The sequence below is a fragment of the Bradyrhizobium sp. JYMT SZCCT0180 genome (assembly GCF_018130165.1).
GTDB lineage: Bacteria > Pseudomonadota > Alphaproteobacteria > Rhizobiales > Xanthobacteraceae > Bradyrhizobium.
In genome coordinates this window covers 111,413-168,284 of sequence record NZ_JAFCLZ010000004.1, presented here as the reverse complement: position 1 = coordinate 168,284, position 56,872 = coordinate 111,413, and the positions used below count along the sequence as shown (strand labels likewise).

At 63.8% G+C, this 56,872-nt stretch carries 52 protein-coding genes and 1 tRNA gene (1 of these 53 only partly in view); 30 read left to right on the top strand and 23 right to left on the bottom strand.

The features are described from left to right. Positions 1-120 precede the first annotated feature (120 nt). A complete protein-coding gene (locus JQ641_RS07740) occupies positions 121-276 on the top strand; it encodes a hypothetical protein (RefSeq protein ID WP_211995406.1) in 156 nt (51 codons plus the stop codon). 124 nt (positions 277-400) lie between these two features. Here JQ641_RS07740 and JQ641_RS07735 read toward each other — a convergent pair whose 3' ends face one another. Next, the gene (locus JQ641_RS07735; protein ID WP_211995405.1) at positions 401-1,321 is read right to left on the bottom strand and encodes a LysR family transcriptional regulator; all 921 of its coding nucleotides are present in this window, start codon (positions 1,319-1,321) and stop codon (positions 401-403) included. 121 nt (positions 1,322-1,442) lie between these two features. On the opposite strand from JQ641_RS07735, the gene JQ641_RS07730 reads away from it, so the two are divergent. From JQ641_RS07730 to JQ641_RS07720, 3 genes are all read left to right on the top strand, one after another. Further along, on the top strand, positions 1,443-2,444 hold the full coding sequence (locus tag JQ641_RS07730) for an aldo/keto reductase (RefSeq protein ID WP_211995404.1): 1,002 nt from the start codon (positions 1,443-1,445) through the stop codon (positions 2,442-2,444). Positions 2,445-2,590: 146 nt separating this feature from the next. After that, entirely contained in the window at positions 2,591-2,806 is a 216-nt protein-coding gene (locus tag JQ641_RS07725; protein ID WP_211995403.1) for a hypothetical protein, read from the top strand. 117 nt (positions 2,807-2,923) lie between these two features. After that, positions 2,924-3,352: a hypothetical protein gene (locus JQ641_RS07720; RefSeq protein WP_211995402.1), complete on the top strand. Its 429-nt coding sequence runs from the start codon at positions 2,924-2,926 to the stop codon at positions 3,350-3,352. Between the two features lie 120 nt (positions 3,353-3,472). Here the strand turns inward: JQ641_RS07720 and JQ641_RS07715 are convergent, their stop codons facing one another. Further along, positions 3,473-4,273 (bottom strand): HesA/MoeB/ThiF family protein, encoded by an 801-nt coding sequence (locus JQ641_RS07715; RefSeq protein WP_211995554.1) that lies wholly within the window; start codon positions 4,271-4,273, stop codon positions 3,473-3,475. Between the two features lie 264 nt (positions 4,274-4,537). Between JQ641_RS07715 and JQ641_RS07710 the strand changes: the two genes are divergently transcribed. Continuing rightward, positions 4,538-5,911 carry a serine protease gene (locus JQ641_RS07710; protein WP_211995401.1) on the top strand — a complete coding sequence of 458 codons (1,374 nt, stop codon included), beginning with the start codon at positions 4,538-4,540 and terminating at the stop codon, positions 5,909-5,911. Positions 5,912-5,931: 20 nt separating this feature from the next. On the opposite strand, the gene JQ641_RS07705 is transcribed toward JQ641_RS07710, so the two are convergent. The 4 genes from JQ641_RS07705 to mutM form a co-directional block, all read right to left on the bottom strand. Beyond that, entirely contained in the window at positions 5,932-8,034 is a 2,103-nt protein-coding gene (locus JQ641_RS07705) for a HAMP domain-containing methyl-accepting chemotaxis protein (RefSeq protein WP_211995400.1), read from the bottom strand. Positions 8,035-8,237: 203 nt separating this feature from the next. Next, complete coding sequence (ggt, locus tag JQ641_RS07700) at positions 8,238-9,917, bottom strand: gamma-glutamyltransferase (RefSeq protein ID WP_211995399.1); 1,680 nt, start codon at positions 9,915-9,917, stop codon at positions 8,238-8,240. After that, a complete protein-coding gene (locus JQ641_RS07695) occupies positions 9,914-10,486 on the bottom strand; it encodes a GNAT family N-acetyltransferase (protein ID WP_211995398.1) in 573 nt (190 codons plus the stop codon). The genes ggt and JQ641_RS07695 overlap by 4 nt, the downstream gene beginning before the upstream one ends. A gap of 31 nt (positions 10,487-10,517) precedes the next feature. Further along, positions 10,518-11,411 carry a bifunctional DNA-formamidopyrimidine glycosylase/DNA-(apurinic or apyrimidinic site) lyase gene (gene mutM / locus JQ641_RS07690; protein ID WP_211995397.1) on the bottom strand — a complete coding sequence of 298 codons (894 nt, stop codon included), beginning with the start codon at positions 11,409-11,411 and terminating at the stop codon, positions 10,518-10,520. A gap of 79 nt (positions 11,412-11,490) precedes the next feature. Between mutM and ubiE the strand changes: the two genes are divergently transcribed. From ubiE to trxA, 12 genes are all read left to right on the top strand, one after another. After that, complete coding sequence (ubiE, locus tag JQ641_RS07685; RefSeq protein ID WP_211995396.1) at positions 11,491-12,252, top strand: bifunctional demethylmenaquinone methyltransferase/2-methoxy-6-polyprenyl-1,4-benzoquinol methylase UbiE; 762 nt, start codon at positions 11,491-11,493, stop codon at positions 12,250-12,252. Next, positions 12,249-13,823: a 2-polyprenylphenol 6-hydroxylase gene (gene ubiB, locus JQ641_RS07680; RefSeq protein ID WP_211995395.1), complete on the top strand. Its 1,575-nt coding sequence runs from the start codon at positions 12,249-12,251 to the stop codon at positions 13,821-13,823. The genes ubiE and ubiB overlap by 4 nt, the downstream gene beginning before the upstream one ends. Positions 13,824-13,878: 55 nt before the next feature. Further along, positions 13,879-15,327: a bifunctional phosphopantothenoylcysteine decarboxylase/phosphopantothenate--cysteine ligase CoaBC gene (gene coaBC / locus JQ641_RS07675; RefSeq protein WP_211995394.1), complete on the top strand. Its 1,449-nt coding sequence runs from the start codon at positions 13,879-13,881 to the stop codon at positions 15,325-15,327. Then, positions 15,324-15,782, top strand: coding sequence for a dUTP diphosphatase (dut, locus tag JQ641_RS07670; RefSeq protein ID WP_211995393.1), 459 nt, complete (start codon positions 15,324-15,326; stop codon positions 15,780-15,782). Before coaBC ends, dut begins: the two co-directional genes overlap by 4 nt. 127 nt (positions 15,783-15,909) lie before the next feature. After that, a complete protein-coding gene (locus JQ641_RS07665) occupies positions 15,910-17,709 on the top strand; it encodes an alkaline phosphatase family protein (RefSeq protein WP_211995392.1) in 1,800 nt (599 codons plus the stop codon). Positions 17,710-17,904: 195 nt separating this feature from the next. Further along, positions 17,905-20,424 (top strand): PAS domain-containing sensor histidine kinase, encoded by a 2,520-nt coding sequence (locus tag JQ641_RS07660; RefSeq protein WP_211995391.1) that lies wholly within the window; start codon positions 17,905-17,907, stop codon positions 20,422-20,424. Continuing rightward, on the top strand, positions 20,421-21,938 hold the full coding sequence (gene tsaE, locus JQ641_RS07655) for a tRNA (adenosine(37)-N6)-threonylcarbamoyltransferase complex ATPase subunit type 1 TsaE (protein WP_211995390.1): 1,518 nt from the start codon (positions 20,421-20,423) through the stop codon (positions 21,936-21,938). Before JQ641_RS07660 ends, tsaE begins: the two co-directional genes overlap by 4 nt. A gap of 83 nt (positions 21,939-22,021) precedes the next feature. Further along, on the top strand, positions 22,022-22,354 hold the full coding sequence (locus JQ641_RS07650) for a PilZ domain-containing protein (RefSeq protein ID WP_192736242.1): 333 nt from the start codon (positions 22,022-22,024) through the stop codon (positions 22,352-22,354). Between the two features lie 138 nt (positions 22,355-22,492). Next, on the top strand, positions 22,493-23,215 hold the full coding sequence (locus tag JQ641_RS07645; RefSeq protein ID WP_211995389.1) for a nucleotidyltransferase family protein: 723 nt from the start codon (positions 22,493-22,495) through the stop codon (positions 23,213-23,215). Positions 23,216-23,464: 249 nt separating this feature from the next. Continuing rightward, complete coding sequence (gene addB, locus JQ641_RS07640) at positions 23,465-26,611, top strand: double-strand break repair protein AddB (RefSeq protein WP_211995388.1); 3,147 nt, start codon at positions 23,465-23,467, stop codon at positions 26,609-26,611. Next, positions 26,605-30,132, top strand: a complete 3,528-nt coding sequence (gene addA / locus JQ641_RS07635) for a double-strand break repair helicase AddA (protein ID WP_211995387.1) — start codon at positions 26,605-26,607, stop codon at positions 30,130-30,132. The genes addB and addA overlap by 7 nt, the downstream gene beginning before the upstream one ends. A gap of 68 nt (positions 30,133-30,200) precedes the next feature. After that, positions 30,201-30,521 (top strand): thioredoxin, encoded by a 321-nt coding sequence (gene trxA, locus JQ641_RS07630; protein ID WP_016847387.1) that lies wholly within the window; start codon positions 30,201-30,203, stop codon positions 30,519-30,521. A gap of 57 nt (positions 30,522-30,578) precedes the next feature. Here the strand turns inward: trxA and JQ641_RS07625 are convergent, their stop codons facing one another. The 10 genes from JQ641_RS07625 to rpsA form a co-directional block, all read right to left on the bottom strand. Continuing rightward, a complete protein-coding gene (locus tag JQ641_RS07625) occupies positions 30,579-31,319 on the bottom strand; it encodes a metallophosphoesterase family protein (RefSeq protein ID WP_211995386.1) in 741 nt (246 codons plus the stop codon). Positions 31,320-31,415: 96 nt separating this feature from the next. Next, a complete protein-coding gene (locus tag JQ641_RS07620; protein ID WP_211995385.1) occupies positions 31,416-32,777 on the bottom strand; it encodes a bifunctional folylpolyglutamate synthase/dihydrofolate synthase in 1,362 nt (453 codons plus the stop codon). After that, a complete protein-coding gene (gene accD, locus JQ641_RS07615; RefSeq protein ID WP_211995384.1) occupies positions 32,774-33,715 on the bottom strand; it encodes an acetyl-CoA carboxylase, carboxyltransferase subunit beta in 942 nt (313 codons plus the stop codon). The genes JQ641_RS07620 and accD overlap by 4 nt, the downstream gene beginning before the upstream one ends. Positions 33,716-33,878: 163 nt before the next feature. Then, positions 33,879-34,715 carry a tryptophan synthase subunit alpha gene (gene trpA / locus JQ641_RS07610; protein WP_211995383.1) on the bottom strand — a complete coding sequence of 279 codons (837 nt, stop codon included), beginning with the start codon at positions 34,713-34,715 and terminating at the stop codon, positions 33,879-33,881. Then, the gene (trpB, locus tag JQ641_RS07605) at positions 34,712-35,941 is read right to left on the bottom strand and encodes a tryptophan synthase subunit beta (protein ID WP_211995382.1); all 1,230 of its coding nucleotides are present in this window, start codon (positions 35,939-35,941) and stop codon (positions 34,712-34,714) included. The genes trpA and trpB overlap by 4 nt, the downstream gene beginning before the upstream one ends. Beyond that, the gene (locus JQ641_RS07600) at positions 35,938-36,597 is read right to left on the bottom strand and encodes a phosphoribosylanthranilate isomerase (protein WP_211995381.1); all 660 of its coding nucleotides are present in this window, start codon (positions 36,595-36,597) and stop codon (positions 35,938-35,940) included. The genes trpB and JQ641_RS07600 overlap by 4 nt, the downstream gene beginning before the upstream one ends. A gap of 64 nt (positions 36,598-36,661) precedes the next feature. Next, entirely contained in the window at positions 36,662-37,054 is a 393-nt protein-coding gene (locus JQ641_RS07595) for a lipopolysaccharide assembly protein LapA domain-containing protein (RefSeq protein ID WP_211995380.1), read from the bottom strand. Positions 37,055-37,202: 148 nt separating this feature from the next. Continuing rightward, positions 37,203-37,508, bottom strand: coding sequence for an integration host factor subunit beta (locus JQ641_RS07590; protein WP_192736230.1), 306 nt, complete (start codon positions 37,506-37,508; stop codon positions 37,203-37,205). A 172-nt stretch (positions 37,509-37,680) separates the two neighbouring features. Continuing rightward, positions 37,681-38,661 carry a signal peptide peptidase SppA gene (gene sppA / locus JQ641_RS07585; RefSeq protein WP_211995379.1) on the bottom strand — a complete coding sequence of 327 codons (981 nt, stop codon included), beginning with the start codon at positions 38,659-38,661 and terminating at the stop codon, positions 37,681-37,683. Positions 38,662-38,948: 287 nt separating this feature from the next. Continuing rightward, positions 38,949-40,649 carry a 30S ribosomal protein S1 gene (gene rpsA / locus JQ641_RS07580; RefSeq protein WP_192736228.1) on the bottom strand — a complete coding sequence of 567 codons (1,701 nt, stop codon included), beginning with the start codon at positions 40,647-40,649 and terminating at the stop codon, positions 38,949-38,951. A 491-nt stretch (positions 40,650-41,140) separates the two neighbouring features. On the opposite strand from rpsA, the gene JQ641_RS07575 reads away from it, so the two are divergent. Then, positions 41,141-41,311 carry a hypothetical protein gene (locus tag JQ641_RS07575; protein WP_211995378.1) on the top strand — a complete coding sequence of 57 codons (171 nt, stop codon included), beginning with the start codon at positions 41,141-41,143 and terminating at the stop codon, positions 41,309-41,311. Positions 41,312-41,321: 10 nt separating this feature from the next. Here the strand turns inward: JQ641_RS07575 and cmk are convergent, their stop codons facing one another. After that, a complete protein-coding gene (cmk, locus tag JQ641_RS07570; protein ID WP_211995553.1) occupies positions 41,322-41,951 on the bottom strand; it encodes a (d)CMP kinase in 630 nt (209 codons plus the stop codon). A gap of 252 nt (positions 41,952-42,203) precedes the next feature. Here cmk and JQ641_RS07565 point away from each other — a divergent pair, with 252 nt between their 5' ends. Beyond that, on the top strand, positions 42,204-43,193 hold the full coding sequence (locus tag JQ641_RS07565) for a Bug family tripartite tricarboxylate transporter substrate binding protein (protein WP_211995377.1): 990 nt from the start codon (positions 42,204-42,206) through the stop codon (positions 43,191-43,193). An 18-nt stretch (positions 43,194-43,211) separates the two neighbouring features. Here the strand turns inward: JQ641_RS07565 and aroA are convergent, their stop codons facing one another. Next, on the bottom strand, positions 43,212-44,561 hold the full coding sequence (aroA, locus tag JQ641_RS07560) for a 3-phosphoshikimate 1-carboxyvinyltransferase (RefSeq protein ID WP_211995376.1): 1,350 nt from the start codon (positions 44,559-44,561) through the stop codon (positions 43,212-43,214). A gap of 146 nt (positions 44,562-44,707) precedes the next feature. On the opposite strand from aroA, the gene JQ641_RS07555 reads away from it, so the two are divergent. From JQ641_RS07555 to JQ641_RS07545, 3 genes are all read left to right on the top strand, one after another. Beyond that, the gene (locus JQ641_RS07555) at positions 44,708-45,127 is read left to right on the top strand and encodes a TIGR02300 family protein (protein ID WP_192736224.1); all 420 of its coding nucleotides are present in this window, start codon (positions 44,708-44,710) and stop codon (positions 45,125-45,127) included. A 62-nt stretch (positions 45,128-45,189) separates the two neighbouring features. Further along, positions 45,190-45,265 (top strand) — tRNA-Ala (locus JQ641_RS07550). A 173-nt stretch (positions 45,266-45,438) separates the two neighbouring features. Next, complete coding sequence (locus JQ641_RS07545) at positions 45,439-45,675, top strand: GIY-YIG nuclease family protein (RefSeq protein WP_211995375.1); 237 nt, start codon at positions 45,439-45,441, stop codon at positions 45,673-45,675. A gap of 6 nt (positions 45,676-45,681) precedes the next feature. On the opposite strand, the gene JQ641_RS07540 is transcribed toward JQ641_RS07545, so the two are convergent. Beyond that, entirely contained in the window at positions 45,682-46,137 is a 456-nt protein-coding gene (locus JQ641_RS07540) for a MarR family winged helix-turn-helix transcriptional regulator (RefSeq protein WP_211995374.1), read from the bottom strand. A gap of 162 nt (positions 46,138-46,299) precedes the next feature. Here JQ641_RS07540 and JQ641_RS07535 point away from each other — a divergent pair, with 162 nt between their 5' ends. The 8 genes from JQ641_RS07535 (at position 46,300) to JQ641_RS07500 (ending at position 53,512) form a co-directional block, all read left to right on the top strand. Next, positions 46,300-46,728, top strand: a complete 429-nt coding sequence (locus JQ641_RS07535; protein WP_211995373.1) for an organic hydroperoxide resistance protein — start codon at positions 46,300-46,302, stop codon at positions 46,726-46,728. 155 nt (positions 46,729-46,883) lie between these two features. Continuing rightward, positions 46,884-48,086 (top strand): CaiB/BaiF CoA transferase family protein, encoded by a 1,203-nt coding sequence (locus tag JQ641_RS07530; RefSeq protein ID WP_211995372.1) that lies wholly within the window; start codon positions 46,884-46,886, stop codon positions 48,084-48,086. 283 nt (positions 48,087-48,369) lie between these two features. Further along, positions 48,370-49,683, top strand: a complete 1,314-nt coding sequence (ugpB, locus tag JQ641_RS07525) for a sn-glycerol-3-phosphate ABC transporter substrate-binding protein UgpB (protein WP_211995371.1) — start codon at positions 48,370-48,372, stop codon at positions 49,681-49,683. Positions 49,684-49,747: 64 nt separating this feature from the next. Then, the gene (gene ugpA, locus JQ641_RS07520; protein ID WP_211995370.1) at positions 49,748-50,629 is read left to right on the top strand and encodes a sn-glycerol-3-phosphate ABC transporter permease UgpA; all 882 of its coding nucleotides are present in this window, start codon (positions 49,748-49,750) and stop codon (positions 50,627-50,629) included. Beyond that, a complete protein-coding gene (gene ugpE / locus JQ641_RS07515; protein WP_211995369.1) occupies positions 50,629-51,477 on the top strand; it encodes a sn-glycerol-3-phosphate ABC transporter permease UgpE in 849 nt (282 codons plus the stop codon). The genes ugpA and ugpE overlap by 1 nt, the downstream gene beginning before the upstream one ends. A gap of 36 nt (positions 51,478-51,513) precedes the next feature. Then, complete coding sequence (locus tag JQ641_RS07510) at positions 51,514-52,605, top strand: sn-glycerol-3-phosphate import ATP-binding protein UgpC (RefSeq protein WP_211995368.1); 1,092 nt, start codon at positions 51,514-51,516, stop codon at positions 52,603-52,605. 164 nt (positions 52,606-52,769) lie between these two features. Beyond that, a complete protein-coding gene (locus JQ641_RS07505; RefSeq protein WP_106321711.1) occupies positions 52,770-53,195 on the top strand; it encodes an Hsp20 family protein in 426 nt (141 codons plus the stop codon). A gap of 50 nt (positions 53,196-53,245) precedes the next feature. Further along, complete coding sequence (locus tag JQ641_RS07500; protein WP_211995367.1) at positions 53,246-53,512, top strand: BQ00720 family protein; 267 nt, start codon at positions 53,246-53,248, stop codon at positions 53,510-53,512. A 205-nt stretch (positions 53,513-53,717) separates the two neighbouring features. Here JQ641_RS07500 and ptsN read toward each other — a convergent pair whose 3' ends face one another. The 4 genes from ptsN to lptB form a co-directional block, all read right to left on the bottom strand. Next, positions 53,718-54,179, bottom strand: a complete 462-nt coding sequence (gene ptsN / locus JQ641_RS07495) for a PTS IIA-like nitrogen regulatory protein PtsN (RefSeq protein ID WP_192736214.1) — start codon at positions 54,177-54,179, stop codon at positions 53,718-53,720. Between the two features lie 244 nt (positions 54,180-54,423). Next, positions 54,424-55,023: a ribosome hibernation-promoting factor, HPF/YfiA family gene (gene hpf, locus JQ641_RS07490; protein ID WP_192736213.1), complete on the bottom strand. Its 600-nt coding sequence runs from the start codon at positions 55,021-55,023 to the stop codon at positions 54,424-54,426. Between the two features lie 71 nt (positions 55,024-55,094). Further along, a complete protein-coding gene (gene rpoN / locus JQ641_RS07485) occupies positions 55,095-56,768 on the bottom strand; it encodes an RNA polymerase factor sigma-54 (RefSeq protein WP_211995366.1) in 1,674 nt (557 codons plus the stop codon). Between the two features lie 92 nt (positions 56,769-56,860). Then, positions 56,861-56,872, bottom strand: partial view of an LPS export ABC transporter ATP-binding protein gene (gene lptB / locus JQ641_RS07480; protein WP_211995365.1) — the end only. It continues 1,020 nt past the right edge of the window; 12 of the gene's 1,032 nt are visible here — the last part of the coding sequence; its start codon lies off the right edge, out of view; the stop codon is at positions 56,861-56,863.

Here is a 56,872-nt window from a genome sequence, read left to right as displayed (position 1 = left end):
CCGGACACGCCATTTCAGCCTGTCACCTGCGGAACAGCGATCCGCTCCGGTCTCAGGCATTCTCCAAATCACAGGAAACGAACGCGGTGGTCGCGCTCACCTGCCAGATGGAGAACTGCCATGAATACCCAGAACGCTCAGAACGCTCAGATCGATGCGCTTTCCGACCAGGAACTCAACGCCGTGTCCGGTGGCAAGGACCGGGTTCAGGTGACCAAGGAGCAGTATGAACAGATCCTCGAGGTTCGGATGATGTTCGCCAGCCTCAAGAAGTAAGCAAGAGTGCCTTGAGCGGATCAGTCGCTTTCACGCCTTGGCCCATACGAGTGCGGCGGATCAGGCCTCATGGCCGGTCCGCCGGACTTGTACTTGCAAAGTATGTAACTCTCTCCAGCGGAAGCTACGCCGTCTTTCCCTTCCGTCTCTCGCGCTTGCGCCATTCCCCGACAAACGAGACGAATGCGCCTAGCGCCGGCGGCGGCTGGCGGCGGCTCGGGTAGTACAGAAACGGTCCGGGAAACGGCGCGCACCAGTCGTCGAGCACGCTGACCAGTGCACCAGATTTGATGCCAAAGCGTACATAACCTTCAAACGTCAACCAGAAGCCGATCCCATCATGGACGGCGCGCAGCGCGAGGCCGAGATAGGTCGCAACCAGTTTTGCCGGCGGCGAAACCACCACGACACGTCCCGCCTTCTCGAATTCCCAATCCAGCATGGCGCCGCTGCCGAAGCGGGTGCGGATGCAGGCGTGATCGAGCAGATCCTTCGGCTGCATCGGCTTGCCGTGTCGCGCCACATATTCCTTCGATGCCACCACCGCGTAGCGCTGCGGCGCCCCGAGCGAAACCGCAATCATGTCCTGTGCCAGATGCTCGCCGTAGCGCACGCCGGCGTCGAAACCGCCGGCGACGATATCGACGAATGCACTCTCGCCGACGATCTCCAGTTCGATCTGCGGATACTTTGCAAGAAACGGCGCGACCATCGGGGCCAGCACGAGGTCGATCGCCGGCGGCGGCGCATTGATCCGCAAGCGGCCGGAAGGCACGCCGCGCAGACCGCGCACCTGATCCAGCGCGTCGCCGACATCCGACATCGCCGGCCCGACCCGGGCCAGCAGCAGCTCGCCGGCTTCGGTCAATGCAACGCTGCGGGTGGTGCGGTTCATCAGGCGGACGCCAAGCCGCTCCTCCATGTCGCGCAGCCGCTGGCTGAGACTCGAGACGGAGACGCGCTGCTCGATCGCGGCGCGCCGGAAATTCCGGGTGCGTGCCACGGCGACGAAGGCATCGAGATCGCGGAGGTCAAAATCCTGCATTGTTCGGTATACTGAACAAGCTATTTAGCATTGTCCAGCTTATCGCTGTAATCGCGATCGGCCATACCAGCCTCGTCAACCCGGCGCGGGAATCCCGGCCGCCAACACGAGGAGAGCCACCATGGAACAACGCAAACTCGGCAAAACCGGCCCCAACGTCGCCGCCATCGGTCTCGGCTGCATGGGCATGTCGGACTTTTATGGTCCGGCCGACCGCGGCGAGAGCATCGCCACCATTCATGCCGCGCTCGACGCCGGCATCACCCTGCTCGACACCGGCGATTTCTATGGCATGGGCCACAACGAATTGCTGATCCGCGAGGCGCTCGCCGGCAGCAGCCGCGACAATCTGCAGATCAGCGTCAAGTTCGGCGCGTTGCGCGATCCCGCGCGCGGCTTTATCGGAATGGACGGCCGCCCCGCGGCGGTGAAGAATTTCATCGCCTATTCGCTGCAGCGGCTCGGCGCCGATCACATCGACATCTACCGGCTGGCGCGGCTCGATCCGGCGGTACCGATCGAGGACACGATCGGTGCGATCGCCGACATGATCAAGGCTGGCTATGTCAGGCATATCGGCCTGTCCGAAGTCGGCTCCGACACCATCCGTCGCGCCCATGCCGTGCATCCGATCGCCGATCTGCAGATCGAATATTCGCTGATCTCGCGCGGCATCGAGGACGAAATCCTGCCGACCTGCCGCGAACTCGGTATCGGCGTCACCGCCTATGGCGTGCTGTCGCGTGGCCTGATCAGCGGACACTGGTCGAAGAACACTTCCGGCCAGCAGGATTTCCGCCAGATGGGCCCACGCTTCCAGGGCGCCAATCTCGACGCCAATCTGGCGCTGGTCGAGCCGCTGCGCGCGGTCGCCGCCGAACTCGGCGTATCGGTGGCGCAGGTCGCGATTGCCTGGGTCGCGGCGCAGGGCACCGATATCGTGCCGCTGGTCGGCGCCCGCCGCCGCGACCGTCTGACGGAGGCGCTTGGCGCGCTCGATGTGAGGCTTCCCGCGACGCATCTGGCCAAGCTCGCGAAGGCATTCCCGCCGGATGCAGCCGCCGGCACGCGTTATGCGGCGGAGCAAATGGCCCATCTGGACAGCGAGAAGAAGCGGGCCTGAACGCAACCGCACGAGTTCCTCGCGCCCCCACTCGCCGGCGCGCGAGGGTTCCGTGAGCAAAATCACGGTAACTCATCCACTCTGTCCCTAGCCTCCTGTAGCAGCCGAAGCGGATGGCCCCTTCGTCTCGCAACAGGAGAAGACAGATGAAGAAGTCCGACATTAACGCAGTCGAGCCTGCGAAGCCCGCGCTCGAAGCACCGGTCCAGCTCACCCCGGAGCAGCTTGAAATCGTCGCAGCCGGTTTCAGAGCGGCACTAATCAACCGCGGATCGCTGGGCGATATCATCAAAGATATCACCATCTTCGGCAAATTTCCGATGCCGACGATGCCGGTGCCCACAAAGACGTACCAGTTCTGAATCGATCAAGAAACGAGATGGCGTTCGGCGCGTCGTGCGTCGGACGCCGTCCCGGATGACTTTTCATTCCAAGATAGACGCAGCTCACCCGGCACGCGCAGCGAGATAGAGGGTTTCATGTCCAAGGATTCAAAGAAACAGATCGACTGCCCGAGTTCGCAGGCGACCGATGAAGGCGCCCGAATCTTCGGCGTCATCACCGGCACGCCGGAGCAGCACCGGGTCGGATATCTCACCGAGACCGTGCCAATCTCCGAGCAGGTCCTTGCCCTTGCGGGAGATGCCAAGCCCACCGAACTCTTTCGCATCGCGGCGCCCTGCGCCGGCGGCGGCTGCAAGCATTTCAAGGGTAACACCTGCAGCTTGGCCAAACGGATCGTTGAAGGCGTCCCCGCTGTCGTGAACGCGCTTCCCGCCTGCGAGATTCGCCCCACCTGCCGCTGGTTCCGTCAGGAAGGCAAAGCGGCCTGCTTCCGTTGCCCGCAGGTCATGACGGATAAATCAAACGCGTCTGACTTCGAGAAGCAGATTGCCGACATCGACTAGAGCCTTTTCCGTTCCGATTGAATCGGAACGGGGCTCTATATTTTGTTTTGACGCGTTTTCTTAACGCGAACCGGGATCCACTTCGCTGGAAAACGCTTTAGGACGGACGTCGGCCAGTCCTCACCTATGCGCACTTAGATCAGTGATCGTGGGCGCATCGCCATTGAGCGGGTTCGCCGGATCACGCCGGTAGCGCAGGGTTTCGAATCGCATCGCGCGGGCATCGACCATCACCAGCCGTCCGACCAGGCTGTCGCCGAAGCCGACGATTTCGCGAATCGCTTCCAGCGCCATCATCGAGCCCAGCATGCCCGCAAGCGCCCCCATCACGCCGGCCTCGGCGCAGGCCGGCACCGTGCCCGGCGGCGGCGCCTCCGGAAACAGACAGCGATAGGTCGGATTGAACTCGCCGTCAGCGCCCCGTTCATGGGCGCGGATCGTGGTCAGCGATCCGTCGAACTGGCCGAGCGCCGCCGTGATCAGCGGCTTGGCCGCGAGGAAGCAGGCGTCGGAAACCAGATAGCGGGTTTCGAAATTATCTGACCCGTCGAGCACCAGATCATAGCCGCCGATCAGCGACATCGCGTTGCCGGCATCAAGCCGCACCGCATGCGCCTCGAAGTTGACATGCGGGTTGAGCGCGTCGATCTGCTGCGCGGCACTGTCGACCTTGCGCTTGCCGATATCGGGCGTGGTATGGATGATCTGGCGCTGCAAATTGGACAGCGAGACAATATCGTCATCGACCACGCCGAGCGTGCCGATGCCGGCGGCGGCGAGATACATCAGGACCGGGGCGCCGAGACCGCCGGCGCCGATCACCAGCACGGACGCCTCCTTCAGCGCGGTCTGGCCGGGGCCGCCGACTTCGCGCAGCACGATGTGGCGGGCATAGCGTTCGAGTTCTTCGGCGGTCAGCATGGTCGCGTTGAATCCTTCCACGTCACGTCTTTAGAACCCTCATGGTGAGGAGCGCGTCTTCGCGCGTCTCGAACCATGTGGCCCCAGTCGGGCCTTCATCCTTCGAGACGGCCGCTTCGCGGCCTCCTCAGGATGAGGACCTCAATCAGTCCCGTGAACCGGGGCGCTGTTGTTGCTGACCAAGCAGATGTGCTTAATTGACCCGAGGTCAATGATCGCTCCAATATTCCCTCCCGATTCCCTCAGTCTTCCCTGGGATTTGTCATGAGATCGGTGTTTTCAGCAACATTGATGGTCTCGGCCGCCATTTTCGCGAGCCTGGGATCGTCAGCTCAGGCCCAGTTGACGCCGCCCTCCACGGCCGGCGCCAAGCCGAAGCCGGTCACGACGGTGCCGATCCGCCCCGCGCTGCAGAAGCCCGAGGAGACCGCCAACGCGATGTCGCAGGCCGAACGGCTGGCGCTGCAATCCGACCTCGCCTGGGTTGGCCAGTACAATGGCGCGATCACCGGTGACGTCAGCGAGCGCATGGTCAAGGCAATCAAGGAATTCCAGAAGAGCCGCAACGGTAAGGAAACCGGCGTACTCAATCCGCAGGAGCGCGGCGTCCTCGCCGACACCGCCAGGAAGCGGCAGGAGAATGTCGGCTGGAAGATCGTCACCGATCCCCTCACCGGCGTGCGGCTCGGCATTCCCTCGAAGCTGGTGCCGCAGCAGGCCAGCGATGCCAACGGCACCAAATGGACCTCGCCGACCGGAACCATCCAGATTCAACTGGCACGGCGCAAGGAAGCGAGCCCCACCACGGCGAAGCTCGCCGAGCTGGAAAAGAAGGAAGCCCAGCGCAAGATCGACTACACGGTGGTGAAGCCGGACTTCTTCGTGCTCTCCGGCCTGCAAGGCCTGAAGAAGTTCTATGTGCGCGGCACCTTCAAGGGCGATGAAATCCGCATCCTCACCATCCTCTACGATCAGGCCACGGAAAACACCGTGGAGCCGGTGGTGATCGCAATGTCGAGCGCATTCAACGCGTTTCCAACCGGCCCGCAGGTCGCAGGCCCCCCGCCGCGCAAGACCGTGGAATATGGCACCGGCGTCGTGGTCAGCGACGACGGCGCGATCATCACCGACCGCCAGATCACCGACGGCTGCGTCGCGATCGCGATCGCCGGCTTCGGCAATGCCGACCGTGTGGCCGAGGACAAGGAGCATGATCTCGCTTTGCTGCGGATCTATGGCGCGCGCGGACTGAAGCCGCTCAACCTCGCGAGCCCGGCCTCGAAGACGGCGCTCGACCTGACCGGCATTGCCGATCCGCAGAACCAGGGAGGCGGCGGCGCGGTCAGCAGCGTCAAGGCTTCGGTCGCGCAGCTTGGCGGCAGCAGCGACGTTGCGTTGTCGCCGCCGCCCGCGCTCGGCTTTTCCGGCGCGGCCGCGCTCGACGGCGACGGCAAATTCGCCGGCATCGCGCTGCTGAAGCCGGTGGTCGTCGCAGGTCCGGCGAACGGCGCCGCACAGGCGGTGCTGGTGACATCGGATGCCGTGCGCGATTTCCTCAAGGCCAATGGCGTCACCGGCGCCAACGGATCACCGGACGCAAAAGCATCCGTAGTGCGCGTGATCTGCGTGCGGAAGTAGACTGACGACGTCAGTGCGTATCAGGCCGCCTTGATGTTGCTGAGGAAAGTTTCGACGTGGCTTCGCATCGTCTCGGACTGCCGCGATAATTCGCTGGACGCCTGCAGCACCTGATGCGCGGCGGCACCGGTGTCGCCGGCGGCTTGCTGAACGCCACTCACGTTCGACGAGATTTCGCCGGTGCCGAGTGCAGCCTGCTGTACGTTGCGGGCGATCTCCTGGGTTGCCGAGCCCTGTTCTTCCACGGCACCCGCAATCGCGGAGGCGATCTCGCTCATTTCGTTGATGGTCGCGGAGATCCCCTTGATGGCAGCGACGGCCTCGCTGGATGAAGCCTGGATCGACGAAACCTGAGCGTCGATCTGGTCGGTCGCCTTGGCGGTTTGTTCAGCCAGACTCTTGACCTCGGATGCCACCACGGCAAAACCACGGCCGGCCTCACCGGCACGCGCCGCCTCGATCGTCGCATTGAGCGCCAGCAGATTGGTCTGGCTGGCGATTTCGCTGATCAGCTTGACGACGTCGCCGATACTGGCAGCGTCCTTGAACAGACCCTGCACCGTCGCATTGGTGCGATCGGCCTCACCCACGGCCTTCTGCGCGATCGAGGCCGACTGCGCCACCTGACGGCTGATCTCGGTAACGGAACTGGCCAGCTCCTCCGACGCAGCCGCGACGGTTTGCACGTTCGTCGAAGCCTCCTCGGTCGCAGCTGCCACCGCGGTCGCCTGGTTGCTGGTCTCCTCAGCCGTCGCCGTCATCGACGACGCGGTCGCCTGCAGTTCGGTCGACGCCGACGCCACCGATCTCAACACGGTCGATATGTTGGCGTCGAACGTCTGCGTCAGTTCATTGACCCGCGCCGCCCGCGCCACGCGCGCGCTGATGGCTTCGGCTTCCTTTTCGGCGAGCTCCTTTGCCTTGATCATGTTCTCCTTGAAGATCAGGACCGCCCGCGCCATCAGGCCGATTTCGTCCTTCTTGTCGGTCGCCGGGATCGTGACCGAATGATCGCCGCCGGCAAGCTGGCCCATGGCGCCGACCATCTTCAGAATCGGCGGCACGATCGAACGGTTGGTCAGATACACGACAGTCGCCGCAACGCCGATGCCGACACCGAGCAGCACCCAGAGCAGCGTCATCAGGAAACTGGTTTCAGCGAGAACCGCCGCGCCGTCGCGCTTCAGATTGTCTTGCTGGCGCGCAACCATCCCGCCGGAACGCGATCCGGCGGCGCCCTTTGTTCCCGCGAAAATATCGAGCAGTTTGTTGGCGCGGGGGGCCGCCTCGTTGGTCAGGAACCACTGCGCCATGTTCCAGCGGTCCGAGGCGCGGATCTCGAACATCTTCTGCGGCATCGGCGCGAATTTGGCACGGGCATCGACCAGCGCGTCGAACGCCTTCTGCTGCTCGCTTGTCATTTCCGCGCGTCGCTTCGAGAGCGCCTCGAACTTTGTCTGGTTGAGCGCCCAGAGATCCTCAAACTCCTTCTTGAAGGCCATGTCCGCGGTCAGCAGATAGGCGCGGATCGCGCCGATCGCCATCGCCATGCTGCCGCGCATGTCTGCAAAACCGATCAGCAGGCTCTTGCGCGCATCCGTCGAGGCAATGCCGCCCTCCTCGTCGATGATCGACGTCGCCTTTTGCAGCATGAGTTTCGCCAGCGGCGCGGCCTCGGTGGCGAGAATCTTTGCTGCGGGTTGCTCGTCGATGGTGTGGGCAATTGCTTCGGCCTTGTCCTGCGCATTGCGCAACTCGTCGAGCAACGGCTTGGCCTGTCTCCAGTCCGACTTGTTCTGTTCCGAGGTCCAACGCGTTGAGAGGTTATCCATCTCCGCGCCATGGCGCTGAATGTCCTTCCAGAGCAACACGCGCTCGGCCTTGAATGTGTCGTTGCCGGTGATCAGCCAGCCGCGCAGCGAAGCGAGCGAGGCGTAAACTCCGGCCACCACGTCATTTGCGGCCATCGCTGTCGGCACGCGAAGATTGACGGTCCGCTCGGTGGATTCGTTGACGTTGCCAACCTTGACGATGGTGATGACGACCACGCATGCAAGCAATGCGCAGATCACGCTGAAGCCCAGGATCAAACGCCCACGAATATTCAGATTCAGAATTGCCATGGCGAAGCCCCTTTGTGCAGACCGATAGCTACCGGCAGCGCATCAGGGTGGGCATTAACCATGAAGAATGGAGAAACAGGCGGCCCGTACTAGTACGCAATTCCCGCCGCATCGACGGAATCGCACGAAAATATTTGCGCTATTTTCAACCACAACGAAAGTGCGGCAATCTTCGAATCCGAGAAATTGCGTCCACCGATTTGCTAGGCCAGCCCGAACCTCACGCCGGCGCGCGCAAGCCCGCCTGCGATGCCGATCGGTGTGCCGTCGGCGCGCCAGCAGGCTGCGCCCGACATCCGACCGTCGTCGTGGAATTGAATGGCGTTCATGCCACCGGCCACCGTCGGCACCGCCTGCACTCGGTGGCCCATCGATGTGAGTTTGGCGCGAACGCTTTCCGGCACCGCCGATTCGACTTCCAGCGCATTGCCCTCGGTCCAGACCCGCGGCGCCTCGACGGCTTCCTGCAGGCTCATGCCATGGTCGATCAGATTGATCAGCGCCTGCATCGCGCTCGGAAAGATCCGCTTTCCACCGGGCAGGCCGAGCGCATAGACCAGCTTGCCGTCGCGCAGCGCCATCATTGGCGACATCGAGGTGGTGACGCGCTTGCCGGGCGCCAGTGACAGCGCATGGCCGGGCCGGGGATCGTAGAGGTTCATGTAGTTGTTCGGGACGGTGCCGAGACCGGGGATCATGATCTTGGCGCCGAACAGATTGTTGATGGTCTGCGTGGTCGCGACCACGTTTCCAAACGCATCCGCCGCCGTCATATGCGTGGTGTGCGCGCCTTCGAGCTGCGCGACGCCGGCGCCCCTTTGCTGCGCGCGGCCGGGATCGATCGCGCGGCGGCGTTCCCCGGCATAGGCCTTCGACGTCAGCCGCTCCACCGGCACGTTGATGAAGTCAGGATCGCCGCTGGCGGCCGCGCGATCGGCAAAAGCGATCTTCAGCACTTCGGCGAGATAGTGAATCGTCTCCGCAGAGCCGAAGCCGAGCCTGGCGATATCGTAGCCTTCGAGAATGTTGAGCATCTGGGCGATGTGCACGCCGGAGGCCGCGGGCGGCGGCGGTCCCTGAATTTCCCAGCCGCGATAATCGGCGCGGATCGGCTGGCGCTCGACGGTCCTGTAGACGGTGAGGTCTTCGCGGCTGATGAAGCCGCCATGCGCTTTCATATAGTCGACCAGGATATCGCCGAGCGGTCCCTGGTACAGCGCCGCCGCGCCGTGCTGCGAAATGTGGGTCAGCGTCTGCGCATATTCCGACTGTACCACGCGCTCGCCGGCCTTCAGCGGCGTCCCCTTGGGCAGAAAGACCGCCGAGATCGCCTTGTCCTTCAGCATGTCAGTCGCGCTATCGCTGATGCATTCGTGCAGATAGGGCGTCGCGGCATAGCCGCGCGAGGCGTGCTTGATCGCGGGCTGCATCACGTCGGCAAGGCTCATGGTGCCGAACCTTTGCAGCGTCTCGCACCAGGCTTTCAGCGATCCCGGCGTCGCGACCGCTTTCGGGCCATTGAGATTTTCATCGCCGACGGTGTCGAACACGTCATGCGCCGAACCCGGTTTTGATTTGTAAGTGTCGGGACGGACCGACAGCGGCACGGTGCTCTGGCCGTCGATGAAGCGATGGCTGCCGTCGGCGAGGCGAATATGTGCCATGCCGCCGCCGATGATGCCGACCATCATCGGCTCGACCACCGTCAGTGTGAACAGCGTCGCGATCGCCGCATCGATGGCGTTGCCTCCGGCCGCCAGCATCTCGGCGCCCGCGCTCGAAGCCAGCGGATGATTGCTCACCACCATGCCGCGGCTGGAAGTCGCCGGCTGCTTCTGACATTGAAAAGTAGTGGCCGCGCGATCCCGCCAGTTGCTGGTCATGGTGTTTCCCGTTTCGTTGGAGCCAGGCGCAGCCAGTTTTCGCGCGTCACGCGCCATTTTTCCGATTTCGACTGGCCGTTGTGATGCGCGAGTTCGATGTAGCCAACGAACTCGGCGCCGGTCTTTTGCTTGACGCGGCGGGACGCTTCATTGGAAACCACGTTGCAAACGTAGAACTGCTCGATAGCGAGCGTGTTGAAGGCAAAATCGTTTATGGCCGAGATGGCCTCGGTCATCAGCCCGCGATTCCAATAGGGCTCGGCGAGCCAGAATCCCCGGTTGCCTTTCGGGCTGTCCGCCGACGGTCGAAAGTGGATGTTGCCGATGGCCTCGCCGTCGCCCGCTCGCAATACCAGGACCCAATGATAGAGTTCTTCGCCCGCGGCGATTGCTTCCAGCTGAGCCCTGACAAAGCTTTCCGCGCCGTCGTCCGGATATGGCCAGGGCACGACGGATGCGAGATTCCGGATAATGTTCCAGTTGTTGAAATGGCGCTGGATCGCCGGCGCGTCGTATAGCGCGAGCGGTCGCAGGATCAGTCGCGAGGTCTGGATCGTCGGGGTGTTCATGATGTCGATGCCGCGACGTGGACGTTCGTGATTACTTCTGGCATTTCGGGCACCAGAAGGTCGAGCGGCCGTTCTGGACGAAGCGCCGCACGACGCCGCCGCAGCGCGCGGTCTGGCATTTCTCGCCCTCGCGGTCATAGACCTGGAACGAGTGCTGGAAATATCCGAGTTCGCCTGAGGTCTGGCGATGGTCGCTGATCGAGGAACCGCCGGCCTTGATCGCCTGGTTCAAGACATCGTGGATCGAGCCCACCAGACGCTTGGCATGATCCGTCGGCTCGGCCTTCTTCGTCGCCAGGGTCGCAGCCAGCCGGCGCGGCGACAGATGCGCGCGATAGAGCGCTTCGCAGACATAGATGTTGCCAAGTCCCGCCACCACGCGCTGGTCGAGCAAGGCGGCCTTCAGGCTGGTTTTCTTGTTGTGGCAGGATTGCGCCAGCATCGTCGCGTCAAATTCATTGCCGAGCGGTTCGGGACCGAGCCCTTTCAGCAGCGGCTCCTCCTCCAGCGCGTTGCGGGCGATGATCTTCATGTAACCGAAGCGGCGCGGATCGTTGAACACGACAGAGGCGCCCGATGACATGTGGAACACGACGTGATCATGGGCGCGGTCTTCGCTGCGCGGCAGATGGAATTGGCCCGGTGTGTTCTCGCCTGTGCTGTTGGCAGCGTTTTCCAGCACGCGAAACGAGCCCGACATGCCCAGATGCATCAGCAGCACGTCGCCCGAGGTCAGGTCCGCCATCAGATATTTGGCGCGGCGGCCAAGGCCGGTCACGGTCTGGCCCTCCAGCCGCGCGATAAAGTCTTTTTGAAAGGGAAACCGCAGATCTTTCCGCCGGGCTTCCGCCTTGACGATTTTTGACCCCTCCATGGCGGGTTGCAGGCCGCGGCGGACGGTCTCAACTTCGGGTAATTCAGGCATGCAGGTATTCACCTTATGAAGGTGACGTGATAGCGCCATTGCGGCGGGCGCGCTATGGTCAGGCCATGGAGATAAGTTGATGGATCGGCCGGACCAAACGACGCATTTTGGCTTCAGGGACGTCCCCCTTGGGGACAAGCAGACGCTGGTGAATGACGTGTTTCACAGCGTGGCGTCGCGCTATGATTTGATGAACGATCTGATGTCTGGCGGCCTGCACCGGGCCTGGAAGGACATCATGATCAACAAGCTCAATCCGCCAAAGGGCGATGCGCCGTTCGCGCTGCTGGATGTTGCCGGTGGCACCGGCGATATCGCGTTCCGCGCCGCCAAGGCGGCAGGCACCGGCTTCCGCGCCACGGTCTGCGACATCAATACCGAGATGCTCGGCGTCGGCCGCAACCGTGCATTGGCGCAGCATCTCGACCAGCAGGTTTCGTTCGTCGAGGGCAATGCCGAGGCGCTGGAATTCCCGGATCGCGCGTTCGACGCCTATACGATCGCGTTCGGCATCCGCAACGTGCCGCGGATCGATGCCGCGCTGAAGGAAGCCTACCGCGTGCTGAAGCCCGGAAGCCGATTCCTGTGCCTGGAATTCTCCACCGTCGATGTGCCCGGGCTCGACCGGCTCTATGACTTCTTCTCGTTCAAGGTGATCCCGCCGCTCGGCCGCGCCGTGACCGGCGACGCCGACTCCTACCAATACCTCGTCGAATCGATCCGGAAATTTCCGAGGCCCAACGCCTTTGCCGAGATGATCAGCGCCGCCGGCTTCTCACGGGTGAAATGGGAAAGCCTCTCCGGCGGTATCGTGGCGCTGCATTCGGGCTGGCGTTTGTGATTTCTGCGGCGACCCACATCGCGCGGCTTGTCCGCGCCGGCTTTGTGTTCGCACGCGAGGGCGTGTTCGGCGTTGTCGATCCGAGCCTGGTGCCGCCGCCCGGGCAACTTGCGCTCAAGCTGGCGCGGATCATCGAGCGGCCCGGCGCCAAATCCGGCCCACGGCTGTCGCGGGCGCTGACCCGGCTTGGCCCCGCCTATCTCAAGCTCGGACAATTCCTGGCGACGCGGCCCGACGTGGTCGGCGTTGCGATGGCGCGCGATCTGGAAGCCTTGCAGGACCGGCTGCCGCCGTTTTCACAGAGCGAGGCTGAGGCCGTCATCGCGACATCGCTGGAACGCCCTGTGGCGCAGGCGTTTGCGAGCCTCGGGCCGTCGGTTGCCGCTGCTTCTATCGCACAGGTGCATCGCGGTGAAGTCGAGCGCGACGGCGCGCGCAAGGCCGTTGCCGTCAAGGTGCTGCGCCCCAACGTCGCCGCACGCTTCCGCCGCGACCTCTCCGATTTCTTCTTTGTCGCGCACAATGCCGAAGCGCATTCGGCTGAAGCGCGCCGGCTGCGGCTGATCGAGGTCATCAACACGATGTCGCGCTCGGTCGCGATGGAGATGGATCTGCGGCTGGAAGCGGCGGCGATGTCCGAGATGGCGGAGAACACGCGCGACGATCCGGATTTCCGCGTGCCGGCGGTGGATTGGGACCGCACCACCCACAACGTACTGACGATGGAGTGGATCGACGGCATCGCGCTCAACGACCACGCGCGCCTCGAACAGTCGCAGGTCGACCTGCCCGATCTCGGGCGCAAGGTGATCCAGAGTTTCCTGCGCCACGCGCTGCGCGACGGCTTCTTCCATGCCGACATGCATCCCGGCAATCTGTTCCTCGATGAGGCCGGCCGGCTGGTCGCCGTCGATTTCGGCATCATGGGCCGGCTTGGGCCGAAAGAGCGGCGCTTCCTCGCCGAAATTCTTCTGGGCTTCATCACGCGCGACTATCGCCGCGTCGCCGAGGTGCATTTCGAGGCCGGCTATGTGCCCGGCCACCACTCGGTCGAGAATTTCGCGCAAGCGATCCGCGCGATCGGCGAGCCGATCCATAACCGCATCGCCGAAGACATCTCGATGGCGAAGCTGTTGACCTTGCTGCTCGAGGTCACCGGGCTGTTCGACATGCAGACCCGCCCCGAACTGATCCTGCTGCAAAAGACCATGGTGGTGGTCGAGGGCGTGGCGCGCGGCTTCGACCCCAAGCTCGATATCTGGAAGGTCGCCGATCCCGTGGTACGCGAATGGATCGAACGCAATCTCGGACCGATAGGGCGCATTCAGGGCGCGGTGTCCGGCGCGGGCGATCTTGGCCGCGTGCTGACGGGCCTGCCGGCCATCGCCACGCGTTCGGTGGCGGTGCTGGAGCAGCTGGAGAAGATGACCCGGGAGGGCGTCACATTGTCGCCGGAGACGATTGCGGCGCTGGGCCGGGCCGAGGGGCGCAAGAGCCGCTGGCGCACCGTGGCGCTCTGGATCATCGTGGCGACCTTCATCGGGATTCTGGTGGCCGTCCGGCAAATGTGATTGCAATGCATGCACCTTATGCTAGCATTGAGATCATGCCTGCCTGGAGCCACCCATGGCCAGCCTCACCATCCGAAAGCTCGACGACGCCGTAAAGGCCTATTTGCGGCTGCGATCGGCCGGCAACGGCCGCTCCGTGGAGGAAGAAGTCCGGGTCATCCTGGGCGAGCTGATCCAAGGCCGCCCCGAGTTTCCTGCCTCGACGTCTGGCTTCGTGGCGCCGCCCGCGGATGCCTCCGCGCGCGCGCCGGCGATCGCCGATGCGGCCAACCAGGCCAGCGTCACCTTGATCATCGGTGGCGGCATCGCCGCCTTCAAATCCCTCGAACTGATCCGGCGGCTGAAGGAGCGGCGCATCGAGGTCCGCTGCGTGCTGACCAAGGCGGCGCAGCAATTCGTCACGCCGCTGTCCGCGAGCGCGCTGTCGCATGAGCGCGTCTATACGGACCTGTTCGACCCCGGCAGCGAATTCGACGCCGGTCACATCCGTCTGGCGCGTGAATGCGATCTGATCGTGGTTGCGCCGGCGACGGCCGACCTGATGGCGAAGATGGCGCATGGCCATGCCAACGATCTCGCCAGCGCCATCCTGCTGGCTGCCGACAAGCCGATCCTGCTGGCACCGGCGATGAACCCCTTGATGTGGAACAACGCCGCCACCCGCCGTAACGTGCTGCAGCTTCGCCGCGACGGGGTCACCATGATCGGCCCCAATGCCGGCGAGATGGCCGAAACCAACGAGGCCGGCGTCGGACGGATGTCTGAGGCGGTGGAAATTGCCGCTGCCGCAGTCGACATTTTGCGTCCGCCGCGCCCGCGTCCGCTGTTGGGAAAACGCGTGCTGATAACAGCGGGCCCGACCCATGAGCCGATCGACCCGGTGCGCTATATCGCCAACCGCTCGTCGGGCAAGCAGGGGTTTGCGATCGCCGCCGCGGCGCGAGCCGCGGGCGCCGACGTGACGCTGGTGTCCGGCCCGGTGGACTTGCGCGATCCCGCAGGCGTGACGGTGATCCGGGTGGAATCGGCGCGCGACATGCTGCATCGGGTCGAGGCCGCACTGCCGGCGGATATCGCGATCTTCGCCGCTGCCGTGGCCGACTGGCGCGTCGCCAATGAAGGCGAACAGAAGTTGAAGAAGACATCGGCCGGCATGCCGCCGCTACAGCTGGTCGAAAATCCCGACATCCTGGCCACGATTTCAAAAATGAAGGACAAGCGCCCGCCGCTGGTGATCGGCTTCGCCGCCGAGACCGAGCATCTGATCGAAAATGCCAAAGCCAAGATCGCGCGCAAGGGCTGTGACTGGATCGTCGCCAATGACGTGTCGCCGGCAACCGGCGTGATGGGCGGCGACCGCAACACCGTGCACCTGCTGACGCGGGACGGCGCCAAAGTCGGCGACGACGAAATACAAGTGGACTCGTGGCCGGTCATGACGAAAGAACAGGTCGCGACCGAACTGGTGGCGCGGATCGCAAAATCACTGGAGAAGAATTCGTGAGCGCAACGGTCAAGGTCGACATCATGCAATTGCCGCACGCGGAGGGCCTGGCGCTGCCGGCCTATCAGAGCGCGGACGCCGCGGGGCTGGATCTGCTGGCGGCGGTGCCGGCGGAAACACCGTTGATCCTGTCGCCGGGCAAATATGCGATGGTGCCCACCGGCCTTGCCATCGCATTGCCCAGGGGATTCGAGGCGCAGGTGCGGCCGCGCTCTGGGCTGGCGGCAAAGCACGGCGTCACCGTCCTCAATACGCCCGGCACGGTGGATGCGGATTATCGCGGCGAGATCAACGTGATCCTGATCAACCATGGCGAGACGCCATTCCCGATCCGGCGCGGCGAGCGCATCGCGCAGATGGTGATCGCGCCGGTCACGCAGGCGCAACTGGTCCAGGTCGACACGCTATCGACCACCGAACGCGGCGCCGGCGGTTTTGGCTCGACCGGGCGTTAAGCCACTTCAACTCCGGCTGAATTGGTACGTTGCGCGGCAGCTTGCCGGGCCGTGAGGGCGCTTGGCGCAAACGGCGATGTCCCTCATACTGCGCTCCAATAATTCGCAATGCCGGGGGGGGGGCGCCATGGGGAAATCAATCGTCTGCGCGGTGTTCGCAATCCTGTCGGGCACGCTGCCATCCAATGCTCAACAGAACGTCATCCTGTTCGTCGCTGACGGTCTTCGAGCTGCGGCTGTCACGCCCGAGCGAGCCCCCACATTCGCCCGGATACGGGACACAGGTGTCAACTTCTCGAACAGTCATTCGGTCTATCCGACCATCACGACCTCGAACGCCTCGGTGATCGCGACCGGTCATCTGATCGGCGACACCGGAGATTTCGGCAACGTGTTCTACACAGGCTTTCCGGTTGCCAGCGCAGCCGGAACCATAACGCCTTTCATCCAGAACAATGCGGTGTTGAGTGAGCTGAACCAGCATCACGGCGGAAATTTCATTGCCGAGCGCTCGATCATGGCGGCGGCGCGTGACAAGGGCTACTTCACGGCCGCCCTCGGCAAGGTCGGGCCGGTGGCGATCCATGACCTCACCCAGCTCGACGGCAAGACCACGATTTTCTTCGACGACGATACCGGCAAGAAGGATGGCATCGTGTTGCGGCCGGATCTCGTCGAGATGCTCAAGAAGGCTGGACTAGCGCTGGAAACGCCGGGGCGCGCGCAGCGCGAAAATCCCGGCAAGGCTACCAATATCGTGCAGCAGAAATATTATCGCGACATCGTCACCAAGGTGCTGTTGCCGCATTTCAAGGAGAACAAGAAGCCGTTCATGCTGCTGTATTGGTCGTCCGACCCGGACGGCACCCAGCACTCCCAGCGCGACAGCGTCAATGAACTTGTTCCCGGCATCAACGGTCCGACCTCGCTTGCCGCAATCAAGGTGGCCGACGACGATCTTGCGGCGATCGTCGCTGCGCTCAAAGAACTTGGGCTCGAGGCCGACACCAACATCTTCATCACCGCCGACCACGGCTTCAGCACGGTGTCGAAGCAAAGCAAGACCAGTCCGGCTGCAAAACTGAAATACGACAATGTGCCCGAAGGGCAGTTGCCACCCGGCTTTCTTGCCATCGACCTTGCGCACGCTGTGGGCCTGCCGCTGCATGAGCCCTCCGCTCAAGGCGCTGGCATCGACTACAGGAGCGGGAGATACCCGCGCCGCGCCAGCGCTTCGATCGGCAACGATCCTGCCAAACCCGATATCGTGGTTGGCGCCAACGGAGGCAACGATCTCATCTATCTACCGCAGGACAACGCCAAGACCCTGGTGAGGCAGGTGGTCAAGGCGCTCCTGGCGCAAGACTACACCAGCGGCGTCTTCGTTCGGGATGACCTTGGACCGATTCCGGGAACCCTGCCGCTGAGCAGAGTGGGCCTCAAAGGGGGAGCGCGAACGCCGACGCCGGCCATCGTCGTCAATTTCCGCTCCGAAACGACGGGGTGTGATCAGCCGCTGTTTTGCAGCGTGACCGTATCCGATACCACCCTCTTGCAGGGGCAAGGCCATCACGGCAGCTTTAGCCGCGCCGACACCGGAAACTTCATGGCGGCCATCGGGCCTGCGTTCAAGACCGGCTTCAACGACACGGCCCCGGTCAGCAACGCCGATATCGCTCCGACGCTCGAGAAGATTTTGGGTGTCACCCTCCCGCCTATCGGCAAGCTGCGCGGCCGCGCGCTTACCGAAGCACTTCCCGGCGGGAAGCCCGCCCGGCCGTGGCGACAGGACGTTGTCTCGAAGCGAGGCGACAACGGCCTGCGCACCATCGTCAACATGCAGTTTGTCGGCCTGACACGCTACTTTGACGCCGCTGGCTTTCCAGGACGCACCGTCGGATTGAAGGTGCCGGCGAGCGCGAGGTGAAGAGGTGCTCTAGCAAGCGATGAGCCGGAACGTCGGCTTTGAGCGGGAGCGGTTATCCGCCCATTTTTGCACAGCCAGATTCACGTTCACGGTCTGGACTCTTACCCGCGGAGTCCCCTTGGGGATACTCTCACTCGATTCGTGCACGGCTGATGTAAAGCGCCGGGCCTGAAGTCGTGCGTTCTGGGGCAAATCATGTCGGGCGTAGTCGCGGCGATGCGTCGAAACCTGCTGTCGTGCACCTCACTGGCACGTCACGGCATGATTGCGCTCGCCTCTGCTCTATCCATCGTATCGGAACCGGCCTTGGCCGGTGATTTGCCGCTCTCCGAGGTGATTTCGGCCTGGCTCGACCTCAATCACCAGGAATTCGCGGTGCTGACGACGGCGTTGTCGCTGCTCGGCTTTACCGTCGTGGCGGCGATCCTGTTGATGCGCACCCGCGTCAAGGCGACCCGCACCGAGCTCCGCCTGCGCCAGGACATCGCCGATCTGCAGGTTCACGCCGACCGGTTGCGGGCGTTGCTGTTCGCCGAGCCGCAAGTTCTGATCTCCTGGGCCGCGGGCGACAGCCGGCCCCAGATCAGCGGCGACACCGCGCTGTTGATCTCGCAGGAAGCGTTGCAAAACTCGCCGCAGCGGATCCTCGCCTTTGGAACCTGGCTGCCGCCGGAACCGGCGCTGCAGATGGACCATGCCGTCGATGCGTTGCGCGAGGCCGGGGAAGGCTTTCTGCTCAACCTCTCGACCTCGAACGGCCGCGCGATCGAGGCGATGGGCCGCGCCATCGGCGGCCAAGCCGTTGTTCGGATTCGCGAACTCGGCGGGTTGCGCCGCGAACTCGCCGAATCCAATCTGCGCTACAAGACGCTGCAGGAAGAGACCGAGCTGCTGCGCGACTTCGCCGCCGCCGCGCCCTGGCCGATCTGGGCCAAGAGCCCCGAGGGCAATCTGCGCTACGCCAATACGGCCTATGTGCGGGCGACCGAAGGAACCAGCGTCGCCGATGTCGTCCGTCGCAACCTCGAACTTTTGGAAACCGACCAGCGCACCGACATGAGCCGGACCTTGAACGACAGTTCCAGCTTCAGCGCGCGGCTGCCGATCGTCGTCAGCGGCGAACGACGGATCTATGACGTACAAGCCTTGAAGCTTGGCGGCGGCAGCGCCGGCATCGCGATCGACGCCAGCGAGGCGACCCAGCTGCGCGCCGCGCTGCAGCGGATGGTCGAGGCGCATCGCCGCACTCTCGACCAATTGTCGTCGGGGGTTGCGGTATTCGACGCCCAGCGCCGGCTTGCCTTCTACAACGAATCCTACCGCCGACTGTGGGGCCTCGATCAGGCCTTCCTCGACGGCCAGCCCGACGATTCCAGCGTGCTCGACCGGCTGCGCGCCACGCGCAAACTCCCGGAGCAGCCGGACTTCCGGGCCTGGAAAGCCAAGCTGCACGAGGCCTATCGCGCGGTCGAGCCGGAGACCTACACCTGGTTCCTGCCCGACGGCCGCGCGGTCAGCGTCGTCACCACGCCGAACCTCGAAGGCGGCGTCACCTATCTGTTCGACAACGTCACGGAAAGCCTCGATCTGGCGCGGCGGTTCGACGGGCTGACGAGGGTACAGCACGAGACGCTCAGCAACCTCGCCGAGGCGGTCGCGGTGTTCGGCAGCAATGGTCGCGTGGAACTGTTCAATCCCGCCTTCGCCAAGATCTGGAAGCTGTCGGAAGAGCAGCTGCGCGAACAGCCCCACATCGAGACCGTGGAATCCTGGTGCAAGCCGCTGTTCGACGACGCCCTGACGTGGCGGGCGCTGCGCGAGGCGATTACCGCGATCGGCAACCGGGCGCAGGTGGCACTGAAGCTCGAGCGCAAGGACGGCAGCGTGCTGACCTGCATGACGATGCCGCTGCCCGACGGCGCCACCATGCTGACCTTCCAGGACATCACCGACACCGAGAATGTCGAACGCGCGCTGCGCGAACGCAACGAGGCGCTCGAGACCGCCGACCAGATGAAGGTCGATTTCGTCCACCACGTGTCCTACGAGCTGCGCGCCCCACTCACCACCATCATCGGCTTCGCGCACTTCCTGAGCGATCCCTCGACCGGTCCGCTGACGCCCAAGCAGGCCGAGTATCTCGATTACGTCACCAAATCCACCAATGCGCTGCTGGCGCTGACCAACAACATCCTCGATCTCGCCACCATCGACGCCGGCGCCATGAAGCTCGAGCTCGGCCCGGTCAACATCGCCAAAGCCATCGAGCAGGCTAAGGAAGGCATTCAGGACCGGCTCGCCACCGACCGCATCGAACTCAAGGTCGACATCGATCCCAGCATCGGCGACTTCACCGGCGACGAACGCCGCGTGGTGCAGGTGCTCTATAATTTGCTCGCCAATGCCGTCGGCTTCTCGCCGCATGATGCAACCGTCAGCATCAGCGCGCGGCGCAACGAGCATCGCGTCATCTTCACCGTCACCGATTCCGGTCCGGGCATCCCGCCCGACGTCAAGGACAAGGTGTTCGACTGGTTCGAGAGCCATTCCAACGGCTCGCGGCACCGCGGCGCGGGGCTTGGCCTGTCGCTGGTGCGCTCCTTTGTCGAACTGCACGGCGGCAAGGTGCGGGTCGATTCGGAACTCGGCAAGGGCACGACGGTCACGTGCGACTTTCCGATCGACCAGAACGCCCATCGCAACGCCGCCGAATGACCGTATCAGCGACATTCTCGGTGGCGCTCGCGAACGAGACCGCGACCGCGCAACTGATGGCCGATCTTGCGCTGCTGGTTGGCCCCGGCGATGTGATTACGCTGTCGGGCGATCTCGGCGCCGGCAAGACATCAGCGGCGCGGGCGATGATCCGCTACCTCGCCAGCGACGAGACGCTGGAGGTGCCGAGCCCGACGTTCACGCTGGCGCAAAGCTATGACCAGCCGTTTCCGATCGTTCATGCCGATCTCTATCGCATCAACGATGCGAGCGAGCTGGAGGAAATCGGGCTGTCGCCGCTGCCGGAGGGCGCGCTGGCGCTGATCGAATGGCCGGAGCGCGCAGCCGACGCGCTGCCGGACGACCGCATCGACATCGCCTTCAGCCATCGTCCCGCGCTCGGATCCAATGCGCGCGCCGCCGAATTTACCGGCTATGGCAAGGCGGCAGCGCAGGTCGAAAGGCTCAAGGCGCTGCGCCAGTTCCTCGAGACCTCAGGCTTGATGGGAGCGCAGCGCGAGCGCATGCCGGGCGATGCCTCGACGCGCTCCTATGCGCGGCTGCATCTGGACGGCACCGCCATCCTGATGAATTCGCCGAAGCGGCCAGACGGCCCGGCGATCTATGACGGCAGATCCTACAGCGCCGCCGTGCATCTGGCCGAAGACGTCAAGCCGTTCGTCGCCATCGCCAACGGCCTGCGCGAGCGCGGCTTCTCGGCGCCGGCGATCCGCCACCAGGACCTCGATGCCGGTTTCCTGATCACCGAGGATTTCGGCCACGCTGGTATCGTCGAAGGCGATCCGCCGCAGCCGATCGTGGAGCGCTACGAGGCCGCGACCGACATGCTGGCGGCGCTGCATCGCGAGCCGCTGCCGGACATCCTGCTGCTGACCCTGCAATCGACCCACGCCATCCCCGTGTTCGACACCGAAGCGTGGCTGGTCGAGATGGGGCTGATGCTCGAATGGTACATGCCCGATCGCGGCGTCGAGCCAAGCCAGGAGCTGCGCGACGAATTCGTCGCGATGTGGCGAGGGTTATTGAAGAAGCCGGCTTCCGCGCCGCGGACCTGGGTGATCCGGGACTTCCATTCCCCCAACATCATCTGGCTCAATGATCGTTCCGGAATCCTGCGGGTCGGCATCATCGATTTCCAGGACGCCGTGCTCGGACCTGCCGCCTATGATCTCGTGTCGCTGCTGCAGGATGCGCGGATCGACGTGCCCGAGGCGCTCGAGCTGACGCTGCTGACCCGCTACATCAAGGCGCGGCGCGCCGCCGACAGCAATTTCGATCCGGCCAGGTTCGCCGAGCTCTACGCCATCATGTCGGCGCAACGGAATACCCGGCTGCTCGGCACGTTCGCGCGGCTCAATCGGCGTGATGGCAAGCCGCAATATCTGCGTCACCAGCCCCGGATCTGGACCTATCTTACTCGTTCATTGGCCCACCCGGCCCTGGCGGATTTTCGCGAATGGTACGCCGCCAACGTGCCGCCGCCGGGCTCCTGATTTACCACTTGTTAGCCACCCCGGCTCTAATCTGGCGAAGGCTATGCTCCGCGCGTGCGAGCGGCTGTTTCAAATCCGGGAATATGGCGATGGCGACATCAGAGCGGCGCAAGGGAGATCGCGTCACATTCGAGCGCGGCTATCCGGCGCATATGATGGGCATCGACGGCACCTGGCGGCGTGAATGCGTGATGGAAGACGTCTCCGAGACCGGCGCCAAGCTGACGGTGGAAGGCTCCGTCGAGGGGCTGCATCTGAAGGAATTCTTCCTGCTGCTGTCGTCCACGGGACTGGCCTACCGCCGCTGCGAACTGGCCTGGGTCAATGGCGACCAGATCGGCGTCAATTTCCTGAAGCAGGGCGACAAGAAGAAAAAGGCGGCCGGCAAGCGCGGCGCGGAGACCGCCGAAGCATGAGCCCCGCCGCTCCCAAATCCTCTTACACCCGTCGTCTTACAGCCGTCATCTGCAATGACTATGGCCTCACAGTCGCTGGATCAGCCGAATCACCGTGATATGATCCGAAGCGCTGATCCGTTTCGAGAACTCCAGGAAATGTCCGTCACGCCCAAGAAAGCCATGGTCCTCGCCGCCGGTCTCGGCCTGCGGATGCGCCCGTTGACCGATCACATGCCAAAGCCGCTGGTGCGCGTGATGGGCCAGCCGCTGCTCGATCACGTGCTGGACAAGCTGGCCGGCGCCGGTGTCGGCGAAGCCGTGGTCAATGTGCATTATCTGCCCGACCAGATCATCGAGCATACGGCGTCCCGGACCCGGCCCCGCATTACCATCTCCGACGAACGCGATCAGGTGCTCGGCACCGGCGGCGCCGTCGTGAAGGCGCTGCCCTTGCTCGGCACAGAGCCGTTCTTCCATCTCAACGCCGACACCATGTGGATCGACGGCGTGCGGCCCAATCTGACGCGGCTGGCCGAAACCTTCGACCCTGATCGTATGGATATCCTGCTGTTGATGGCGCCGACCACCAGCAGCATCGGTTATGCCGGCCGCGGCGATTACTCGATGCTGCCGGACGGCGCGCTGCGCAAGCGGCGAGAACATCAGGTGGTGCCGTTCGTCTATGCCGGCGCCGCGATCATGTCGCCGTCGCTGTTTGCCGATGCGCCCGCGGGCGAGTTCCCGCTGACGAAATTGTTCGACCGGGCCAATGAGCAGGAGCGGCTGTTCGGCCTGCGGCTCGACGGCGTCTGGATGCATGTCGGAACCCCCGACGCGGTGCAGGCCGCGGAAGAGGCGTATCTGGAGAGCGTGGCCTGAGGTGCTCGTTTCGTAGGGTGGGCAAAGGCGCATTTCGCGCCGTGCCCACCACCCCGCCCGACTGCCGACTAAGAATCCCGAAAACAACCCCATGCAAAGTAGGCGTTGGTAGGCAAAGGCGCCCTTCGCGCGAATAAGCATGGTGGGCACGCTTACGCTTTGCCCACCCTACGAATCCGGCAAATGCCGGAACCCATGACCATTGCGAGATCACTCCCTATATTGCCCTGACCTCGAATCAGGCAGCCCATGCGCGTTTTCAGCGTTCCCGTATCCGTGCCGCTTCTGCGCACCGTCATCGCCGCACTGGTGGACGGCCGGCTGGTCGATGGTTTCGAGGCGCGCAACAATCCTTTGAACCTGGCGCAGGCGACGCTCTATCTGCCGACCCGGCGCGCCGGCCGGATGGCGCGGGAGATCTTTCTCGACGAGATGAAGACGGATGCTGCGATCCTGCCGCGCATCGTGGCGCTCGGCGATATCGACGAGGACGAACTGGCGTTCGCCGAAGGCTCCGAACAATTCGGTGGCGTGGCGCCGCTCGACATTCCGCCGCGGCTCGGCGAACTCGAGCGGCGGCTGACGCTGGCGCATCTCGTCGCAGCGTGGGCCAAGACACCGGTCTCCGCACCGCTGGTGGTCGGCGGCCCGGCCTCGACGCTGGCGCTGGCCGGCGATCTGGCGCGGCTGATGGATGACATGGTCACCCGCGGCGTCGACTGGAATGCGCTCGACAAACTGGTGCCGGACCAGCTCGATCGCTACTGGCAGCATTCGCTGGAATTCCTGCGCATCGCGCGCAAGGCGTGGCCGCAGCATTTGCACGAGATCGGACGGATCGAACCGGCGGCGCGGCGCGACCTTCTGATCGACGCCGAGGCCACGCGCCTGACTGCACACCACAAGGGCCCGGTGATCGCGGCGGGTTCGACCGGCTCGATGCCCGCGACCGCAAAATTCCTGCACGTCGTCGCCAAACTCAAACAAGGCGCGGTGGTGCTGCCGGGGTTAGATACCGATCTCGATGACGCGGCCTGGCAAACCATCGGCGGCATCAGAGACGCGCACGGCAAATTCACCACGCCGCCGGCCTCGAACCATCCGCAATTCGCAATGAATGCCCTGTTGGACCGGTTCGGCATCAAGCGCAGTGACATCGAGATTTTGGGCGCGCCTGCGCCTGATGGACGCGACGTGCTGGTCTCCGAGACGATGCGGCCATCGACGGCGACTGAACAATGGCATGACCGACTGGAGCAGCCTGACATTGCCGCGAAGATTTCCGGCGGCATGAAAAACCTCGCGGTGGTCGCGGCGCCCAATCCGGAGATGGAGGCGCTGGCGATCGCGGTCGCCATGCGCGAGGCGCGGCATCTCGGCAAATCGGCCGCGCTGGTAACGCCGGACCGTGCGCTGGCGCGGCGCGTGATGGCAGCACTCGGCCGCTGGAATCTCGAATTCGACGATTCCGGCGGTGACGCGCTGATGGATACCTCCGCCGGAATCTTTGCGCGGCTGGTGGCGCAAGCCGCGGCGAAGGGGCTGGAGCCCCCGACCTTGCTGGCGCTGATGAAGCACCCGCTGTTCCGCCTGGGTGGCGCGCATGGTGCGTTGAAACACGCCATCGAGGTGCTGGAACTGGCCCTGCTGCGCGGCACGCGGCCGCAAGCCGGCAGCAATGGCCTCGCGCGCGACTTCGACCGTTTTTGCGCTGAACTCAGGAAATTGAAAGACGGCGAGACCTCCTCGCTCCACGCGTCCGAGCAACGCGCCAGATTGCGCGATGACGAGCTCGAACAGGCGCGCGGGTTGATCTCAGCCCTGCAGCAGGCGCTGTCGCCGCTGGAAAGCATGGCGTCGTCGAAGCCCTATGACTTCGCCGAACTGGCGCATCGCCACCGCGAGGTGTTGATGGCCCTGTCATCCGATCAAACCGAAATCGCCGTCGCGTTCGAGGGCGCCCAGGGATCAGCGCTGGCCTCGGCGTTTGCCGATCTGTTGGGCGAACAGAAACCCAGCGGGCTGATGGTGCAGCTCGCCGATTATCCCGAATTGTTCCAGACCGCCTTCGCCGACCGCATGGTGCGGCGGCCGGAATCGGCGAGCGCGCATCTGCACATCTATGGCCAGCTCGAAGCACGCTTGACCGAATCCGATCGCGTGATTCTGGCCGGGCTGGTCGAAGGCGTGTGGCCACCGTCACCGCGGATCGATCCGTGGTTGAGCCGGCCGATGCGGCATGAACTCGGCCTCGATCTGCCGGAGCGGCGCATCGGGCTGTCAGCTCATGACTTCGCGCAACTGCTCGGCCATACCGACGTCATCCTGACCCATTCGGCGAAAGTCGGCGGCGCGCCGGCGGTGGCCTCGCGCTTCCTGCACCGGCTGGAGGCCGTCGCCGGCGAAGAACGCTGGAAGCAAGCCACGCGGACCGGCGAGGATTATATCCGCTTCGCCGCCGAACTCGACCGGCCGACAAAGATAGAGCCGATCCCGCAGCCCGCGCCAAGGCCGCCACTCGCGACGCGCCCGCTGAAATTGTCGGTGACGGCGATCGAGGACTGGCTGCGCGATCCCTACACGATCTACGCGAAATACATTCTGCGGCTCGACCCGCTCGATCCCGTCGATATGCCACTGTCCGCTGCCGATCGCGGCTCGGCGATCCATGAAGCGCTCGGCGAATTTACAAAAACCTTCGCCGACACATTGCCAGCCCAACCTGCGCTCGCGCTGCGCGGCATCGGTGAGAAGTTTTTTGCGCCACTGATGGAGCGCCCCGAGGCGCGGGCGCTGTGGTGGCCGCGGTTCCAGCGCATCGCCGCATGGTTCGCCGATTGGGAATTGGCGCGCCGCGATCACATCCACCGAATCGACGCCGAGATCCGGGGCGAGATCGGCATTCCGCTCGACAACGAACGAACCTTCATCCTGTCAGCTCGCGCCGACCGCATCGAGCAGCGCGCCGACGGCCGCTTCGCGATCCTCGACTACAAGACCGGGCAACCGCCGACCGGCAAGCAGGTGCGGATGGGGCTGTCGCCGCAGCTCACGCTCGAGGCCGCGATCCTGCGCGAAGGCGGTTTCAAGGATATCGGCGCGGATTCGTCGGTCGCCGAACTCGCCTATGTCAGGCTGAGCGGCAACAACCCACCTGGCGAACACCGCTCGCTGGAACTGAAGATCAGGAACAACGATACGCCGCAGCCGCCGGACGAAGCGGCGGATTACGCGCGGCTGGAGCTGGAAAAACTGATCCGCAAGTTCGAGGACGAGAACCAGGCCTATACGTCGTTGAACCTGTCGATGTGGTCGAACCGCTACGGCGCTTATGACGATCTTGCCCGGATCAAGGAATGGTCCGCGGCCGGCGGATTGGGGATCGAGGAATGGTGAAAGCTCCCCGCATCATTCCGCCGAATGTGCGCGATACCCAGGCGCGCGCGTCCGATCCGGCGGCGTCCTCGTTCGTGTCGGCCAATGCCGGCTCGGGCAAGACGCATGTGCTGGTTCAACGCGTGATCCGGCTGCTGCTCGGCGGCGTGGCGCCGGAGAAAATCCTCTGTATCACCTTCACCAAGGCTGCCGCCGCCAATATGGCGGAACGCGTGTTCTCGACGCTGGGACATTGGGTCACGCTCGACGATGCTTCGCTGGATGCCGCGATCAAGGAAGCGGGAATTGCCAATCCCAATGCAAAATTGCGGAAATCGGCGCGGCAGCTGTTTGCTTGCGCGCTGGAGACGCCCGGCGGGCTGAAAGTGCAGACCATCCACGCACTGTGCACGCGCCTGCTGCAGCAATTTCCGTTTGAAGCCAACGTGCCCGCGCGCTTCGCCGTGCTCGACGACCGCGACCAGAACGAGATGATGGAGCGCGCCAATCTCGCGGTGTTTCTGGAGGCATCGCGCCACCCCGACAGCGCGACCGGCCAGGCGCTCCGGATGGCGATGGCCAGTGCCGCCGACGTCACCTTCAAGGAGGTGGTGCGCGAGGCCTGTCTTAGCCGCGATCATTTCATGGCATGGACGGACACCGCCGGCAGCGCTCACGCCGCCGCGAGGCAGACCTCCGCAGCTCTGGGTGTCGATCCCGAGGACCGCATTGAGGATATCGAGCGCGACATCGTCGATGGACCGAACCTGCCGCGATCCGAATGGGAGGCGATCGCGCGTGTTCTCGACACCGGAAGCAAGACCGACCAGGATCAGGCCGCCCGGCTTCGTGCAGGACTGATGTTCACCGGCGCTGCGCAGGTCGAAGAATATCTCGGCGTGTTTCTAACCGAGACCGACCGCACGCGCCGCAAATCGGTGGTGACGAAAAAATTCGTCGACAACAATCCTGTCGTTGGTCGCCTGGTCGAATCCGAGGCTGATCGCATCGCCCCTCTGATCGAACGCCGTCGCGCGTTAACAGCCCGCGACCGCACCGAGGCGCTGCTGCATATCGCAACCGCTTCTGCCGCGAACTACCGGCGCGAGAAGCTGGAACGTGGACTGCTCGATTATGATGATCTGATCGACAAGACGCTTGAGATGCTGGACCGCGTCTCCTCCGGCTGGGTCCATTACAAGCTCGATCGCGGCGTCGATCATGTGCTGATCGACGAGGCGCAGGACACCAGCCCGCGGCAATGGGACATCGTCGCGCACATCATTTCCGAGTTTACGTCCGGCGCGGGTGCGCGTGACGGCGTGACGCGCACCGTGTTCGCGGTCGGCGACGAGAAACAGTCGATCTTTTCGTTTCAGGGGGCAGCTCCCCGCGAGTTCGACCTGCGCCGGCGGGCGTTGAAAAAGAAGTTCGAAGATGCCGGCCTGAAATTCGATCCGGTATCTTTCAACTATTCGTTTCGTTCCGGGTCGGCGATTCTGCATTCGGTCGACCACGTTTTCCGCGAGCAGGAGATCTTCCGCAGTATCCACGCGGTCGAGAACGGATACCCGATCCATCATGCGCTGGAAGACGCAGGCCCGAGCCAGATCGATCTCTGGGAATTGGCCGTGGCCGACGACAGGCCGGACATGGAAGGCTGGCGCGCGCCGTTCGACGGCGTCGCCGTGACCAGTCCCGAAGTCAAGCTCGCCCGGCGGATTCAGGCCGAGATCAAATCGCTGGTGGAAAGCGGCACCATGACCGGCAGCGCAGGTAGCCGCCGTCCACTGCGATACGGCGACATGCTGGTGCTGGTACGCCGGCGCGGCAATGCGTTCGATGCGGTGATTCAGGCGTTGAAGCACGCCAATGTCCCGGTCGCCGGCGCCGACCGACTCAAACTGACGGAGCACATCGCGGCCATCGACCTGATGAACCTGGCGGACGCGCTGCTGTTGCCGCAGGACGATCTGGCGCTGGCGGTGGCATTGAAGAGCCCGCTGTTCGGTCTTACCGACGACGATCTGTTCAAGCTGGCCTGGCAGCGAAAGGGATCGTTGCGCGCGGCCCTGAGCGCGCGCGCTGCGACCGACGGACTGCTGAGAGACGCGCTCTGGCGGTTGGAGCAATGCGAGCGACGCGTCGTCAACGCGACGCCGTTTGCCTTCTATTCCTGGCTGCTCGGCGGCGACGGCGGCCGTGCACGGATCCTGAACCGGCTCGGGCATGAGGCCAATGATGCGCTCGATGAATTCCTGGAACTTGCGCTGAGCTACGAGCGCAAGGCGCCTGCCTCGCTACAGGGCTTCATGGCGTGGCTGCGTGCGGCCGATACCGAGGTCAAGCGCGACATGGAAATCTCGCGCGACGAAGTTCGCGTCATGACCGTGCATGGCGCCAAGGGCCTGGAGGCGTCCGTGGTGTTCCTGGTCGACACCACGACATCTCCCTCGGATACGCAGCGGCTACGGCTCATCAACCTGCCGCAGGGCAATTCTGGTCCGCACGCCCCCGGTATCGTGGTTTGGGCCGGCCGCAAGGCCGAGGATCCACCTGCCCTCGTCACCGCACGGGCGGCGATGCTAGGCGATACCGAGGATGAATACCGCCGCCTGCTTTACGTGGCGATGACGCGCGCGGCCGATCGCCTGATCGTCGGTGGTTGCATGCCCGGCAACAGGAAGGATGTTCGCCCCTCCTCCTGGTATGATCTTATCAGCAAGGGCCTCGAACGTTCCGAATTGCAGCTCGAGGAGATCACGACATCGAGCGGCGTCGTGAAACGCTATTCTCGTTCCGAGAAAGTCGCGCCTACCACGGGATCGGTTGCGCCGGTAAAGACGCCCTCGATCGATTTCCCATCGTGGTTGCTGACCCCGGCGCAGCCGGAGCGTCCGGCGGAGGGTTTGCTGCGCCCGTCCGATCCCGCTGACGACGACAGCCATCCGGTGCGGTCAGGCGAATCGATCCTCGTCCGCGCCAAGGCGCTCAAGCGCGGCACGCTGGTGCACCGGTTGCTGCAGTCGCTGCCCGATATCGCCGCCGAACGCCGCCGCGAGGCCGCGCTGTCGTACCTCGCCCGCAACGCCGACGGCTGGACCGAGGACGAACGGCTCACGCTGGCGGAAAAAGCGCTGGCGCTGATCGCGGATGCGCGCTTTGCGCACGCCTTTGCGCCGGGCAGCCAGGCTGAGGTCTCGATCGTGGGGCGGCTGGATCGGCCCGGGCAGCCACCGGCGCTGGTTTCCGGCCAGATCGACCGGCTGGTGGTCACGGAGCGGGAGGTTTTGATCGTCGATTACAAGACCAACCACGCCCCGCCCAAGCTGCCTGCCGAGGCGCCGCGCGCCTATGTCCGCCAGCTCGCGCTCTACCGGGCGGTCCTGGCAAAGCTTTATCCCCAGCTGCCGGTCCGGGCCGCGCTGCTTTGGACCGAAACGCCTGATTTGATGGAGATTTCCGCCCCCGCGCTGGACGCGGCGCTGGCATCCTATCATGTCGGCGTGACCGCGCTTGACCCGGCAGGATCGCGTTCATAGGTTTGCCCATATCCTGACGGGCGCGATTCTCATCCGCGCCGCTGTTTCCAACCGAACGAGGTATTCCCATGGCCGTTGGCAAGGTTTCTGACGCCGATTTCGAAGCCGAAGTGCTCAAGGCGACCGGGCCTGTGGTCGTGGATTTCTGGGCCGAATGGTGCGGCCCCTGCCGCATGATCGCGCCTGCGCTCGACGAGATTTCCGGCGCGATGGGCGACAAGGTCAAGATCGTGAAGCTGAACGTCGACGAGAGCCCGAAGACGGCCTCGAAATACGGCGTGATGTCGATCCCGACCCTGATGATCTTCAAGGGCGGCGAGATGGCCTCCCGCCAGGTCGGCGCCGCGCCGAAGGCCAAGCTGCAGCAGTGGATCACTGCTGCGGTCTGATCGGCTTCGACCGATTGTTATTTGAAACGGCCGGCTCATCGCCGGCCGTTTTGTTTTTCAGGTAATCCAACCCGTCGCCAGTGCGGAGGCCAGCTCAAGCTGGCCGTTCTGCCGCGCGAGCGTCGCCATTGCCTCATGGTCGTAGGGCACATGGCGGAACGTCACGCGCCAGGATCCATCAGTGAGTTCGAGGATGGCGTAGCGCGCATCCGGCGTGCCGGCTTCGATTACATGCGCAAACGGATGGGTGTCGCGATAGCCGGGTGAGCCGACGCTGCCGGGATTGACGATTCTGCGGCCATCGCCAAGCCGGACGGTGCGCGCGACGTGGGTGTGGGCGCAGAGGATCAGCGGCTGCGTAATACCCTCAGCTTGCTTCTCGATCGCATCGAGCGAGGCCATGCAAACGGTGCCGTCTGACATCACCGTGTCCAGCCAATAGACCTCGTCATGCGCCGGCGTCGCGTGGCACAGAAACACCTGGTCGCGATAGACGCGCGTCGGCGGCAGCGCGCGCAGCCAGTCGAGATGAGTCTTGTCGAGCTGCGCATGGGCCGGCCGGTCCCAGGAACCCATCTTCTCCGGCGGCCGGTCGATCAGATAGCGATCATGGTTGCCGAGCACGTGTACGGCATCGAGCGCGATCAGCGTATCCATCGTGCGCCGAGCGTCGAGCGGGCCGCTCGCCATGTCGCCGAGATCGACGATCTCTTCGATGCCTTGCGCGCGGATATCGGCAATCACGGCTTCCAGCGCGAGATAGTTTCCGTGCACGTCGGCAATCGCGGCAAAGCGCATTATTCATTCCAATTACTATCGCAGCATCCGGGTCCGTGGGCCCCGGCTCTGCGGAGCAGCGTGAAGGACTCTGCATCGCGTCCGGGACACAGGGGGTTATGCAGGCGGCGTGCCATTACGCGCCAGCACGTGGCCTGCGAGGTAGAGCGATCCAGTGATCAGGATGCGCGGCGGCACTTCGTAGGCTAGTTTCGACAGTGTTTGAAGCGCGGCTTCGACGCTGGCGGCGTTCTCCACGCGCATGCCGAGGGCGCGGGCGGCATCCGCCAACCGGTCTGGCGGCATCGACGCCGCCATCGAGCTTGCATTGTCGCGACCGGGGATTGGTACCGCCATGATATGGCGCGTCAGCCCGGCGAAATTGGCGAGGAACGCGCCAGCGTCCTTGTTGGCCATCATGCCAACGATGACGACCAGCGGCCGCGACACCCGCTCTTCGAGGTCACCTAATGCAGCCGCAGCAACACGCCCGCCTTCGGCATTGTGGCCGCCATCGAGCCAGATCTCGCAGCCCTGTGGGCCCTGCTCGACCAGCGCACCGGAAACCAGGCGCTGCATCCGCGCCGGCCATTCGGCGTTGACGATGCCGGCCTCGAAATGGGGCATGCCGATCTTGAAGGCATCGAGCGCACGCAGGGTCGCGATCGCGAGCCCGGCATTGTCGAACTGATGCCGGCCGAACAGTTTTGGCGCCACCAGATCCATCAGGCCGCGATCGTCCTGATAGACCAGCCGGCCGCGCTCGACGCTGACATGCCATTGCTGGCCGGCCGCATGCAGCGGCGCGCGCATGCGGCGCGCCTGCGCCTCGATCACATCAATCGCTTCCGGCGCCTGCTCGGCGCAAATCACCGGCGCATTGCGCTTGATGATGGCGGCTTTCTCACCCGCGATCTCGGTCAGCGAATTACCGAGGAATTCCGTATGATCCATGCTGACCGGCGCAATCACGCACGCGAGCGGCGCGTCGATCACATTGGTGGCGTCCAGCCGTCCGCCGAGCCCGACTTCCAGCAGCACGACATCGGCCGGATGCTGCGCGAACAGACAAAACGCCGCCGCAGTTTCGATCTCGAAAATCGTGATCGGATCGCCCGCGTTGGCCTGTTCGCAATGTTCCAGTACGGCGCATAATTCATCGTCATCGACCAGCACACCACCACCGCTGCGGCCAAGACGAAAACATTCGTTAAACCGCACCAGATAGGGCGAGGTATAGACGTGAACGCGCAGGCCCGCTGCTTCCAGGATCGCGCGCAGATAGGCAATGGTGGAACCCTTGCCGTTGGTCCCGGCGACATGGATCACCGGCGGCAGCTTGCGTTCAGGGTGATCGAGCCGCGCCAGCAGGGCCTGCATGCGATCGAGGCTGAGATCGATGCGGCTGGGATGGAGCGCCGACAGCCGCGCGAGCAATTCGTCGAGCGAAGGCTGCGGTCTGGCGGCGGCTGTGTTCACGCGTGGGGGGCGGCCGGCACCGCTTCCGGCGCCGAGACAATCTGGGTCGGGTCGGTGACCTGCGGCACGGCTTTCGACGCAACATCAGGCGCCGGCGACTTCGTCAGCAGCCGGCACAGCCGCGCCAGGGTGGGACGCATTTCGTGGCGATGCACCACCATGTCGACCATGCCGTGGTCGCGCAGATATTCGGCGCGCTGGAACCCTTCCGGCAGTTTCTCGCGAATGGTCTGTTCGATGACGCGCGCGCCGGCGAATCCGATCAGCGCACCGGGCTCGGCGATCTGCACGTCGCCCAGCATGGCGTAGGACGCGGTGACACCGCCGGTGGTCGGGTTGGTCAGCACGACGATGTAGGGCAGTTTTGCTTCGCGCAGCATCTGCACGCCGACGGTGGTGCGCGGCATCTGCATCAGCGACAAAATGCCTTCCTGCATCCGCGCGCCGCCAGAGGCTGCGAACACGATGAACGGCGATTTCTTTTCGACCGCGAGCTCAAGCCCGCGCACGATCGCTTCACCCGCGGCCATGCCGAGCGAACCGCCCATGAAATCGAAATCCTGCACGGCCACGACGACCCCGGCGCCTTCGAGCTTGCCGTAGCCGACCTTGATGGCGTCGTTCAATCCGGTCTTGGCGCGGGCATCCTTGATGCGGTCGGCATATTTGCGTTCGTCGCGAAACTTCAGCGGATCGGCGGTCACGTCAGGCAGCGCGATGTCGTACCAGGTCTCGTTGTCGAAGATCGACTTCAGCCGCGCCACCGCACCCATGCGCATGTGATAGTTCGAACCGGGAATCACGAACTGGTTGGCCTCGACATCCTTGTAGAACACGAGCTGCCCGGAATCCGGGCACTTGATCCACAGATTCTCCGGCGTCTCGCGGCGCAGGATGCTGCGGATCTTCGGCCGGACGACATTGGTGAGCCAATTCATGTTTCGCTCCGAAATGCGGTTGAACGCATCGACCTTATATTCTGACGCGCTTTCTTCACGCGAACCGGTATCCACTTCGCTCGAAAACGCTACGCTCGATATATGGCGGCCCCGGTCTGACCCGGCAAGCCGCAGGTAGCGCCTCAATCTACGCCAAAATGGCCTATTCTGCGGCCTGCTTGGCGCCCCTAACGCCCTGCGCCAGGGCGGCAACGAGGTCGGCCACGGCGGGTACGGTCTTGGCGGTGGCGCGCCCCTCGGCGTCGAGGCTGCCGCGCAGGGCATCGACCAGGGCGGTGCCGACGACGGCGCCATTGGCGTTCTCGGCGATCGCGCGCGCCGCATCCGGCGTCCTGATACCGAAGCCGACGCAGACCGGCAGTTTGGTATGCCGCTTGATCCGGGCGACGGCTTCACCGACCACGTGGGAATCGGCGCTGGCGCTGCCGGTGATGCCGGTGATCGCAACGTAATAGACAAAACCCGAGGTGTTCGCGAGCACCGCCGGCAGGCGCTTGTCGTCGGTGGTCGGTGTCGCCAGCCGAATGAAATTGAGCCCGGCCTTCATCGCCGGCAGGCACAGCTCGTCGTCTTCTTCCGGCGGCAGATCGACGATAATCAGACCGTCGACGCCGGCGGACTTCGCGTCGACGAGGAACTTGTCGACACCGTAAATGTAGATCGGATTGTAATAGCCCATCAGCACCAGCGGCGTGGTGTCGTCGTCCTGGCGGAAGCCGCGCACCATCTCCAGCGTCTTCTTCAGGGTCATGCCGGCTTTCAGCGCGCGCAGGCCCGCCGCCTGAATCGACGGCCCGTCGGCCATCGGATCGGTAAAGGGCATGCCGATCTCGATCATGTCGGCGCCGGCCTTCGGCAGCGCCTTGAGGATGTCGAGCGAGGTTTTCGGATCGGGATCGCCAGCCATCAGGAACGTGACGAAAGCCGAGCGGCCCTGCTTGGCGAGTTCGGCGAAGCGTGCGTCGATACGGGTACTCACTTCCTCTCACCCTTCAAGATTTCGGCGACCTGCGGGATGTCCTTGTCGCCGCGGCCCGAGAGATTGACGACCATCAAATGATCCCTGGGCCGCTTCGGCGCGAGCTCCACAACCTTGGCGATGGCGTGTGCCGATTCCAGTGCGGGGATGATGCCTTCCAGTCGCGACAGCAATTGGAACGCGGCGAGCGCCTCGTCGTCGGTGGCGCTGAGATAGGTGACCCGGCCGTTTTCATAGAGCCAGGAATGCTCCGGCCCGATGCCGGGATAATCCAGTCCCGCCGAGATCGAATGCGCGTCCTGGATCTGGCCGTCATCGTCCATCAGCAAATAGGTGCGGTTGCCATGCAGCACGCCGGCCCTGCCGCCGGCGATCGAGGCGGCATGCAGCTGGGTCAGGCCGTGGCCCGCCGCCTCGACACCGAAAATCTCGACCGAGGGATCGTCGAGGAAGGGATGAAACAGACCCATCGCATTGGAGCCGCCACCGATGCAGGCGACCAGGGAATCCGGCAGCCGGCCCTCGGCCTCCTGCATCTGCTCGCGGGTTTCGTCGCCGATCACGCACTGGAAGTCGCGCACCATCATCGGATAGGGATGCGGCCCCGCGATCGTGCCGATGCAGTAGAACGTGTTGTGCACGTTGGTGACCCAATCGCGCAGCGCCTCGTTCATCGCGTCCTTCAGCGTACGGGTCCCTGATTGAACCGGGATCACCTTGGCGCCGAGCATCTCCATGCGGAACACGTTCGGCGCCTGACGCGCGACGTCGACCGCGCCCATATAGACGATGCATTCCAGCCCGAACCGCGCGCACAGCGTCGCAGTGGCGACGCCGTGCTGGCCGGCGCCGGTCTCGGCGATGATGCGCTTCTTGCCCATCCGGCGCGCGACCATGATCTGGCCGAGCACATTGTTGACCTTGTGCGAGCCGGTGTGGTTGAGCTCCTCGCGCTTGAAATAGACCTTTGCGCCGCCGAGATGCTCGGTCAGGCGCTCGGCAAAATACAGCGGCGACGGCCGGCCGACATAGTGCTTGAGAAAGCCCTTCATTTCCGCGGCGAACGACGGATCGGCCTTGGCGGCGATGTAGGCCTTCTCCAGATCCAGGATCAGCGGCATCAGCGTTTCGGCGACAAAACGTCCGCCGAAATTACCAAAATGGCCACGCTCGTCGGGACCGGTGCGGAAGGAGTTTGGCAGGGGATTCGACTGACCTGGATTCATCGGACCATCAATTCTTCGGAGGCGCGCGCGGCGCGGATAAAATCGCGGATCATGTCGGGATCCTTGACGCCGGGCGAACGCTCGACGCCTGAAGACACATCGACGCCGCCCGCACGGGTGACGCGAACGGCCTCGGCGATGTTGGAAACGTTGAGCCCGCCCGAAACCATGAACGGCAGTTCGAGGTCGAGCTTCTCCAGCAAGCGCCAGTCGAACACGGCCCCTAACCCGCCCGGGCGGGTGGCCTCTTTTGGCGCACGGGCGTCGAACAGGATACGGTCGGCGACCGCAGCATAGCCCGCGAGCGGCACCAGATCGGCCGCGGTCTCGACCGGCAGCGCCTTCATCAGCGGCAGGCCGAACTTTTGTTTGATGTCGCGCAGCCGCGCGGTGGTTTCCTTGCCGTGCAATTGCAACATGTCCGGCCGCAGGGTCTCGACGATATTCTCGAGCGTCGCATCGTCGGCATCGACCGTGAGCGCCACCTTGACGGCGCGGCCCTTGGCCTGCTTGCCGAGCTCGCGCGCGGTCTCAAGGCTGAGGTGTCGCGGCGACGGGGGGAAGAACACGAACCCGACCATGTCAGCGCCAGCCCCGAGCGCGACGTCGAGCGTCTCGCGCGTGGACAGGCCGCAAATTTTGACGAGCAGGGACATGGTCTCTCGGGCGCGGCTTTCAGGCCGCGAAGTACGGGTTGGAACGGAGCTGTTTGGGCGGGTTCTACAACGTCGCGCCCTGCTTGTCTCGCCCGGCGGCCCCGTAAATGCCGCGCGGCGCCGGTGCTGCAAGCTGCGGCACGGCGCCCCGGGAGACCGCCGCAGCGGCGCGCAGATCGGCTATTTCCGACCGCGCCCGCCGGGCCTCGGCCTCGTGCTGGCGTGCGGCGCGGCGCCAGCGGCGCTGGCGGAACCAGGTCGCCGTGCCGCCCGCCGCGACCCCCAAAATCGCGACCGCAATGATCACGACGAACAGCGGCATCGACACCGCGAGCGACGGATTGACGGAATCGAACGGATCGAACGACACCGTCACCGAATGACGGTTGGCGACCGCAAAGACGATGAAGATGACGCCTAAGGGGATGACGACCAGCGCCGAGAAGAATTTTCGCATGACCATCTCTCGCAGTGCGGACTCTCGAAGCAGCTGAGATCGGCGGGCACGTGTCCCGCAACCCGATCGTTCAGAACCCGGTGGGGTCTTTTACTTGACGCGTTTTCTTCACGCGAACCGGGGTCCACTTCGCCTGAAAACGCTATGGTTACGCGCCGGCCTCGGGCGAACCGCCCTCGCGGTTCAGCCGCTCACGCATTTCCTTGCCCGTCTTGAAGAACGGGACGCTCTTTTGATCGACCGGCACATGCGCGCCGGTGCGTGGATTGCGTCCTGCGCGGGCTGGACGATGCTTGACCGAGAAAGCGCCGAAACCGCGGAGCTCGACACGGTCGCCGCGCGCCAGGGCAGCGACGATCTCATCGAGAATCGCGTTCACAATGTTCTCCACATCCCGCTGATAAAGATGCGGGTTGTGCTCGGCGATGCGCTGAACAAGTTCGGATTTGATCATCGAGACTGGGGTCCACTGTCGTGCGGACTTCCATTTCCGTGAAAATGCCTTGAACTGTCAAGACGCTAAATCAATTTTGGGCCACGCGAAATGACGTGACAAATGGCCCGGAAAGGGGTTGTCGCAACACCCGCAATGCGGGAGAATCGCGCCAAACCTCGCCTGCGCGGGTTCAATTGGAGGCCGCGGGCCGCCACAGTGCCAGCATACCGTCCAGTGCCAGCTGGTCGACGGCGCCTGTGACGCCGGCCTGCTCGATCTGACGCGCGATCGCGCTCAGGCCGAGCGCATCGAGGCTCACGGACGCGACGGCGCGCAGGAAAGTCATGTCGCCGAACCGCGGGGTCAGCTTGAAATCGCGCACCGGCAGATCGCTCTTGATCTTCTTCTCGGCGACCAGCCATGCCACCGCGGTTTTCTCGTCGCCGAGCTGATCGACCAGCTTCAGCTCGACCGCCTGGCGGCCGGTGAACACGCGGCCGTCCGCGACTTTTTCGAGCAGCGCCTCGTCCATGCCGCGCCGCGCCTTCACGAGGCCGCGGAACCAGGCGTACGAGTCCTTCACCAGCGCGTCGAGCGCCGCCCGCGCCTCGGGGCTGGTTGGCTCAAAGCCGTTCGGCGCCGCCTTGAGCGGCGAGGATTTCACTTCCTCGACCTTGACGCCGACGGTCTTCATCAACTCGGTGAAGTTCGGAAATTGAAACAGCACGCCGATCGAGCCGACCAACGAGCTCTGCTGGGCGATGATGTGATCGGCCGCAAGCGCCCCGATGTAACCGCCCGAGGCGGCCAGCCCTTCGACCACCACGACCAGCGGCTTCTTGGCCTTCAGCCGCGTCAGCGCATCGTAGAGCTGCTCGGAGCCGGCGGTGGTGCCACCCGGCGAATTGATGTGCACGATGACGGCCGCGGCCGACGATTTTTCCAGCCGCTCCAGCGCCTCGACGCGTTGCTGATCGCTGCGAATGAGGCCCTCGATATTGACGCGGGCAATCGAGTTGGACACCGACAGCGACGAGCGGCCGGCCGGTGTCGCGAGCACACCGACGACGACGACCGCGGCAAGCACGACCACGGCCGCCACCAGGCGCCAGAACGTCAGCTTGCGGCGTATCCTGCGGCGATCGACGATCACGTCCGAATCGAGCGACATCGAAACTCTCCTGAGGTCAGCAGCGCGTTTTGCCTTCGCAGCGTCACCAGCACGTTATCCAATTACATCAATTGCGACGCAATATGAAGAAAACAAGGCCCCATTTGTCGTCCCGGCGAAGGCCGGGACCCATAACCACCGATCTCAATTGTCGCACCGGGCTGGAGCTCCAGCTTTCGTCACCGCACCATCCTGTGGCTATGGGTCCCGGCCTTCGCCGGGACGACAACATGAAAAAGGCCCCGGTCGAAACCGGGGCCTGGTCTTTGCGAACAGGGAAGCTGCGCTTACTTGTCGCGGTTCTTGAGCGCGGTGCCGAGAATGTCGCCCAGCGTCGCTCCCGAATCGGAGGAACCGTACTGCGCGATGGCTTCCTTTTCTTCGGCAACTTCCAGCGCCTTGATCGAGACCTGCACCTTGCGGGCCTTCTTGTCGAACTGGATCACGCGGGCATCGACCTTCTCGCCGACGGCGAAACGCTCGGCGCGCTGATCGTTGCGATCGCGGGCGAGTTCCGACCGCTTGATGAAGGTGGAGAAGTCGGTCCCCGAGATCTTCACCTCGATGCCGGCTTCCTTCACTTCGAGCACTTCGCAGGTCACGACCGCGCCCTTCTTGACGTCGCCCGGCTCTGCGAAGGGGTCGCCTTCGAGCTGCTTGACGCCGAGCGAGATGCGCTCCTTTTCGACATCGACGTCGAGCACCACGGCCTTGACCATGTCGCCCTTCTTGAAGTTGTCGATCACCTGCTCGCCCGGAAGCTTCCAGTCGAGGTCGGAGAGATGGACCATGCCGTCGACGTCGCCGTCGAGGCCGAGGAACAGACCGAACTCGGTCTTGTTCTTGACTTCGCCTTCGACGGTCGCACCGACCGGGAACTTCTCGACGAAGACTTCCCAGGGGTTGCGCATGGTCTGCTTGAGGCCGAGCGAGATACGGCGCTTGACCGAATCCACTTCGAGAACCTGCACTTCGACTTCCTGCGAGGTCGAAACGATCTTGCCGGGGTGCATGTTCTTCTTGGTCCACGACATTTCCGAGACGTGGATCAGGCCTTCGATGCCCGGCTCCAGTTCGACGAACGCGCCGTAGTCGGTGATGTTGGTGACGCGGCCGGTGAAGCGCGCGTTCAGCGGATACTTCGCCTCGATGCCCTGCCACGGATCGTCCAGCAGCTGCTTCATGCCGAGCGAGATACGGTGGGTCTCGTGGTTGATCTTGATGATCTTGACCTTGACGGTCTGACCGATGGTGAGCACCTCGGTCGGGTGATTGACCCGGCGCCAGGCGATATCGGTGACGTGCAACAGGCCGTCGATGCCGCCGAGATCAACGAACGCACCGTAATCGGTGATGTTCTTGACCACGCCGTCGATCACCTGACCCTCTTCGAGGTTCTGCACCAGCTCCTGGCGCTGCTCGGCGCGGGTCTCTTCGAGAACCGTGCGGCGCGACACCACGATGTTGCCGCGGCGGCGATCCATCTTGAGGATCTGGAACGGCTGCGAATTGTTCATCAGCGGCGCGACGTCGCGGATCGGGCGGATATCGACCTGCGAACGCGGCAGGAAGGCCACCGCGCCGTCGAGGTCGACGGTGAAGCCGCCCTTGACCTGGTTGAAGATGACGCCGTGAACCTTCTCGTTGTTGTTGAAGGCCTTCTCGAGCTTGCCCCAGCTTTCCTCGCGGCGCGCCTTGTCGCGCGACAGCACGGCTTCGCCGAGCGCATTCTCGATCCGGTCGAGGAACACCTCGACTTCGTCGCCAACCTTGAGTTCGCTGTCGCGGCCGGGTCCTGCGAATTCACGCAGCGCCACGCGGCCTTCGGTCTTCAGGCCGACGTCGATGACGGCCATGTCCTTTTCAATTGCAACTACCTTGCCCTTGATGACGGAGCTTTCCTGCAAATTGCCGCCGGCGAAGGACTCGTCCAGCATCGCAGCGAAATCGTCGCGGGTAGGATTATAAGAAGCAGCAGTCGAAGCCATTTGTTCTCCAGATGCGGGTATCGCCGGCCATTCGGGTTAAGGGGCGTATCGCGCGTGAAGTGTCAGGGGTCCGCAAACCCTAACGACCGCCGTTTGCGGGAAATCGCAAATAGCGGGCCGGCAGCATGCCTGCACGTTCGATCCGTTGATTTATCCGGAGCCTCGAAGCGTATCGACTTCAGGAACCTGGAGCGGGCTTTCCTCCAATGACGGCAGGGGCTCAAACCGCCTGCCGGCCCGCTCGGACAGCCCTGATCTTATCGATGGCGGCCCGGATGGCCGGTGATATAGCCCCAAGGGGTCTTTTCGGCAAGCGGAAATGCCCGATTTACGGGGCTTTAAGGCTGGCGGGCGCGCGCCATGGGCCCATGTTTTCAACGCCTTGTTCACCGCATGACGCGAAAGGTCGGCCGCGTCAGACGATATGGAACCCCGCCTTAAGCGCCGCCCCCCAACGATGGCAAGCTTCAAAAACAGGGGGAGTGCCAACCATGAAGAGCCTGATCGCGATGACCGCCATCGCCGTCTTTACCGTCGCTACGGCCGTTGCCGGCAAGCCGGCCTATTTTGCGACCGACAAGGCGATTGCCGCGGCCAAATCGAAGCCCGTGCAGATGGCCGAACAGCGCTTGCCGTTCGACCGTGACCGCTCGAGGAACTGAACCAAAGACTTCACCGCCCGGCGCGGACGGCTTCGACGATCGCGATCGCGGCGCGAACGCCGCCTTCGATATCGAGATTGGAGTTGTCCAGGACATGCGCGTCGGGGGCAGCCTTCAGAGGCGCCGCGGCCCGATTGCGGTCCCGCTCGTCGCGTTTGAGAATATCGGCCAGCACCAGCGCTTCATCGGCCGCTTCACCCCGCGCGAGCGCTTCCAGCGTGCGGCGGTGCGCCCGCACCTTTGGGTCGGCGACGACGAAAATCTTCACGTCCGCATGCGGGCAGATCACGGTGCCGATGTCGCGCCCGTCAAGCACCGCACCCGGCGGATCGGCCGCGAACTGGCGCTGAAAACTCACCAGCGCTTCCCTCACCGTGGGAATGGCTGACACCACCGAAGCGGCATCGCCGATCCGCTGCGACTTCAACTCAGGATGGCCGAAGTTTTCCGGATCGAGCGCCATCGCGGCGGCGACGGCGCGGGCTTCATCAGTGAGATCAAAACCCTGGTCCAGCAGCATCTTGGCCACGGCGCGATAAATCACGCCGGTATCGAGGTGGCGATAGCCGTAGTGCTGCGCGAGCCGCTTGCCCAGCGTGCCCTTGCCCGAGGCGGCGGGTCCGTCGATGGCGATGATCATGTGCGCCATGTGCGACAGAGCGGCCATGGCGGTCAAGACCATGCGTCAGAGATGATGGGGCCACTGCTCCGGGAAGCGGCGTCCTCACCGCCAGGAAACCCGAATTCCGCGATGCGGACATAGGCGCGCCAGATGCGTCCAAATGTGCCTCGCCCCCGCCGTTGCCCGCCTCTATCCTGAGACCAGCCGGGGCATTCCATCGCATCTGCGAATCGCCCGATTCAAAAAAATGATAACGGCCGGAGGGATACGATGAGCACGATTTCACGACGTCAATTTATTGGCACCGCCGCAGCAGCCTCGGCGATCCCATTGATTGGGAGTTCGGCCCAAGCGCAGGCCGACTGGCCGACCAAGCCGATCAAGATCATCGCCGGCTATCCCGCCGGAGGGCAGACCGATCTGTTTGCGCGGACCTATGGCGAACATATCCGCACCATGACGGGCCAGAATGTGGTGGTAGAAAACAAGGCCGGCGCCTCGGGATCGGTCGCGGCGGTCGAAGCCAAGCGCGCCGCGCCGGACGGCTACACGCTGATGTTCACGATCTCGACGACCATGATCATGAACCGCGTTCTGATCAAGGACATCGCTTACGACACCGACAAGGATTTCATTATCGTCTCGATCATGCCGGCAGGCAGCCTGCCATTCGTCGCCGCCGAGAAGACGGGCGCCAAGACTCTCGCCGAATTTGTCGCCTACGCGAAGAAGGCCGAGAAGATCAACATCGGCACCTATGGCGCAGGATCATACGCGCACATGGCGGTCGCCGAAATGAACAAGCAATACGGCCTCAAGATGGAAGCGGTGCATTATCGCGGCGAAGCGCCGATGTGGACCGATCTGGCCGGCGGATTCATCGATGGCGCCCACGGCAGCTATTCCGCGGCGTTGTCCGTGCTGCAGAGCGGCCGCGGCCGTGCGGTCGCGGTCTCGCGCAAGCGCATGTCGACATTGCCGGACGTCCCTTCCTTTGCAGAGCAGGGCACCACATCGCCCATCTTCAAGCTGACCGGCTTCCAGTGCTGCGCCGTGCCCACCGGAACGCCGCCGGAAGTCGTTCAGAAGCTGTCAAAACTCCTCGTCGAGGGCGGCAAGACTGAAAAAGTGCTGCAGCTGATGAAATCATTCGGCGTCGACGACACCGCGATGACCTTCGAGGAGACGCAGAAACTGTACAAGGAAGAAGCGCCGATCTGGCTCGAGGCAGTGACCAGCCTCGGGCTTGCGCCGTCCTGAACCGCGCAAGCCTCCGCTCTATGAAAACTCCGCCCCGAGCCCACGCATCATCGGAATGAAATCCGGAAAGCTGGTGGCGATGAAGCTCGTATCGTCGATCTTGACCGGCTTGTCGGCGGCAAGCCCCATCACCAGCGCCGACATCGCGATGCGATGATCCATGTGGGTGGCGACGAGGCCGCCGCCGGGCACGTGCCCCCTGCCTTCGACGATCAGATCGTCGCCTGCGACCTCGACCTTGACGCCGTTGACGCGCAGCATGTCGGCGGTCGCCTCCAGCCGGTCGGATTCCTTGACGCGCAGCTCCTGCAGGCCGCGCATGATGGTGGTGCCTTCGGCAAATGCGGCCGCAACCGCCAGCACCAGATATTCGTCGATCATCGAGGGCGCGCGCTCCGGCGGCACTTCGACGCCACGCAGTTTTGAAGCCCGCACGCGCAGGGTGGCCATCGGCTCGCCGGCATCGCCGCGCACATCGCTCTCCTCGATCGAGGCGCCCATCTCGCGCAGGGTCGTGAACAGGCCGGTGCGCAGCGGATTGGTCATGACGTCGGAGAAGACGACGTCGGAGCCCTCGACGATGAGCGCCGCGACGATCGGAAACGCTGCAGACGAGGGATCGGCGGGCACCACGACATCGGCGCCGTGCAGTTCGGGCTGGCCGGTGAGCGCGATCTTGCGGCCATGGCTGCCTTCGCTGGTCGAGACGATCTGCGCGCCAAAATGCTTCAGCATCAGTTCGGTATGGTCGCGGCTCGCCTCCTGCTCGATCACGGTCGTGACGCCCGGCGCAGCAAGGCCCGCCAGCAGCACCGCCGATTTGATCTGGGCGGAGGCCACCGGCGTCCGGTACAGGATCGGCACGGGATCGCGGGCGCCATGCAGCGTCAGCGGCAGGCGGCCGCCCTCCTTGGCCTCGCCGGTCCTGGCGCCCATCAATTCCAGGGGATCGAGGATCCGCCGCATCGGCCGCGACCGCAGCGAGGCGTCGCCGTCGAAAACCGCCGAAATCGGGCAGCCGGCCACCGCCCCCATCACCAGCCGGCAACCCGTGCCGGAATTGCCGAAATCGAGCGGGTTTGCGGGTTGGGCGAAGCCCGCCACCCCGACGCCCCTCACCTGCCAGGCAAACGAGCCTGTTCGTTCGACCTTGGCGCCCAGCGCCTGCATCGATTTCGCCGTATTGAGCACGTCTTCGCCCTCAAGCAGGCCGGAAATCGTGGTCTGGCCGACCGAAAGCGCCCCCAGAATCAGGGCCCGGTGCGATATCGACTTGTCGCCGGGAACCCGGACTTTACCGGTCAGGGAACCGCTGGAGCGGGATTCCAGCGGGGTCGGGTGGGCTGCAAGCCGGTCTGAATGGGTCAAGATTGTGTCCTCTCGCGCAGGGCGGCAGGTATCACATAGGCAAGCCAGCGTCACGCGGCCGTCTCATGCGCACAAACCGCTATTGACAGCGGCCTAGCAACTAGCCAAGTGAAGCACCGTTTTTCAGAAATTCCCAGGATCCACACGTGGCCAAATCCGATCTCGGAACCAAACGCATTTGCCCGACGACGGGTAAGAAGTTCTATGACCTGAACAAGTCGCCGGTGATCTCGCCCTATACCGGTGAGGTCGTGCCGATTGCGCCGATTGCGCCGCCCCGGGCCGCCCGCGGTGATGCTGCACGCGCTGCCGCCGCAGCGAGCGCCGCTGCCGATGCGCCGGAACCGGCCGAGGCCGAGGAATTGGTCTCGCTCGAAGAGGCCGATGCCGAGGAGAACACCGGCAAGGTCAAGGCCGTCGTTCCCGAATCAGAGGACGACATCGAAATCGACGAGACCATCGAGGGCGACGAGGACGACGATTCGACCTTCATTCCCGACGAGGAAGAAGGCGATGAGGACGTCACCGACATCATTGGTGACGTCGGCGGCGACGAAGAGACTTGAGATCGGCCCTGAACTGTGGTTCAGGGTGCCTGCGCGTCGCCCAAGGCGCGCGGATCGGTTAAGGGGCCATAGCTCAGCTGGGAGAGCGCTTGCATGGCATGCAAGAGGTCGGCGGTTCGATCCCGCCTGGCTCCACCAGCCTTCGCTCGCTTCGCGAGCTTCGGCTGGGCAGGCCCGGGCAGTCCATCGTAGCGAAGGGAGCGAAGGCTGCCCCGCCATAGCCCGAAGGGCGACGGCGGGCTGCGCAAGTTCTGCGACTCCACAGACTATCCACCTGCGGTATCCTGCCTTTCCGGGGTGGAGGGCTGACCGTGCGATACGTCTATATTCTCGAAAGTCTGGATTCGCTGCACTTCTACGTGGGCATGACAGATGACCTGCGCGCTCGTCTGGCTAAACATAATGCCGGTGAAGTGCCGCATACCTCGAAGTACCGCCCTTGGCGGTTACGAACTTATATTGCGTTCGATGACGAACAGCGCGCCATCGCATTCGAGAAATACCTGAAGTCTGGATCCGGCCGGGCTTTTGCAAAGAAACACTTCTGAGCCCCCCTACTCCCCCAACGCCGCATTCAACTTGTCGCGCAGCGCGAGCAGTTCGTTCTTCATCGCCACCAGCTCCCCCACCGAGCACGCCGAGCTCGCCAGAATGCCCTGCGGTACGGCCTTGGCTTTTTCCCGCAGCGCCTGGCCTTTCGGCGTCAGTGCGATCAGGACCTGGCGCTCGTCCTCGGTGCTGCGCGTGCGCCGGATCAATTCGGCGGCCTCCATCCGCTTCAGCAGCGGGGTCAGCGTGCCGGAATCGAGGAACAGCTTCTCGCCGATGTCCTTGACGGGCACGCCGTCGCGCTCCCACAGCACCATCATCACGAGATATTGCGGATAGGTCAGCCCGAGCTTGTCGAGCAGGGGCTTGTAGACGCGGTTGAAGGCGTGCGCCGTGGAATACACCGCGAAACAGATCTGATTGCCGAGCAGCAGCGGATCGACCGCCGGTTTCCTAGCCATTTGCACCTCGCCAAGTGGGGACGCCCGTGATCATTTAGGGCCGCGGGCGCGCCTAATCAATTGCATACAATTAAATTGCGGACCTCTTCATTTTTTCTATTGTGCACAATCTAATTGTGTGCAATACAACAACCATCGAAACCGAACCCAAGGGAGACCAACATGTCCGTGAAAGTCCTCTACAAGACCACCGCAACGGCCACCGGCGGCCGCGACGGCACCGCTTCGACGGCTGACGGCGCCTTCAGCGTCAAGCTTGCGACCCCGAAGGAGCTCGGCGGCGGCGGTGGCGCCGGCAACAATCCCGAACAGCTGTTTGCGGCCGGCTATGCCGCCTGTTTCATCGGCGCGATGAAGGCGGTTGCGGCTCAGGGCGGCGGCGTGAAGGTGCCCGCGGAAGCCTCCGTGACCTCCACCGTCGGCATCGGCCCGCGCTCGGAAGGCGGCTTCGGCCTTGATATCGACCTCGCCGTTTCCCTGCCCGGCCTTGCCCGCGCCGACGCCGAAGCACTGGTCCAGAAGGCCCACCAGGTTTGCCCGTATTCCAACGCCACCCGCGGCAATGTGGATGTGCGCCTGACCGTGGTGTAACGGCCGCGTCGAACGGCCCGCTGCAACAAGCCGCGGGCCGTTTTCGCGCGTCTTCTGTCTCCGCATGCGCCTGTGCGCGGGCGGGCATTGCCGCCGCGCCCGAAGACCGCTAGCTCAGGAATTCCATTGGTCTTACTTGAGCGAAGGTTCTTTCCATGAGTTCTCCGGCTCCCGGCGCGATGACCGGCCTGCGCGTGATCGATCTCACGCGCGTGCTCGGCGGCCCCTATTGCACGCAGATCCTCGCCGACCACGGCGCCGACGTGATCAAGGTCGAACCGCCCGCCGGTGACGAGGTGCGCGACTGGGGCCCTCCGTTCCATGAGGAGGACGCGGCCTATTTCGTCGGCATCAACCGCAACAAGCGTTCGATCGGCCTCGACCTCGCCTCCGAGGGCGGCCGCGCCGTGTTGTTGAAGATGCTGGAGACCGCCGACGTCCTGATCGAGAATTTCAAGCCCGGCACGCTCGACAAATGGGGCATCGGCAACGACGTGCTGCGCGCGAAATTCCCAAAGCTCGTGCATTGCCGGATCTCCGGCTTTGGCGGCGACGGCCCGCGCGGCGGCAATCCCGGCTATGACGCGATCATCCAGGCCATGACCGGCATGATCGCCGCAACCGGTTCGCCGCAGAGCGGCCCGATGCGGATCGGCGTTCCGCTCGTCGACATCACCACCGGGCTTTATGCCGCGATCGGCATCCTGATGGCGCTGTCGGAGCGGCAGCGCTCGGGCCTCGGCCAATTCCTCGAGACCACGCTGTATGAAACCGGCCTTGCGATCATGCATCCGCATACCGCGAATTATTTCATGCATGGCAAGCCGCCGAGTCTGACCGGCAACGAGCATCCCAATCTCGTGCCTTATGCGATCTTTCCGACCCGCACCGACAACATCTTCATCGGCGTCGGCAATGACGGCACCTTCCGCAAGCTCGCCGAGGAAATCGGCAAGCCGGAACTCGGCACCGATCCGCGCTTTGCCCGCAACAAGGACCGCATCGCCAACCGCGATGCGCTGCGCGCCGAACTCGCCGCGGTGTTCAGCCAGCACGATGCCGCGCCGCTGTGCGACCGCCTGCTCGCGGCTGGCCTGCCGGCCGGGCCGGTCCAGTCGATCGACCAGGCGCTGACCGCCGCCCACACGCTTCACCGCGGCGATGTCATCGAAAAGGACTGGTACAAGGGCGTCGCCTCGCCGATTCGCCTGGAGCGAACCAGGCCGAGCCTGCGCCGGACCCCACCGAAATTCAGCCAGCACTCCGCCGAGGTGCTGGGCGAGTTCGGCTACTCCAAAAGCGAGGTCGAGGCGATGGTCGCCAAGGGCGTGGTCTGCGGCTCAGAGCGGAAGCGCTAGCTACATTGGTCGTCCCGGCGAACGCCGGGACCCACATCGGTGAACAAAGGCGGCTGATACCGCCCATTAAATCAACGCCGCGGCGTATGGGTCCCGGATCGCGTTCGCTGCGCTCACTTGTCCGGGACGACGAGATAACTAACAAGCCGCCTCAGCCTATTTTCCGGCTTCCCTTGGCGCCCGCTTCCCCCCTACGCTGCTTTCGCTTATACGGTCATTTGTACGTCATCCGGCGCTGCTATCGCGCGAAACGAAGATGATGACCCAACCTGGAGGGAATTACATGGCATTTCGACAATTCGGCGTAGCGGCGAGCGTGACTGTTGCGCTTGCGCTCGCCACGCCTGCCTACGCTGCGACCGAGATCCAGTGGTGGCACGCGATGACCGGCGGCAACAACGACATCGTCAACAAGCTTGCCGAGGATTTCAACGCCAGCCAGTCCGACTACAAGGTCGTCCCCACCTTCAAGGGCAGCTATCCCGACACCATGAATGCCGGCATTGCGGCGTTCCGCGCCGGCACCGCGCCGCACATCATCCAGGTGTTCGAGGTTGGCACGGCGACCATGATGAGCGCCACCGGCGCCATCAAGCCGGTCTACCAGCTGATGAAGGATGCCAACGAGCCGTTCGACCCCAAGGCCTATCTGCCGGCGATCACAGGTTATTACTCGACGTCGAAGGGCGACATGCTGTCGTTCCCCTTCAATTCGTCGTCGACGGTGATGTGGATCAACAATGACGAGCTGAAGAAGGCCGGAATCGCCGCGATCCCGAAAACCTGGCCGGAGGTGTTCGACGCCGCCAAGAAGCTGAAGGCGGCTGGACACACGACCTGCGGCTTCTCCAATGCGTGGGCGTCATGGGTGCATATCGAACAGTTCTCGGCCTGGCATAACGTGCCGATCGGCACCAAGTCCAACGGCCTCGACGGCTTCGATACCGTGCTGACGTTCAACTCGCCGCTGCATGTGAAGCATCTGCAGAACCTGATCGACCTGCAGAAGGACAAGACCTACGACTATGCCGGCCGCGCCAACGCCAGCGAGAACCGCTTTGCGTCCGGCGAGTGCGCGATCTTCCTGACCTCGTCGGGCTATTACGCCACCGCCAAGAGCACCGCCAAGTTCGACTTCACCTCGGCGCCGATGCCCTATTACCCTGATGCCGCCGGAGCTCCGCAGAACTCGATCATCGGCGGCGCTTCGCTGTGGGTGATGGGCGGCAAGAAGCCTGAGGAGTACAAGGGCGTCGCCAAGTTCTTCACGTTCCTGTCCGACACCAACCGTCAGGCCGACCTGCACCAGAAGTCCGGCTACCTGCCGATCACCAAGGCAGCCTATGAAAAAACCAAGGCGGACGGCTTCTACGAGAAAAACCCCGTCCTGCAGACGCCACTGAAAGAACTCACCAACAAGGAGCCGACCGAGAATTCGCGCGGCCTGCGCTTCGGCAACATGGTGCAGATGCGCGATCTCTGGGCCGAGGAACTGGAAGCGGCGCTGGCTGGCAAGAAGACCGCCCAGGAAGCCCTCGACGCCGCGGTCGCGCGCGGCAATGCGATGTTGCGGACGTTCGAAAAGACGGCCAAATAGGATCGGCGAAGACTCCCTCTCCGCCTTTCGGAGAGGGAGCACCTCTGGCATCACAGCGTCCTGAATGGAAAAGTCGGTCGTCTTCAATAACAAGCTGCTGCCATACCTGCTGCTTGTGCCGCAGCTCATCATCACATTCGTATTCTTCTACTGGCCGGCGAGCCAGGCGGTCTTTCAATCCTTCAAGCGCGAGGACGCGTTTGGACTGACGTCCGAATTCGTCGGGCTGGAAAATTACCTGACCCTTTTCGCGCAGCCTGAATATTACAAGTCGATGCTGACGACGGTGATCTTCTCGTCGCTGGTCGCGGCGTTGTCGCTTTCCATTGCGCTGTTGTTCGCAACCCAGGCCGACAAGAACCTCAAGGCGGCCGGCACCTACAAGACGCTGATGATCTGGCCCTATGCGGTGGCGCCCGCGGTCGCCGGCGTGCTCTGGATCTTCATGTTCCATCCCTCGCTCGGCACACTGGCGCGGCCGCTCCGCTGGATGAATTTCGACTGGAATCCGCTGCTCAACGGCAACCACGCCATGACCCTCGTGGTGATGGCCGCGGTGTGGAAGCAGATCTCCTACAATTTCCTGTTCTTCCTGGCCGGCCTGCAATCGATCCCCAAGAGCGTGCTGGAAGCCGGCGCGATCGATGGCGCCGGCCCGATGCGGCGGTTCTGGACCATCGTCTTTCCCCTGCTGTCGCCGACGACGTTCTTTCTTCTGGTCGTCAATGTCGTCTACGTCTTCTTCGACACGTTTGGCATCATCGACGCGGTCACCGGCGGTGGCCCGGCCGGTGCCACCACCACGATGGTCTACAAGGTGTTTGCCGACGGACGGCTCGGCGGCGATCTCGGCGGCTCAGCCGCGCAGTCAGTGGTGCTGATGGTGATCGTGATCGCGCTGACCGCGGTCCAGTTCAAATATATCGAGCGCAAGGTGCAATACTGATGGTCGAGCACCGCCCGCTCAACGACATCATCGCCTACGCGATCCTGACGCTCGGCGTCTTCATCGTCGCCTTTCCGGTCTATCTGGCCATGATCGCGTCCACCCACGACGCCGCGACAGTGGTCGGCGGCAGCATGCCGCTGACGCCCGGCAGCCAGACGCTGGAAAACTACTACCGCGCGATATTCGTCGGCGGATCGCGGACCAGCCGCGAGCCGGTCGGCCACATGCTGATGAACTCCTTCATCTCGGCGCTCGGCATCGCGATCGGCAAGATCTTCATCTCGATCCTGTCGGCCTACGCCGTGGTGTATTTCCGCTTCCCGTTCCGCAAGACCGCATTCTGGATCATCTTCGTCACGCTGATGCTGCCGGTCGAGGTACGCATCTATCCGACTTACAAGGTGGTCGCCGACCTCAAGATGCTCGACACCTATGCCGGACTGATCATGCCGCTGATCGCGTCCGCCACCGGAACGCTGCTGTTCCGGCAATTCTTCATGACGGTTCCTGAGGAATTGCTGGAAGCATCGCGGATCGACGGTGCGGGCCCGTTCCGCTTCTTCTGGGATACGCTGCTGCCGCTGTCGGTAACGACGATCGCGGCGCTGTTCGTGATCCAGTTCATCTATGGCTGGAACCAGTATCTGTGGCCGCTTCTGATCACCACCCAGGATTCGATGCAGACCATCGTCACCGGCATCAAGAAGATGCTGTACACGACCGACGAGCTGGCTGAATGGCAGCTTGCGATGGCGACCGCCATCCTCGCGATGCTGCCGCCGGTCGCGGTGGTCGTGTTCATGCAGCGCCTGTTCGTGCGCGGACTGGTCGAGACGGAAAAGTGAGGAAGCGAGTGGCGCTGGTGACCCAAGGCAACGTAAATGGCTAACGTAACGCTGCGTAACGTCCGCAAGACCTATGCCGGTGGCTTCGAAGCCATCAAGGGCATCGAATTTGACGTCGGCGACGGCCAGTTCTGCGTGCTGGTCGGCCCTTCCGGCTGCGGCAAGTCCACGCTGCTGCGGATGGTCGCGGGACTGGAAACGATAACCGGCGGCGAGATCGATATCGGCGGCCGTATCGTCAACCAGATCGAGCCGGCCGACCGCGACATCGCGATGGTGTTCCAGAACTACGCGCTCTACCCGCACATGAGCGTCTACAACAACATGGCCTACGGCCTGCGCAACCGCGGCATGCCCGAGCCCGAGATTAAGACCCGCGTCGAGGAAGCCGCGCGCATCCTCGAACTCGGCGCCATGCTCGAACGCAAGCCGCGGCAATTGTCCGGCGGCCAGCGCCAGCGCGTGGCGATGGGGCGCGCGATCGTGCGGCAACCGAAAGTGTTTCTGTTCGACGAGCCGCTGTCGAACCTCGACGCCAAGCTGCGCATCGCGATGCGGGTCGAGATCCGCAAACTGCAGCGCCGCCTCTCCACCACGGCGATTTACGTCACCCACGATCAGCTCGAGGCGATGACGCTGGCCGACATCCTTGTCGTGATGAATGCCGGCCAGGTCGAACAGATCGGCAATCCGCTCGACATCTATCAGAAGCCCGCAACCACCTTCGTCGCCTCGTTCATCGGAGCGCCACCGATGAACCTGATGCCGCTGCGGTCCGATGAACTCAAATCGCAACTGGCCGGCGACGTCAGGCTCAACGAGGCCGCCATCCTCGGAATCCGTCCCGAAGACTTCGTCATCTCAAATGAGGCCGTCGGCGGCGGTGTGGCACTTGGCCTCACCGTCGAGGCGATCGAGCACGTGGGGGCCGAAACCTTCATCTACGGCGCTCGGCAGAACGAGACGCAGGCCGTGGCCGCCAACCCCGGGGAACTGCCGCCCGGCGAGGTGATCGTGCGGATTCCCGGCGCCATCGGCCCCGCCATTGGCGAGCGAATCAGGGCGGTGGCACCAGCAGACAAACTGCATCTATTTACCGCCGATGGCCGCAAGCGGGTGGGTGATTAACCCTGTCATCCCGCGGCGGCGCGGCCGATTTACGCAGCGCCTGGAGCGGCTTGAACCCTCCCCAAATCACCCCCATATTGTTGTTTGACCGGTCAGCAAACCCGCCGGCCGGTCGCATGGGGTGCCGCAAGGGCCCCTCAAAGTCGCTTCGAGAGGACTTTGTAATGTCTCGTGTTCCATCGTTATCCAGTCCGTTCCTGCTTGGGTTCGACGAAATTGAGCGTGCGCTCGATCGCGTCGTCAAAGGCGCCGACGGCTATCCTCCCTACAACATCGAGCGCTGCGACCGCAGCAATGGGCAACCCGAACGCTTGCGCATCACGCTGGCGGTCGCCGGGTTTACCCGTGACCAACTCGATGTGACCATTGAGGAAAACCAGCTGGTGATCCGCGGCCGTCAGCAGGACGACAAGGCCCGGCAATACATCCATCGCGGCATCGCCGCGCGCCACTTCCAGCGCACCTTCGTGCTGGCGGAGGGGATGCAGGTGCTGGGCGCGGATTTGAAGAACGGGCTGTTGTCGATCGACCTTGCCAGGCCGGAACCTGAAAGGGTCGTTAAGACAATCGCTATCAATGAACACGAATAATGGAACGAGGAGCGGACTCGACCGCTTAGTCTCATAGAGGAGTCGAGACCATGAGTGATGTGAGTGTGACGTTCGAAGCTGAAAAGGTTTCTGTTGAGGCGCTGGCCCATCTTGGCGAGGGCCATATCGCCTACGTAAAGCAGGTCCGTTCCGAGGACGTGCCCGGGCTGTTTCCGCAGGCGCCGAAGATCGCGCCAGGACTGAAACTGTTCGCGCTGCATGCCGCCGACGGTACCCCGATCATGCTGACCGACAGCCGCGAGGCGGCGGTCGCCAATGCATGGAGCAACGAATTGCAGGCCGTCAGCGTGCACTGACCCGGCCTACCGGTGTCGGCTGATCCGACGCTTGTCGGTATCAACTGACGCTGCGGTGGCTGCTGTCACTGGCGCAGGCTTGGTAGCGGTCGCGTAGACCGCGATGAGAGTTCGCAATACGCGGGCATGTTCCTCGGATCGGGGACGGCCCGCGTATTTTTTTGGCCGACGTAATTCGCCAGCGTCAGTTCGGAAATGAAGGGTGTTACGCCGCGCTCGCCGGCGGCAGCGCCAGTACCGAATAGATCGCCTGGGCGTCGCGCGAGGCGCGCAGTTTCTTGGCGACGTCCTGATCGCGCAGCAGGCGGGCAATCCGCGCCAGCGCCTTCAAATGGTCGGCGCCGGCGCCTTCCGGCGCCAGCAGCAGGAATACCAGGTCGACCGGCTGGCCATCCATTGCTTCGAAATCGATCGGGCGCTCAAGCCGGGCGAAAAACCCGAACAGCTTTTCGAGCTTGGGCAGCTTGCCGTGCGGTATGGCAACGCCGTAGCCGACGGCGGTGGTCCCCAGTTTTTCGCGCTGCAGCAGCACTTCGAAGACCGCGCGCTCGTTCTGCCCGGTCAGGGTCGCCGCCCGCGCCGCAAGTTCCTGCAACGCCTGCTTCTTGCTGATGACTTTCAACGCGGGGAGTATCGCCTCGGGTGCGACCAGATCGGTAATCGTCATGGGGCGTTCCGAGGTGAATTAAGCCGTCAGGGTGCGAAATGGGTTCGAGAACTTCAGCTTCAAGAATTGGGCGTCAAGAAACTGAGGTAGGAGGCGGGCTTAGGCCCGGGTCCCGATTGGTCGGCTTCTACTCCAACGCATGACCGGTGCCAACTCCCACGGGTGAGTTCCCGCACGCTATCCTTAAAGGGCGGCGGACCATAGGGAGGGGCGCTAGGGGCGTCAATGCTGTCAGCCATGCTTGTCAGGGGGTAACGGCCGGGGGATCGACCCACCCGACATTGCCGTCCGTGCGCCGGTAAATGATGTTCACCCGGCCGCTCGAGCCGTGCTGAAACACGATGCAGGCCGCCCCGGTCAGATCGAGCTCCATGACAGCTTCGCTGACCGACAGCCGCTTCAGCGACTTGGTCGCCTCCGCAATGATCACGGGGCTGTATTCAGAGACCTCGTCGTCGCCCTCCGGGGCCTCGATGATATAGCTCGGCGCGTCCAGACCCCCGCCGTTCAACTCCGCGAGCGCCGCCGAAGCCGCGTAGGTCTTGCGGGCCGAACGGTCCTTCAGCCGGCTCTTGTAGCGGCGCAGGCGCTTCTCGATCATCACCAGCGCCTGGTCGGCGCTGGCATAGGCGTCGGTGGCGTTCGAATCGGCTTCCAGCGTAATGCCGGAATCGAGGTGCAGCGAACAATCAGTACGGAAGCCGAAGCCATCCTTGCTCAGCGTGATGTGGCCGGAATAATTGCCGTCGAAATATTTTCGCAGGACCTCATCGGTGCGCTCGCTGACGCGGGAACGAAGCGCTTCGCCGACGCTGATGCTTTTCCCGGAGATTCGAAGGGTCATTTGATGCCTCGCTTGATGCCTCGTTCACTCTGTCGGGAAACCGACACTATCGCGATTTGACGCGAACGCAATCAGGCCGGCGCCGTGTCACGGGACCGGTCGGAGGAAGTGGCCGGGGCTGAAAGTGCGTTACCGAGCATGCTCTGTTTGTCACGGCGGCGCTGCACCGAGGAAGGAATTCGCATCGCTTCGCGGTACTTCGCGACGGTGCGGCGGGCAATATCAATGCCCGACTCGCGCAATCGTTCCACGATCGTATCGTCGGAGAGGATCGCGGTCGGGGCTTCGGCGTCGATCAGTTGCTTGATGTGGTGGCGGACCGCTTCGGCCGAATGGGCCTCGCCGCCGTCGGCCGAGGCGATCGAGGCGGTGAAGAAATACTTTAGTTCAAAGCTGCCGCGATTGGTCGCCATGTATTTGTTGGCGGTAACCCGTGACACCGTCGATTCATGCATCTGGATCGCATCCGCCACCGCCTTGAGGTTCAGCGGCCGAAGATGCGCCACGCCATGGGTGAAGAAGCCGTCCTGCTGGCGTACGATTTCGGTCGCGACCTTCAGGATGGTGCGGGCGCGCTGATCGAGCGCGCGGACCAGCCACGTCGCGTTCTGCAGGCAGTCGGTGAAGTAGGATTTGTCGCCGTCTTTCCGGATCGTCTTCGACAGCTCGGTGTAATAGACCTGATTGACCAGCACGCGCGGCAACGTGTCGCTGTTGAGTTCGACATGCCAGCCGCCGTCCGGGCCCGGCCGCACATAGACGTCCGGCACCATGGTCTGGGTGCGGGCCGAGCCGAACTTCAGGCCGGGCTTGGGATCGAGCCGGCGGATCTCGCCGATCATGTCGGTGATGTCCTCGTCGTCGACCCCGCACAATTTGCGCAAAGACGCGATGTCACGCTTGGCCAGCAAATCCAGGTGTTCGACCAGCGCCTGCATCGCGGGGTCGTAGCGATTGAGCTCGCGGAGCTGGATCGCGAGGCATTCGCTCAGATTGCGCGCGCAAACGCCGGGCGGGTCGAACTTCTGCAGCACCGCAAGAACCGCATCGACATCGGCTTGCGCGGCGCCGAGCCGTTCGGCGGCCTGCCCGAGGTCCTGCGGCAGATAACCGGCATCGTCGACCAGATCGATCAGGTATTGTCCGATCATGCGCTGCACCGGACCGGGGAAAGCCACCGCCAGTTGTTCGGCGAGATGGCTGCCGAGGGTAATTTCGGCGGCGACAAAGGCTTCCAGGTTGTAATCGTCGTCGTTCGACGCGCCGCCACCCCATTCGGTGTAGGCGGTGGGCGCGGCATCCTGCGCCGCCCGGGCGGCCGCCTCGGCGGGCTCCTCGGAGAAGACGTTGTCGAGCGGCGTATCCAGCGTCTGCTCAATTTCTGTGCGGCTGCCGAGATCGCGGTTCAGCCAGTCTTCCTGGCCGGCCTCGAACTGGCCGGGCTCAAAACTGTCGCCATTGGTCCCGCCGGCCATCTCGCCCGGCTCGGCACCGCCCTCGTCGCCAAAGCTCTGGGAATCACCGGAATTGGAGAATTCAGCCTGTTCCGGGACCGGTTCACCCCTGACCGGCGCTTCCGGCCCGTCGCTGGCCCGCTCCAGCAGCGGATTACGCTCCAGCTCCTCCTCGACGAAGGCCGAGAGATCGAGGTTCGACAGTTGCAGCAGCTTGATCGCCTGCATCAGCTGCGGCGTCATGACCAGCGACTGCGACTGGCGGAATTCTAGTCTCTGCGTCAGTGCCATGGAGGCGAGAACCGATCCACTAAAGTTGGTCCGATTCTTGCTTATCCTAGTCCAAAGCCGATGTACACGGCTTGACGTCTGCTAAAAAAGGGCTAGAGGCGGAA

Excerpts from the sequence above, each read along its gene's own strand:
- JQ641_RS07740 (WP_211995406.1), top strand. The coding sequence starts at position 121 with ATGAATACCCAGAACGCTCAGAACGCTCAGATCGATGCGCTTTCCGAC.
- JQ641_RS07735 (WP_211995405.1), bottom strand. The coding sequence starts at position 1,321 with ATGCAGGATTTTGACCTCCGCGATCTCGATGCCTTCGTCGCCGTGGCA.
- JQ641_RS07730 (WP_211995404.1), top strand. The coding sequence starts at position 1,443 with ATGGAACAACGCAAACTCGGCAAAACCGGCCCCAACGTCGCCGCCATC.
- JQ641_RS07725 (WP_211995403.1), top strand. The coding sequence starts at position 2,591 with ATGAAGAAGTCCGACATTAACGCAGTCGAGCCTGCGAAGCCCGCGCTC.
- JQ641_RS07720 (WP_211995402.1), top strand. The coding sequence starts at position 2,924 with ATGTCCAAGGATTCAAAGAAACAGATCGACTGCCCGAGTTCGCAGGCG.
- JQ641_RS07715 (WP_211995554.1), bottom strand. The coding sequence starts at position 4,273 with ATGCTGACCGCCGAAGAACTCGAACGCTATGCCCGCCACATCGTGCTG.
- JQ641_RS07710 (WP_211995401.1), top strand. The coding sequence starts at position 4,538 with ATGAGATCGGTGTTTTCAGCAACATTGATGGTCTCGGCCGCCATTTTC.
- JQ641_RS07705 (WP_211995400.1), bottom strand. The coding sequence starts at position 8,034 with ATGGCAATTCTGAATCTGAATATTCGTGGGCGTTTGATCCTGGGCTTC.
- ggt (WP_211995399.1), bottom strand. The coding sequence starts at position 9,917 with ATGACCAGCAACTGGCGGGATCGCGCGGCCACTACTTTTCAATGTCAG.
- JQ641_RS07695 (WP_211995398.1), bottom strand. The coding sequence starts at position 10,486 with ATGAACACCCCGACGATCCAGACCTCGCGACTGATCCTGCGACCGCTC.
- mutM (WP_211995397.1), bottom strand. The coding sequence starts at position 11,411 with ATGCCTGAATTACCCGAAGTTGAGACCGTCCGCCGCGGCCTGCAACCC.
- ubiE (WP_211995396.1), top strand. The coding sequence starts at position 11,491 with ATGGATCGGCCGGACCAAACGACGCATTTTGGCTTCAGGGACGTCCCC.
- coaBC (WP_211995394.1), top strand. The coding sequence starts at position 13,879 with ATGGCCAGCCTCACCATCCGAAAGCTCGACGACGCCGTAAAGGCCTAT.
- JQ641_RS07665 (WP_211995392.1), top strand. The coding sequence starts at position 15,910 with ATGGGGAAATCAATCGTCTGCGCGGTGTTCGCAATCCTGTCGGGCACG.
- JQ641_RS07660 (WP_211995391.1), top strand. The coding sequence starts at position 17,905 with ATGTCGGGCGTAGTCGCGGCGATGCGTCGAAACCTGCTGTCGTGCACC.
- tsaE (WP_211995390.1), top strand. The coding sequence starts at position 20,421 with ATGACCGTATCAGCGACATTCTCGGTGGCGCTCGCGAACGAGACCGCG.
- JQ641_RS07650 (WP_192736242.1), top strand. The coding sequence starts at position 22,022 with ATGGCGATGGCGACATCAGAGCGGCGCAAGGGAGATCGCGTCACATTC.
- JQ641_RS07645 (WP_211995389.1), top strand. The coding sequence starts at position 22,493 with ATGTCCGTCACGCCCAAGAAAGCCATGGTCCTCGCCGCCGGTCTCGGC.
- addB (WP_211995388.1), top strand. The coding sequence starts at position 23,465 with ATGCGCGTTTTCAGCGTTCCCGTATCCGTGCCGCTTCTGCGCACCGTC.
- addA (WP_211995387.1), top strand. The coding sequence starts at position 26,605 with ATGGTGAAAGCTCCCCGCATCATTCCGCCGAATGTGCGCGATACCCAG.
- trxA (WP_016847387.1), top strand. The coding sequence starts at position 30,201 with ATGGCCGTTGGCAAGGTTTCTGACGCCGATTTCGAAGCCGAAGTGCTC.
- JQ641_RS07625 (WP_211995386.1), bottom strand. The coding sequence starts at position 31,319 with ATGCGCTTTGCCGCGATTGCCGACGTGCACGGAAACTATCTCGCGCTG.
- accD (WP_211995384.1), bottom strand. The coding sequence starts at position 33,715 with ATGAATTGGCTCACCAATGTCGTCCGGCCGAAGATCCGCAGCATCCTG.
- trpB (WP_211995382.1), bottom strand. The coding sequence starts at position 35,941 with ATGAATCCAGGTCAGTCGAATCCCCTGCCAAACTCCTTCCGCACCGGT.
- JQ641_RS07600 (WP_211995381.1), bottom strand. The coding sequence starts at position 36,597 with ATGTCCCTGCTCGTCAAAATTTGCGGCCTGTCCACGCGCGAGACGCTC.
- JQ641_RS07595 (WP_211995380.1), bottom strand. The coding sequence starts at position 37,054 with ATGCGAAAATTCTTCTCGGCGCTGGTCGTCATCCCCTTAGGCGTCATC.
- JQ641_RS07590 (WP_192736230.1), bottom strand. The coding sequence starts at position 37,508 with ATGATCAAATCCGAACTTGTTCAGCGCATCGCCGAGCACAACCCGCAT.
- sppA (WP_211995379.1), bottom strand. The coding sequence starts at position 38,661 with ATGTCGCTCGATTCGGACGTGATCGTCGATCGCCGCAGGATACGCCGC.
- rpsA (WP_192736228.1), bottom strand. The coding sequence starts at position 40,649 with ATGGCTTCGACTGCTGCTTCTTATAATCCTACCCGCGACGATTTCGCT.
- JQ641_RS07575 (WP_211995378.1), top strand. The coding sequence starts at position 41,141 with ATGAAGAGCCTGATCGCGATGACCGCCATCGCCGTCTTTACCGTCGCT.
- cmk (WP_211995553.1), bottom strand. The coding sequence starts at position 41,951 with ATGATCATCGCCATCGACGGACCCGCCGCCTCGGGCAAGGGCACGCTG.
- JQ641_RS07565 (WP_211995377.1), top strand. The coding sequence starts at position 42,204 with ATGAGCACGATTTCACGACGTCAATTTATTGGCACCGCCGCAGCAGCC.
- JQ641_RS07540 (WP_211995374.1), bottom strand. The coding sequence starts at position 46,137 with ATGGCTAGGAAACCGGCGGTCGATCCGCTGCTGCTCGGCAATCAGATC.
- JQ641_RS07535 (WP_211995373.1), top strand. The coding sequence starts at position 46,300 with ATGTCCGTGAAAGTCCTCTACAAGACCACCGCAACGGCCACCGGCGGC.
- JQ641_RS07530 (WP_211995372.1), top strand. The coding sequence starts at position 46,884 with ATGAGTTCTCCGGCTCCCGGCGCGATGACCGGCCTGCGCGTGATCGAT.
- ugpB (WP_211995371.1), top strand. The coding sequence starts at position 48,370 with ATGGCATTTCGACAATTCGGCGTAGCGGCGAGCGTGACTGTTGCGCTT.
- ugpA (WP_211995370.1), top strand. The coding sequence starts at position 49,748 with ATGGAAAAGTCGGTCGTCTTCAATAACAAGCTGCTGCCATACCTGCTG.
- ugpE (WP_211995369.1), top strand. The coding sequence starts at position 50,629 with ATGGTCGAGCACCGCCCGCTCAACGACATCATCGCCTACGCGATCCTG.
- JQ641_RS07510 (WP_211995368.1), top strand. The coding sequence starts at position 51,514 with ATGGCTAACGTAACGCTGCGTAACGTCCGCAAGACCTATGCCGGTGGC.
- JQ641_RS07505 (WP_106321711.1), top strand. The coding sequence starts at position 52,770 with ATGTCTCGTGTTCCATCGTTATCCAGTCCGTTCCTGCTTGGGTTCGAC.
- JQ641_RS07500 (WP_211995367.1), top strand. The coding sequence starts at position 53,246 with ATGAGTGATGTGAGTGTGACGTTCGAAGCTGAAAAGGTTTCTGTTGAG.
- ptsN (WP_192736214.1), bottom strand. The coding sequence starts at position 54,179 with ATGACGATTACCGATCTGGTCGCACCCGAGGCGATACTCCCCGCGTTG.
- hpf (WP_192736213.1), bottom strand. The coding sequence starts at position 55,023 with ATGACCCTTCGAATCTCCGGGAAAAGCATCAGCGTCGGCGAAGCGCTT.
- rpoN (WP_211995366.1), bottom strand. The coding sequence starts at position 56,768 with ATGGCACTGACGCAGAGACTAGAATTCCGCCAGTCGCAGTCGCTGGTC.